The sequence below is a fragment of the Serratia sp. HMSC15F11 genome, assembly GCF_001808215.1.
Taxonomy (GTDB): domain Bacteria; phylum Pseudomonadota; class Gammaproteobacteria; order Enterobacterales; family Enterobacteriaceae; genus Serratia; species Serratia nevei.
The window spans coordinates 1-57,671 of sequence record NZ_KV792422.1; the positions used below are offsets into that span (position 1 = coordinate 1).

46 protein-coding genes and 1 pseudogene (1 of these 47 running past the window's edge) are annotated in these 57,671 nt (G+C 59.7%); 15 read left to right on the forward strand and 32 right to left on the reverse strand.

From position 1 onward, the window contains the following. Window positions 1–32 precede the first annotated feature (32 nt). A pseudogene (locus tag HMPREF3138_RS26195) lies at window positions 33–167 on the reverse strand (porin OmpC); the annotation flags it as partial. A gap of 695 nt (window positions 168–862) precedes the next feature. On the opposite strand from HMPREF3138_RS26195, the gene HMPREF3138_RS07255 reads away from it, so the two are divergent. From HMPREF3138_RS07255 to rcsB, 4 genes are read left to right on the forward strand one after another with little or no spacing between them, the layout of a single operon-like run. After that, window positions 863–1,270 (forward strand): DUF4186 domain-containing protein, encoded by a 408-nt coding sequence (locus tag HMPREF3138_RS07255; protein WP_065425909.1) that lies wholly within the window; start codon window positions 863–865, stop codon window positions 1,268–1,270. A 54-nt stretch (window positions 1,271–1,324) separates the two neighbouring features. Further along, window positions 1,325–2,479, forward strand: coding sequence for an MFS transporter (locus tag HMPREF3138_RS07260; RefSeq protein ID WP_038876358.1), 1,155 nt, complete (start codon window positions 1,325–1,327; stop codon window positions 2,477–2,479). 20 nt (window positions 2,480–2,499) lie between these two features. Then, window positions 2,500–5,202 (forward strand): phosphotransferase RcsD, encoded by a 2,703-nt coding sequence (gene rcsD / locus HMPREF3138_RS07265; protein WP_038876360.1) that lies wholly within the window; start codon window positions 2,500–2,502, stop codon window positions 5,200–5,202. After that, entirely contained in the window at window positions 5,195–5,845 is a 651-nt protein-coding gene (rcsB, locus tag HMPREF3138_RS07270) for a response regulator transcription factor RcsB (protein WP_004935900.1), read from the forward strand. Before rcsD ends, rcsB begins: the two co-directional genes overlap by 8 nt. Before the next feature lie 61 nt (window positions 5,846–5,906). Here the strand turns inward: rcsB and rcsC are convergent, their stop codons facing one another. Together rcsC and gyrA are read right to left on the reverse strand one after the other, a co-directional pair. Then, window positions 5,907–8,768: a two-component system sensor histidine kinase RcsC gene (gene rcsC, locus HMPREF3138_RS07275; protein ID WP_070558900.1), complete on the reverse strand. Its 2,862-nt coding sequence runs from the start codon at window positions 8,766–8,768 to the stop codon at window positions 5,907–5,909. A 167-nt stretch (window positions 8,769–8,935) separates the two neighbouring features. Further along, complete coding sequence (gene gyrA, locus HMPREF3138_RS07280; RefSeq protein ID WP_038876363.1) at window positions 8,936–11,578, reverse strand: DNA topoisomerase (ATP-hydrolyzing) subunit A; 2,643 nt, start codon at window positions 11,576–11,578, stop codon at window positions 8,936–8,938. A gap of 212 nt (window positions 11,579–11,790) precedes the next feature. Here gyrA and ubiG point away from each other — a divergent pair, with 212 nt between their 5' ends. The 4 genes from ubiG (at window position 11,791) to yfaE (ending at window position 16,705) form a co-directional block, all read left to right on the forward strand. Beyond that, a complete protein-coding gene (ubiG, locus tag HMPREF3138_RS07285; protein ID WP_033641383.1) occupies window positions 11,791–12,516 on the forward strand; it encodes a bifunctional 2-polyprenyl-6-hydroxyphenol methylase/3-demethylubiquinol 3-O-methyltransferase UbiG in 726 nt (241 codons plus the stop codon). A gap of 438 nt (window positions 12,517–12,954) precedes the next feature. Then, a complete protein-coding gene (gene nrdA, locus HMPREF3138_RS07290; RefSeq protein WP_033648028.1) occupies window positions 12,955–15,243 on the forward strand; it encodes a class 1a ribonucleoside-diphosphate reductase subunit alpha in 2,289 nt (762 codons plus the stop codon). 67 nt (window positions 15,244–15,310) lie between these two features. Further along, the gene (gene nrdB, locus HMPREF3138_RS07295) at window positions 15,311–16,441 is read left to right on the forward strand and encodes a class Ia ribonucleoside-diphosphate reductase subunit beta (RefSeq protein ID WP_019453694.1); all 1,131 of its coding nucleotides are present in this window, start codon (window positions 15,311–15,313) and stop codon (window positions 16,439–16,441) included. A 3-nt stretch (window positions 16,442–16,444) separates the two neighbouring features. Continuing rightward, entirely contained in the window at window positions 16,445–16,705 is a 261-nt protein-coding gene (yfaE, locus tag HMPREF3138_RS07300) for a class I ribonucleotide reductase maintenance protein YfaE (protein WP_033653779.1), read from the forward strand. A 59-nt stretch (window positions 16,706–16,764) separates the two neighbouring features. Here the strand turns inward: yfaE and HMPREF3138_RS27385 are convergent, their stop codons facing one another. Then, window positions 16,765–16,917 carry a Hok/Gef family protein gene (locus tag HMPREF3138_RS27385; protein ID WP_038876367.1) on the reverse strand — a complete coding sequence of 51 codons (153 nt, stop codon included), beginning with the start codon at window positions 16,915–16,917 and terminating at the stop codon, window positions 16,765–16,767. Between the two features lie 249 nt (window positions 16,918–17,166). Beyond that, window positions 17,167–17,988 (reverse strand): AraC family transcriptional regulator, encoded by an 822-nt coding sequence (locus HMPREF3138_RS07310; RefSeq protein ID WP_038876369.1) that lies wholly within the window; start codon window positions 17,986–17,988, stop codon window positions 17,167–17,169. Window positions 17,989–18,104: 116 nt separating this feature from the next. Here HMPREF3138_RS07310 and HMPREF3138_RS07315 point away from each other — a divergent pair, with 116 nt between their 5' ends. Next, window positions 18,105–19,313, forward strand: coding sequence for an FAD-dependent oxidoreductase (locus HMPREF3138_RS07315; RefSeq protein ID WP_223294914.1), 1,209 nt, complete (start codon window positions 18,105–18,107; stop codon window positions 19,311–19,313). Between the two features lie 3 nt (window positions 19,314–19,316). Here HMPREF3138_RS07315 and HMPREF3138_RS07320 read toward each other — a convergent pair whose 3' ends face one another. Further along, complete coding sequence (locus HMPREF3138_RS07320) at window positions 19,317–20,513, reverse strand: nicotinamide mononucleotide deamidase-related protein YfaY (RefSeq protein WP_038881933.1); 1,197 nt, start codon at window positions 20,511–20,513, stop codon at window positions 19,317–19,319. Between the two features lie 245 nt (window positions 20,514–20,758). Here HMPREF3138_RS07320 and tyrP point away from each other — a divergent pair, with 245 nt between their 5' ends. Then, window positions 20,759–21,967, forward strand: coding sequence for a tyrosine transporter TyrP (gene tyrP / locus HMPREF3138_RS07325; protein WP_004935940.1), 1,209 nt, complete (start codon window positions 20,759–20,761; stop codon window positions 21,965–21,967). 47 nt (window positions 21,968–22,014) lie between these two features. Here the strand turns inward: tyrP and HMPREF3138_RS07330 are convergent, their stop codons facing one another. After that, window positions 22,015–22,554, reverse strand: coding sequence for a YfaZ family outer membrane protein (locus tag HMPREF3138_RS07330; RefSeq protein ID WP_038876374.1), 540 nt, complete (start codon window positions 22,552–22,554; stop codon window positions 22,015–22,017). Window positions 22,555–22,892: 338 nt separating this feature from the next. On the opposite strand from HMPREF3138_RS07330, the gene katA reads away from it, so the two are divergent. Then, window positions 22,893–24,329: a catalase KatA gene (gene katA / locus HMPREF3138_RS07335; RefSeq protein ID WP_038876376.1), complete on the forward strand. Its 1,437-nt coding sequence runs from the start codon at window positions 22,893–22,895 to the stop codon at window positions 24,327–24,329. Window positions 24,330–24,372: 43 nt separating this feature from the next. On the opposite strand, the gene menE is transcribed toward katA, so the two are convergent. The 8 genes from menE to idnO all read right to left on the reverse strand — a co-directional run bounded on the left by menE (window position 24,373) and on the right by idnO (window position 32,633). Then, complete coding sequence (menE, locus tag HMPREF3138_RS07340; protein ID WP_038876378.1) at window positions 24,373–25,758, reverse strand: o-succinylbenzoate--CoA ligase; 1,386 nt, start codon at window positions 25,756–25,758, stop codon at window positions 24,373–24,375. Further along, complete coding sequence (menC, locus tag HMPREF3138_RS07345; protein ID WP_038876380.1) at window positions 25,746–26,729, reverse strand: o-succinylbenzoate synthase; 984 nt, start codon at window positions 26,727–26,729, stop codon at window positions 25,746–25,748. The genes menE and menC overlap by 13 nt, the downstream gene beginning before the upstream one ends. Next, window positions 26,729–27,586 carry a 1,4-dihydroxy-2-naphthoyl-CoA synthase gene (menB, locus tag HMPREF3138_RS07350; RefSeq protein WP_038876382.1) on the reverse strand — a complete coding sequence of 286 codons (858 nt, stop codon included), beginning with the start codon at window positions 27,584–27,586 and terminating at the stop codon, window positions 26,729–26,731. Before menB ends, menC begins: the two co-directional genes overlap by 1 nt. Window positions 27,587–27,597: 11 nt before the next feature. Further along, entirely contained in the window at window positions 27,598–28,368 is a 771-nt protein-coding gene (gene menH / locus HMPREF3138_RS07355; protein WP_038876383.1) for a 2-succinyl-6-hydroxy-2,4-cyclohexadiene-1-carboxylate synthase, read from the reverse strand. Next, window positions 28,365–30,041 carry a 2-succinyl-5-enolpyruvyl-6-hydroxy-3-cyclohexene-1-carboxylic-acid synthase gene (gene menD, locus HMPREF3138_RS07360; RefSeq protein ID WP_038876385.1) on the reverse strand — a complete coding sequence of 559 codons (1,677 nt, stop codon included), beginning with the start codon at window positions 30,039–30,041 and terminating at the stop codon, window positions 28,365–28,367. Before menD ends, menH begins: the two co-directional genes overlap by 4 nt. Window positions 30,042–30,421: 380 nt before the next feature. After that, window positions 30,422–30,733, reverse strand: a complete 312-nt coding sequence (gene elaB, locus HMPREF3138_RS07365) for a stress response protein ElaB (protein WP_025160172.1) — start codon at window positions 30,731–30,733, stop codon at window positions 30,422–30,424. A gap of 81 nt (window positions 30,734–30,814) precedes the next feature. Beyond that, window positions 30,815–31,846 (reverse strand): L-idonate 5-dehydrogenase, encoded by a 1,032-nt coding sequence (gene idnD, locus HMPREF3138_RS07370; RefSeq protein WP_038876387.1) that lies wholly within the window; start codon window positions 31,844–31,846, stop codon window positions 30,815–30,817. A 22-nt stretch (window positions 31,847–31,868) separates the two neighbouring features. Continuing rightward, window positions 31,869–32,633: a gluconate 5-dehydrogenase gene (gene idnO, locus HMPREF3138_RS07375; RefSeq protein ID WP_038876389.1), complete on the reverse strand. Its 765-nt coding sequence runs from the start codon at window positions 32,631–32,633 to the stop codon at window positions 31,869–31,871. 268 nt (window positions 32,634–32,901) lie between these two features. Here idnO and HMPREF3138_RS07380 point away from each other — a divergent pair, with 268 nt between their 5' ends. After that, window positions 32,902–33,885, forward strand: a complete 984-nt coding sequence (locus tag HMPREF3138_RS07380; RefSeq protein ID WP_038876391.1) for a LacI family DNA-binding transcriptional regulator — start codon at window positions 32,902–32,904, stop codon at window positions 33,883–33,885. Here the strand turns inward: HMPREF3138_RS07380 and HMPREF3138_RS07385 are convergent. Continuing rightward, window positions 33,865–34,374, reverse strand: a complete 510-nt coding sequence (locus HMPREF3138_RS07385; protein ID WP_038876393.1) for a DUF1097 domain-containing protein — start codon at window positions 34,372–34,374, stop codon at window positions 33,865–33,867. The two genes, HMPREF3138_RS07380 and HMPREF3138_RS07385, sit on opposite strands and share 21 nt — an antisense overlap. Window positions 34,375–34,504: 130 nt before the next feature. Further along, on the reverse strand, window positions 34,505–35,740 hold the full coding sequence (locus HMPREF3138_RS07390) for an MFS transporter (RefSeq protein WP_038876395.1): 1,236 nt from the start codon (window positions 35,738–35,740) through the stop codon (window positions 34,505–34,507). Between the two features lie 289 nt (window positions 35,741–36,029). Here HMPREF3138_RS07390 and HMPREF3138_RS07395 point away from each other — a divergent pair, with 289 nt between their 5' ends. Then, complete coding sequence (locus HMPREF3138_RS07395) at window positions 36,030–36,905, forward strand: LysR family transcriptional regulator (protein WP_038876397.1); 876 nt, start codon at window positions 36,030–36,032, stop codon at window positions 36,903–36,905. A 59-nt stretch (window positions 36,906–36,964) separates the two neighbouring features. On the opposite strand, the gene nuoN is transcribed toward HMPREF3138_RS07395, so the two are convergent. The 14 genes from nuoN to lrhA form a co-directional block, all read right to left on the reverse strand. Next, the gene (nuoN, locus tag HMPREF3138_RS07400; RefSeq protein ID WP_033635324.1) at window positions 36,965–38,422 is read right to left on the reverse strand and encodes an NADH-quinone oxidoreductase subunit NuoN; all 1,458 of its coding nucleotides are present in this window, start codon (window positions 38,420–38,422) and stop codon (window positions 36,965–36,967) included. 6 nt (window positions 38,423–38,428) lie between these two features. Then, window positions 38,429–39,958 carry an NADH-quinone oxidoreductase subunit M gene (nuoM, locus tag HMPREF3138_RS07405; RefSeq protein WP_025303660.1) on the reverse strand — a complete coding sequence of 510 codons (1,530 nt, stop codon included), beginning with the start codon at window positions 39,956–39,958 and terminating at the stop codon, window positions 38,429–38,431. Between the two features lie 95 nt (window positions 39,959–40,053). Then, window positions 40,054–41,901, reverse strand: coding sequence for an NADH-quinone oxidoreductase subunit L (gene nuoL / locus HMPREF3138_RS07410; RefSeq protein WP_019453716.1), 1,848 nt, complete (start codon window positions 41,899–41,901; stop codon window positions 40,054–40,056). Continuing rightward, window positions 41,898–42,200 (reverse strand): NADH-quinone oxidoreductase subunit NuoK, encoded by a 303-nt coding sequence (nuoK, locus tag HMPREF3138_RS07415; protein WP_004936014.1) that lies wholly within the window; start codon window positions 42,198–42,200, stop codon window positions 41,898–41,900. Before nuoK ends, nuoL begins: the two co-directional genes overlap by 4 nt. Beyond that, window positions 42,197–42,754, reverse strand: a complete 558-nt coding sequence (nuoJ, locus tag HMPREF3138_RS07420) for an NADH-quinone oxidoreductase subunit J (RefSeq protein WP_038876400.1) — start codon at window positions 42,752–42,754, stop codon at window positions 42,197–42,199. Before nuoJ ends, nuoK begins: the two co-directional genes overlap by 4 nt. Window positions 42,755–42,767: 13 nt before the next feature. After that, on the reverse strand, window positions 42,768–43,310 hold the full coding sequence (gene nuoI / locus HMPREF3138_RS07425) for an NADH-quinone oxidoreductase subunit NuoI (protein WP_025160170.1): 543 nt from the start codon (window positions 43,308–43,310) through the stop codon (window positions 42,768–42,770). Window positions 43,311–43,324: 14 nt separating this feature from the next. Beyond that, window positions 43,325–44,302 (reverse strand): NADH-quinone oxidoreductase subunit NuoH, encoded by a 978-nt coding sequence (gene nuoH / locus HMPREF3138_RS07430; protein ID WP_038876403.1) that lies wholly within the window; start codon window positions 44,300–44,302, stop codon window positions 43,325–43,327. After that, window positions 44,299–47,037 (reverse strand): NADH-quinone oxidoreductase subunit NuoG, encoded by a 2,739-nt coding sequence (gene nuoG, locus HMPREF3138_RS07435; protein ID WP_048234759.1) that lies wholly within the window; start codon window positions 47,035–47,037, stop codon window positions 44,299–44,301. The genes nuoH and nuoG overlap by 4 nt, the downstream gene beginning before the upstream one ends. 76 nt (window positions 47,038–47,113) lie before the next feature. Beyond that, on the reverse strand, window positions 47,114–48,460 hold the full coding sequence (gene nuoF, locus HMPREF3138_RS07440; protein WP_004936030.1) for an NADH-quinone oxidoreductase subunit NuoF: 1,347 nt from the start codon (window positions 48,458–48,460) through the stop codon (window positions 47,114–47,116). Continuing rightward, window positions 48,457–49,008, reverse strand: coding sequence for an NADH-quinone oxidoreductase subunit NuoE (gene nuoE, locus HMPREF3138_RS07445; RefSeq protein ID WP_004936034.1), 552 nt, complete (start codon window positions 49,006–49,008; stop codon window positions 48,457–48,459). Before nuoE ends, nuoF begins: the two co-directional genes overlap by 4 nt. A gap of 2 nt (window positions 49,009–49,010) precedes the next feature. Continuing rightward, window positions 49,011–50,807, reverse strand: a complete 1,797-nt coding sequence (gene nuoC / locus HMPREF3138_RS07450) for an NADH-quinone oxidoreductase subunit C/D (protein WP_004936036.1) — start codon at window positions 50,805–50,807, stop codon at window positions 49,011–49,013. Between the two features lie 95 nt (window positions 50,808–50,902). Then, window positions 50,903–51,577: a NuoB/complex I 20 kDa subunit family protein gene (locus HMPREF3138_RS07455; RefSeq protein ID WP_004936039.1), complete on the reverse strand. Its 675-nt coding sequence runs from the start codon at window positions 51,575–51,577 to the stop codon at window positions 50,903–50,905. 15 nt (window positions 51,578–51,592) lie between these two features. Beyond that, window positions 51,593–52,030 carry an NADH-quinone oxidoreductase subunit NuoA gene (gene nuoA, locus HMPREF3138_RS07460; RefSeq protein ID WP_025303663.1) on the reverse strand — a complete coding sequence of 146 codons (438 nt, stop codon included), beginning with the start codon at window positions 52,028–52,030 and terminating at the stop codon, window positions 51,593–51,595. Window positions 52,031–52,737: 707 nt separating this feature from the next. Next, window positions 52,738–53,682, reverse strand: coding sequence for a transcriptional regulator LrhA (lrhA, locus tag HMPREF3138_RS07465; RefSeq protein ID WP_038876408.1), 945 nt, complete (start codon window positions 53,680–53,682; stop codon window positions 52,738–52,740). Window positions 53,683–54,538: 856 nt separating this feature from the next. Here lrhA and HMPREF3138_RS07470 point away from each other — a divergent pair. Then, complete coding sequence (locus HMPREF3138_RS07470) at window positions 54,539–55,753, forward strand: pyridoxal phosphate-dependent aminotransferase (RefSeq protein ID WP_004936047.1); 1,215 nt, start codon at window positions 54,539–54,541, stop codon at window positions 55,751–55,753. A 107-nt stretch (window positions 55,754–55,860) separates the two neighbouring features. Continuing rightward, window positions 55,861–56,460 carry a 5'-deoxynucleotidase gene (gene yfbR, locus HMPREF3138_RS07475; RefSeq protein WP_025303666.1) on the forward strand — a complete coding sequence of 200 codons (600 nt, stop codon included), beginning with the start codon at window positions 55,861–55,863 and terminating at the stop codon, window positions 56,458–56,460. A gap of 27 nt (window positions 56,461–56,487) precedes the next feature. On the opposite strand, the gene HMPREF3138_RS07480 is transcribed toward yfbR, so the two are convergent. Further along, window positions 56,488–57,671 carry the 3' portion of an SLC13 family permease gene (locus HMPREF3138_RS07480; protein WP_071605314.1) on the reverse strand. Its footprint extends 667 nt past the window's final position, so 1,184 of the gene's 1,851 nt are visible here — the last part of the coding sequence; its start codon lies off the right edge, out of view; the stop codon is at window positions 56,488–56,490.

Sequence of the window (57,671 nt, forward strand, 5' to 3'; positions counted from 1 at the left end):
CTCAGCAAAAGTTCGATTTATTCAACAAAGCCGGAGAAATAGTGAAGACCGTCGACTTTACCGTACAAATCCAGTTTATTACCGTCTTTGTTGTAGATTTCCGCCGCGCCTGCTGTGCCTGCAACCAGCAGTGCGGGTACCATCAGAGAGAGTACTCGAAGTTTCATCGTTATTATCCTCGTTAATTATGTCGAGCTACGGCCACTGCCCTTTTCGAGCATTATTAGCACGACTGTGCATTACCATTCTGGTAACAAGGGTTATATTAATCCAGAAAGAAAATGATACCAAGTATCCGATAGTGTTTCATTGTAATTAATAAAGGTTTCAAAATGTAAATACGCGCGAACTTTCACAAAACCTTACAGACAAACAAAATAAAGCACTTAAAGACAAAGAATATATTAACTGATAAAAAATCATGTAGTTATACATATCTTTAAGAAAAAAAAGGCAACCATACAATTAGGCCGGGCAATAAGCACATTGTGCCAAAACGCTGTCCGCACGCAGCCGCTATAATCACCTCGCTATCATCATTATTTTCATTATTACCTTCATTATCCGAAGATAATTTCAGCATTCCTTTAACCGGCTTCTGGCCGGTTTTTTATTTCCCCCCACACTCTCCTCACAATTTCAGTTCGTACAAATAGCAAGCAAATAAATAACCTCATGATATAGTTTCACTAATTCACCTCCGCACTAATTGCTAATCTTTTCTGTTATTTTAGTCTATAAATTGAGCTTGCTTTTCATTTCGTGCTTTATCCCGTCCGTTATTTCTCGCCGCAGGCATAATTAGCCGCGGAGTTTCACTTCTGATAGCCTGAAAAAAAGCTCACCCTCAGCGAGTAAAGTTATGATGCCCTTTCAACCCGACGTGCTGTGGCAGCGGCTGCAAAGCTCCCCTTTCCGCGCCCGTTTCCGTTTAAATGCCAAAGACCAAACCTACCTCGACGACAAGGGATTGCCGCTGATCCTCAGCCATGCCCGCGATTTCATCGACCGTCGCCTGGCCGCCGCCCATCCTAAAAATGACGGTAAGCAAACGCCGATGCGCGGCCACCCGGTGTTTGTCGCCCAACACGCCACCGCCACCTGCTGCCGCGGCTGCCTGGAAAAGTGGCACGGCATACCGCAGGATATCGCGCTCGACCAACGGCAAAAGGCGTATATAGTCCAGGCGATCGCCCTGTGGCTGGTGCGCAGAGGCGGTGCCAGAGAGGAACCAAACGCGAATCTTTTCGACCCGGATCGCGGATTGTGATAAAAACTGTCAGTAACTTTCGCCACTCTTTTGACCCAAGATCCTGACGCTTACATGACAGCCACCTTGTGCAATGAACAGCAAACGCCCGGCGTTCCTCAACAGATCGCCACCCGCCTGGCCTTTTTCGTCGCCGGTCTTGGCATGGCCGCCTGGGCGCCGCTGGTGCCCTTCGCCAAAACGCGCATCGGTATCGATGACGGCTCGCTCGGCCTGTTGCTGCTCTGTATCGGTGCCGGTTCCATGCTGGCGATGCCGCTGACCGGTTTCCTGACCGGCAAACTGGGCTGCCGCGCAGTGATCCTGATGGCGGGGCTCGGGTTATGTATCGATCTGCCGCTGCTGGCGCTGATGGATTCCCTCGGCGGCATGGCCGTGGCGCTGCTGCTGTTCGGGGCGGCGATCGGCATGATCGACGTGGCGATGAACGTTCAGGCGGTGATCGTCGAACGCGCCAGCGGCAAGGCGATGATGTCTGGTTTTCACGGTTTCTTCAGCATCGGCGGCATTGCCGGCGCCGGTGGCGTCAGCGCGCTGCTGTGGCTGGGCCTGACGCCGCTGCAATCCACCCTGCTTACCGTACTGGCGGTGATAGTGCTGCTGGCACTCGCCAGCCGCCATCTGCTGCGTGAGAGCGGCGCCGACGACGGCGGGCCGATGTTCGTCTTGCCGCGCGGCTGGGTGATGTTCATCGGCATCCTGTGCTTTATCATGTTTCTGGCGGAAGGATCGATGCTCGACTGGAGCGCGCTGTTCCTCACCACGCTGCGCGGCGTCGAGCATAGCCAGGCCGGCCTGGGCTATGCGCTGTTTTCCATCACCATGACGCTCGGCCGGCTCAATGGCGATCGGGTGGTGAACTCGCTGGGCCGCTACCGGGTGCTGCTGCTGGGCAGCCTGTGCGCCGCACTCGGTCTGAGCCTGGCCATCGCCTTCAATCACACCACCGTGTCGCTGGTCGGTTTCATGCTGGTCGGCCTGGGCGCCTCGAACGTCGTGCCGATCCTGTTCAGCGCGGCGGGCAACCAGCGCGACATGCCGGCCAATTTGGCGATCGCCTCCGTCACCACCGTCGGCTATGCCGGTATTCTGGCCGGCCCGGCGCTGATCGGCTTTATCGCTCAGTTTTCCAGTCTGACGGTGGCTTTCGCCTGCGTAGCCGCCCTGCTGTTGGCGGTAACCGCCAGCGCCAAGGCCGTCACTCGCTGATTCAGGAATGCGCAGCCACTATGCAAAATAAACAACTGACCATCAGCTCCAGCAACATTACCCGCTGCTTCCTGCTGTTTATCGTGCTGCTGACGATCGGCATTGGCCTGTATGGTTACAACTACACCAACGCCTGGCTGGCGGAAAAGAAGTACACGCTGAACAGCATTGCCGGTTCGCTGCAAAAGCGTATCGATACCTACCGCTATATGACCTACCAGGTCTATGACAAATTCGGCAATGCGCCGGCACAGAACAGCGATCCCGGTATGCAGGAAACCCGCCTGCGGCCCGACGTCTATTATGTCGAAAAGCCGCACAAGAAAACCGACGCGGTGATCTTCGGCAGCCATGACGAGAACACGCTGGCAATGATCGCCAACATCTCGGACTACCTGGACACCCGCTGGGGTGCCAAGACCGAGAACTACACCATGTATTACCTCAATGGTCAGGACAACAGCCTCAGTCTGATCACCACCCAGCCGCTCAAAGAGCTGGCTTCACGCTTTCGAGAGAGCTACCTGACCACCTCGGCGGACGAACGCCGCGCCGAGATGCTGCAACAGGCCAACATGCTCGACGAGCGCGAGAGCTTTTCCGATCTGCGCAAGCAGCGTTTCCAGAACGCCTATTCGTTCTCGATTCGCACCACCTTTAATCAGCCGGGACATCTGGCGACGGTGATCGCCTTCGACTTGCCGATCAACGACATCATTCCGGCCAATCTGGCCCGCGCCAATTTCCTGCTGCTGCCGGACGATGTCGATCTCGACGACAGCGCCATCCCGGCGGAAACGGCTCTCGGTACCCATGCGACGATGAGCGGTGGTTGGGTCGAGTTCAGCGCCGCCCTGCCCAATGCGCCGCTGAAGGTGGTGTATCGCGTTTCGGCCATCAATCTGGCCATCGATCTGCTGCGCAACAACATCTGGCTGATCGCGATCAACCTGCTGCTGCTGGCGCTGTCGATGCTGAGCATCTATTTTATCCGCCGCCAGTACATTCGCCCGAGCGAAAACATGGCGGTGGAGCTGGAAGCCGAGCGCGCGCTGAATCAGGAAATCGTCTCCAGCCTGCCTTCCGGCCTGCTGGTCTACAGCTTCGCCAACAATACGGTGATCGCCAGCAACAAAATCGCCGAACACCTGCTGCCGCACCTCAGCCTGCAAAAAATCGCCCATATGGCCGAACAGCATCACGGGGTGATCCAGGCGACGGTCAACAATGAAGTGTATGAAATCCGTATCTTCCGCAGCCAGCTGTCGCCGGACACCTACCTGTTCCTGATGCACGATCAGGATAAAGAGGTGATGGTGAACAAGCGGCTGCAGCAGGCGCGGCGCGAATACGACAAGAACGTTCAGGCACGCAAGCTGATGCTGCACAACCTGGGCATCGAGCTCAATCAGCCGGTACGCCAGATGCACGATCTGGTCGAGCGTCTGCGCGACCGGCCGGATGAGCAGCAGCAGCAGGCACTGCTGGGCCAGTTGACCGCGGAGTCGGCTTCGGTGCTGGGTTTGATCGATAACATTACCCTGCTGACCCGGCTGGAAACCCAGGACTGGCAGCCTACGCGCGAACCGTTCAACCCAGCGGCAATGGTCGACGAGTTGCTGCTGGAGGCCCTGCCTGCCCTCAATCAGAAGGGGCTGGCGCTGTTCAAACATTTCCAGCTGGACGTCGAGCAGAACTATATCGGCGACGCCAACGCGCTTCGCAAAGTGATCGCGCTGCTGGTGCATTACGCCATTATCACCACCGCCTGCGGCAAGATTTCGCTGGTTGTCGACCATGAGCCCGAGCACCCGGATCGCCTGATTTTCCAAATCAACGACACCGGCTCCGGCATCTCCAACGAAGAGATCAGCAACCTCAACTATCCCTTCCTCAGCCAGACGCTGGTGGACCGCTTCAACCACGGTTCCGGGCTCACCTTCTTCCTGTGCAACCAGCTGTGCAAAAAGCTTAATGGCCAGTTGGACATTCGCAGCAAGGTGGATATCGGCACTCGCTATACCATTCGCGTCGCCATGGAGATGGAGAAAAAAGAGCCGCAGGAGCAGGAAAAGCTGCTCGACGGCGTCACCGCCCTGCTGGACGTCACGTCGGATGAGGTGCGCGGCATCGTGACCCGCCTGCTGCAGGCCTACGGCGCCGACTGCCTTGTCGCCGAAGATCGCGCGGTCAACCGCGATTATGACGTGCTGCTGACCGATAACCCACAACGCGCCGATGACTACACCCTGTTGTTGGCGACCGATGAGCCGGGCTGGCAAGCGCTGGATAAACGCTACATTCGGGTGAACTATAATCTGAACGGCGCATTAATCGACGCCGTGATGATGCTGATCGAACAGCAAATGGCCGCGCTGGAACAGGAAGGAAGCCCGCTTTCATTGAGCTCAGAAGATATCCAACTCTATGAAAAACAATTGAAATCAAGTGATTACTATGGGCTGTTTGTCGATACAGTACCCGACGATGTCAAAAAACTGTATACTGAGGCGGGCAGCAGTGATTTCAATGCGCTGTCACAAACCGCACACCGCCTTAAAGGCGTGTTTGCCATGTTAAATCTGCTTCCCGGCAAGCAGCTGTGCGAATCGTTAGAACAGCGCATCGCAGAAGGTGATGCGCCCGAGATCGAGAATAACATCAGTCAGATTGATTTTTTCGTCAGCAGACTGCTGAAGCAAGGTAGCCAACAACATGAATAACCTGAACGTAATTATTGCTGATGACCATCCTATCGTACTGTTTGGCATCCGGAAGTCACTTGAGCAAATTGAATGGGTGAATGTCGTTGGGGAGTTCGAAGACTCAACCGCACTGATCAACAATCTGTCCAAGCTGGACGCCAACGTGCTGATCACCGATCTGTCGATGCCGGGTGACAAGTATGGCGACGGCATCACGCTGATTAAATACATCAAGCGCCACTATCCGCAGTTGTCGATCATCGTGCTGACCATGAACAATAACCCGGCGATCCTGAGCGCGGTATTGGATCTGGATATCGAAGGCATCGTGCTGAAACAAGGCGCGCCGACCGATCTGCCGAAGGCGCTGGCCGCCCTGCAGAAAGGCAAGAAGTTCACGCCGGAAAGCGTCTCTAAACTGCTGGAGAAGATCAGCGCCAGCGGCTATGGCGACAAACGCCTGTCGCCGAAAGAGAGCGAAGTGCTGCGCCTGTTCGCCGAAGGTTTCCTGGTGACCGAAATCGCCAAGAAACTCAACCGCAGCATCAAAACCATCAGCAGCCAGAAGAAATCGGCGATGATGAAGCTGGGCGTCGAGAACGACATCGCCCTGCTAAACTACCTCTCCTCCGTCAGCATGACGCCGTTGGACAAAGACTAAAGCCCGCCTCACGGCAGGTTAGCACCAAACAGGCACGGCACTCGCCGTGCCTGTTTGCTTTTCAAGCCTCGCTGCGGCTGTAGCGTACCCGTTGGCTGTAGTAAGCCAGCGTCTGTTCCAGCGTCTCCAGCGTGACCGGTTTCGACAGGCAGTTATCCATACCCGCCTCGAGGCAGCGCTGCTTCTCTTCCGCCAGCGCATTCGCCGTCACGCCGATCACCGGCGCGCTGAACTGCATCTGTCGCAGTTCCTGCGTCAGGCGATAGCCGTCCATATTCGGCATATTGACGTCGGTCAGCACAATATCGACGTGGTGCTGTTTCAGCACGCCGAGCGCGTCGACGCCGTCGTTGGCGGTCACCACCTGATACCCCAGCGATCCCAGCTGATCGGACAGCAGGCGACGGTTGATCGGATGATCGTCAACCACCAGCAGATGAATATCGCCGTTGTCCGCCGCGCTGGCCTTGGCGGGCACCGGCAGCTGCACCAGCGCCTCTGCCGCGCCGCTGCCGACGCCGAACAACCGGTTGAGCAAGCTTAGCGTTTCTCGCGGCGTGGAGGTGCTGTGCATCCAATAACCCGGCCGGGTTTCCAGCGATGGGCCGATATGTTCGGTAGAGAATTGGATCTGAGCCAGCAGCGGCGTGTCCAGCATCAGCGGATGATCGCTGAGCATCACCTCTCCGGCGGCGGTCTCTTGGCCGTCATAGCGCTGGATATCGGCGCCGTACCCCCCCAGAATCGCCATCAGGTAACTTTCCAGCCGCTGATTGCGGATATCCAGCCACAGCCGACGGCCCTGCCAGGTATCGCTGGCCTGCGGGATGGGGAACTGAGCGTTGAACAGCGGAATGCGGATGCTGAACAAGCTGCCCAGACCCGGTTCGGACTCGACGGCGATATCGCCGTCCATCAGGTTGATCAGTTTCTCACAGATAGCCAACCCCAGGCCGGTTCCCTGGAAATGGCGCTGCACGCCGGTGCCCACCTGGAAGAACGGATCGAACAGGCGCGAGATCTCCTTCTCCGGAATACCGACGCCGGTATCGCGCACGCTGAACTCCAGATAGCTGCCGCGGGTGCAGACCTGCAGCACGATACAGCCGGTATCGGTGAACTTGATGGCGTTGTTCACCAGGTTGGAGAGCACCTGCTGCAGCCGCACCGGATCGCCGAAAATGCGCTCCGGCACGTTCTGTTCGATAAAGCAGTACAGCCCCAGACGTTTCTTCACCACCAGCGGCAAATAGTTGCCGGCGATATGGGTGATCACCTCCAGGCAGGAGAACTCGCGCGGTTCTATCTTCAGCTGCTCGGACTCGATTTTGGAGAAATCGAGAATATCGCTGATGATTTTCAGCAGCAGGCCGGAAGAGTTGTTCATCGCATTGACCAGCCGATCGACCCCCTGCGGCAGCGCCTTGGTTTGCAGCAAATCGAGGTTGCCGATAATGCCGTACAGCGGCGTGCGCAGCTCATGGCTGACGGTGGCCAGGAACATCGATTTGGACTGGCTGGCCTGCTCCGCCGCCGCCGCCATCTCCTGCAGCGACTCTTCCATCTTCACGCGGGCGCTGACGTCCACCAGCACGCAAATCGCCACATCTTCGTTACGGTAGCGCGAGTGGACAAAGCTGATCTGCAGGTTGTTGTTGTTGCTGGTCATCACATCGACGAAATTCGCCTGCTGTTCGCAAATGATGCGCGTAATGCGATCGCGATCTTCGTGGGTCAACAGGTTGATGTAGTTGTGCGCCAGTTCGTTACTCAGGATATTGGTGCCATCGCTGATGCGCAGGATACAGATGCCCACCGGTGCCGAAGCGACGATCTTGCGGTTGAACTGCTCGTGCTCTTCCAGGCGAAAGGCGTTGTCCTCCGCCGGCAGGAACATTTTACGCTCAAACAGCCACGCCAGCGTGAACAGCACGATGGCCGACAGCAGGTTCAACAACAGCGCGTTGAGGATCAGCATTTTGAAACGTTCTACTACGCTTTTCACCGGCAGCGCATAGACGATGCTCAGCGAAGAAGGCGGCAGCACTTTCTTCAGGATCAGATCGCGATAATTGTCGACATAGCCGAAGTAGGCGTGCTCTGCGGGATAGCTGTTGAGCGAAGCGGCATAGCGATCGCCGTCCGCCAGGCGCAGCACCGGCTCGTTGTTCTCATCCAGCAGCGTGACGCCGATCGGCAGGGTGCCGGCGGTAACGAAATCCTCCAGCCGAACGGTCTGTTCTATGCCCAGCAGCGCCTCCAGCTTGTTGCCGATATAAATCGGCGTCAGCACATACAGATAGCCGACGTCCGGCCGCTGCGCGCTGGGGCTGATCCAATACAGGTTGTTGTCTTTGTCCAGATTCTTGGCGTTGCGGTATTTCAGAATGCGCTCGTGCAGCGACTTCAGCACGTTTTCCCGATTGGCGCTCGCGTTGCCGCCGCCGAACTCCGCCATACACAGGCTGTCGCCGCCGATGAAGAACACCCGGTTGAGATCGTAGGCCGCCACGAAGTTCTCTTTCCAATACTGGATCAGGCCGCTCAGCGAATCGAGCGAACTGCGGTAGGTGGTGCTCAGCGTGCAGTTGGACTCCGGGTACAGCGGAAAGAATTGCGGTGGGCTGCCCTTGCCGGGAAACACGCCGCTGAACATGTCAAGGCTGCTGACCGACCCGTTGAGACGGTTCTCCGCCATATACTTGATGTCGCGGATGATGTCGGCGGAATGGCGGATGTAGCCCTGCGCCTGATCGAAGTTGAGGTTGTAGTCCTGCCGGATATCCGACTCTTTCTGATGCAGGATATTCAGAATATAAAAGGTGGTGAGCAGCGCTCCCAACGACCACAGCAAAATCGCCAGCACCCGGAACAGATAGCGGGATATCTTCAGCGTAGTTCGAAAAGAAGCTAAGTATTTCAATCGGATACCATACGAAAGTCAGTGGCGGTGCACGCATTCGCCGGCGCGGCAGCCGGCGGCTCGGTGCGCCAATTAAACCATATAACTGAAAAAGGGCCTAGCATCGCTGCCAGGCCCTTCTGTCTCAGTGCATTAGGGTGTCGGCATGCCGACGCCCTCACCTTGCTTTAAACGTTGTCGTCGTCCATCGGCTCAGCCGCGTCGTCGCCATCGTCCAGCGGCGTGGTGTCTTCTTCCACCGCTTCCGCCCCCGGTTCCAGGCTGTCCAGCTCTTCGTCTTCCACCGGCTCGGCCACGCGCTGCAGGCCGACGACGTTTTCGTCTTCCGCCGTGCGGATCAGCGTCACGCCCTGGGTGTTACGGCCCACCACGCTGACTTCCGAAACGCGGGTACGCACCAGCGTGCCGGCATCGGTGATCATCATGATCTGGTCGCTGGTTTCCACCTGTACGGCGCCGACCACCTGGCCGTTACGCTCGCTCACCTTGATGGAGATAACCCCCTGGGTGGCGCGTGACTTGGTCGGATATTCGGTCACGGCGGTGCGTTTACCGAAGCCGTTTTGCGTCACGGTCAGGATGTCGCCTTCACCGCGCGGCACGATCAGGGAGATCACGCTGTCGCCTTCGCCGAGGTTGATGCCGCGCACGCCGGTTGCGGTACGGCCCATCGAACGCACCTGCGTTTCCGGGAAGCGTACCACTTTACCGTTGGCGGAGAACAACATCACTTCATTGCTGCCGTCGGTCAGATCGACACCGATCAGTTCGTCGCCCTCGTTGAGGTTGACGGCGATGATGCCGGCGCTGCGCGGACGGCTAAACTCGGTCAGCGCGGTTTTCTTCACGGTACCGCTGGCGGTGGCCATGAACACGTGGCGCCCTTCTTCATACTCGCGCACCGGCAGGATGGCGGTGATACGCTCATCGGCTTCCAGCGGCAGCAGGTTGACGATTGGGCGACCGCGCGCGCCACGGCTGGCTTCAGGCAGTTGGTACACCTTCATCCAGTACAGGCGGCCACGGCTGGAGAAGCACAGGATCGTATCGTGGGTGTTGGCCACCAGCAGGCGATCGATAAAGTCTTCTTCTTTAATACGCGCCGCAGATTTGCCTTTGCCGCCGCGGCGTTGAGCTTCATAGTCGGACAGCGGCTGATACTTCACGTAGCCCTGATGAGACAGGGTCACCACCACGTCTTCCTGGTTGATCAGGTCTTCGATGTTGATGTCGGAAGTATTGGCGGTGATCTCGGTGCGGCGGCCGTCGTTGTACAGCTCTTTGACTGCCACCAGTTCTTCGCGGATCACTTCCATCAGGCGCTCTGGGCTTTCCAGAATAAAGATCAGCTCGGCGATAAAGTTGAGCAGTTCTTTATATTCGTCCAGCAGCTTCTCGTGCTCCAGGCCGGTCAGTTTCTGCAGGCGCAGATCCAGAATCGCCTGAGCCTGCTGCTCGGTCAGGTAGTATTTGCCGTCGCGGATGCCGAACTCCGGCTCCAGCCACTCAGGGCGGGCGGCGTCGTCACCGGCGCGCTCCAGCATGGCGCTGACGTTGCCCAGATCCCACGGCTGCGCCACCAGCGCAACTTTCGCTTCGGCCGGGGTCGGCGCACGGCGAATCAGCTCGATGATCGGATCGATGTTGGCCAGCGCGATGGCCAGCGCTTCCAGAATATGGGCGCGGTCGCGGGCCTTGCGCAGTTCGAAGATGGTGCGGCGGGTAACCACTTCGCGGCGGTGACGCACGAAGGCTTCGAGGATGTCTTTCAGGTTCAGCAGCTTAGGCTGGCCCTGATGCAGCGCGACCATGTTGATGCCGAAGGTGACCTGCAGTTGCGTCAGCGCATACAGGTTGTTCAGCACCACTTCGCCGACCGCATCGCGTTTGACTTCGATCACGATGCGCATGCCGTCTTTATCGGACTCGTCGCGCAGCGCGCTGATGCCTTCCACGCGCTTTTCTTTCACCAGCTCGGCGATCTTCTCGATCAGACGCGCCTTGTTCACCTGATACGGGATCTCGTGAACGATGATGGTTTCGCGCCCGGTCTTGGCGTCGGCTTCCACTTCCGCGCGCGCGCGCAGGTAGATTTTACCGCGCCCGGTGCGGTAGGCCTCTTCAATGCCGCGGCGGCCGTTGATGATCGCCGCCGTCGGGAAGTCCGGCCCCGGGATGTGTTCCATCAGCCCTTCGATGCTGATGTTTTCATCGTCGATATAGGCCAGGCAGCCGTTGACGACTTCTGTCAGGTTGTGCGGCGGAATATTGGTAGCCATGCCCACGGCGATGCCCGATGCGCCGTTGACCAGCAGGTTCGGGATCTTGGTCGGCATGACGGCCGGGATCTGCTCGGTGCCATCATAGTTAGGCACGAAGTCGACGGTTTCTTTTTCCAGGTCCGCCAACAGTTCGTGAGCAATCTTGGACATGCGCACTTCGGTATAACGCATTGCCGCGGCGGAGTCGCCGTCGACGGAACCGAAGTTACCCTGGCCGTCCACCAGCATGTAGCGCAGTGAAAACGGCTGGGCCATACGCACGATAGTGTCGTAAACCGCGCTGTCACCGTGTGGGTGATATTTACCGATCACGTCCCCGACGACACGGGCCGATTTCTTGTATGGTTTATTCCAGTCGTTACCCAGTACGCTCATCGCGTACAGAACGCGGCGGTGAACCGGCTTCAGTCCATCACGAACATCTGGCAGCGCACGTCCGACAATAACGGACATCGCATAATCCAGATACGAGTTTTTCAACTCGTCTTCGATGTTTACCGGTGTGATTTCTCTGGCAAGGTCGCTCATGGAGCTGCTATCCCTCTACTAATGATTCATCTGCCCGCTGCCATAGTGGCAAAGGTGTAAAACTATATCACAAAGCACGCTTTACGGGAAAATAACCGCCGCTGTTTCACGGAAATTGTGCAGATAAGTGCGCTAAAAACGCATCGGCGCAGACGATGCCGCGCCGGAACATGTATAATCCGCGCAACGAGAACAAGGAGCCAGACAAGCCCATGAACGCAGAATCATCCAGCCGAGTGCAAAACGTTGACCACCAGGAAATCGCCAAGTTCGAGGCCGTCGCCTCCCGCTGGTGGGATCTGGAAGGCGAGTTCAAACCGCTGCACCGCATCAACCCGCTGCGCCTGAACTACATCATGCAGCGCGCCGGCGGCATTTTTGACAAGCAGGTGCTCGACGTGGGCTGCGGCGGCGGCATTCTGGCGGAAAGCATGGCGCGCGAAGGCGCCAAGGTCACCGGCTTGGACATGGGCGCGGAGCCGCTGCAGGTCGCGCGGCTGCACGCGCTGGAAAGCGGCATGAACGTCACTTACGTGCAGGAGACGGTGGAAAGCCACGCTCAGGCCAACCCACAGCGCTATGACGTCGTCACCTGCATGGAGATGCTGGAGCACGTGCCGGATCCGGCCTCGGTGGTGCGCGCCTGCGCCCAGTTGGTGAAACCGGGCGGCCACGTGTTCTTCTCCACCATCAACCGCAACACCAAAGCCTGGCTGATGGCGGTGATCGGCGCGGAGTACGTGCTGAAGATGGTGCCGCAGGGCACCCACGATCATAAGAAGTTCATTCGCCCTTCCGAACTGATCGGCTGGGTCGACGGCACACCGCTGCGCGAAAAGCACATGATCGGCCTGCATTACAACCCGATCACCGATCATTTCAAGCTTGGACGCAACGTTGACGTGAACTACATGGTGCACACCCAGCACGAAGGCTAAGCGTTGTAAACCGCGCCGGCCCTGCATTACCGGGGGGCGGCGCCGGCGGAGCATTCGGAAAAATACCTAATTTCCGCGACTTCGATCAAAATAGCCGTTGTAAACAGTTTTTTAGAATATTAAATCAGATCAATATGCCGTTTTTTTCTAACGTTTAATAAAGCGCCAAACGATCGGTTTTTTCAGTTTTTCAGTAAAATCTGATCGCGCTTATTGACAAGCTTGTCGCGCCAGTCACGGCGCGCGCTTCGCGCGGCAAGTTACATTTCACCCCCAAGTTATCCACAAATTAGGCCGATTTTGTTCACTTGCAAACGCCGTTTTTTCTCACTATCTTGTTACCTCACCGACATACAACCCCTATATATAGTGTTTACATACTGAGCAGAGCGACTACACTTCTGCTTAGGGGCACCATACGGACAGGTAAAACACCACATGAACCAAAGTCTGCTTGTAACTAAACGCGATGGCCGTAAAGAGCGCATCAATCTCGACAAAATCCACCGGGTCATCGATTGGGCCGCGGAGGGATTACACAACGTCTCGGTTTCTCAAGTAGAGTTGCGTTCACACATTCAGTTTTATGACGGCATCAAAACCGCCGACATTCATGAAACCATCATCAAAGCCGCAGCCGATCTGATCTCCCGCGATGCGCCGGACTATCAGTACCTGGCCGCTCGCCTGGCGATCTTCCACCTGCGCAAAAAGGCTTATGGCCAGTTCGAACCGCCGAAGCTGCACGCCCACGTCACTCGCATGGTCGAGATGGGCAAATACGATAAGCATCTGCTGGAAGACTACAGCGCTGAAGAGTTCGAGCAGATGGATTCCTTTATCGATCACTGGCGCGACATGAACTTCTCCTATGCCGCCGTCAAGCAGCTGGAAGGCAAGTATCTGGTGCAGAACCGCGTCAGCGGCGAGATCTACGAAAGCGCCCAGTTCCTGTACATGCTGGTGTCCGCTTGCCTGTTCTCCAACTACCCGCGTGAAACTCGTCTGGATTACGTCAAACGTTTCTATGACGCGATTTCCACCTTCAAGATTTCGCTGCCTACGCCGATCATGTCCGGCGTGCGCACCCCAACCCGCCAGTTCAGCTCCTGCGTGCTGATCGAGTGCGGCGACAGCCTGGACTCCATCAACGCCACCTCCAGCGCCATTGTGAAATACGTCTCGCAGCGCGCCGGCATCGGTATCAACGCCGGCCGCATCCGCGCGCTGGGCAGCCCGATCCGTGGCGGTGAAGCCTTCCATACCGGCTGTATTCCGTTCTACAAACACTTCCAGACCGCCGTCAAATCCTGCTCGCAGGGCGGCGTGCGCGGTGGCGCGGCAACGCTGTTCTACCCGATGTGGCACCTGGAAGTGGAAAGCCTGCTGGTGTTGAAAAACAACCGTGGCGTTGAAGGCAACCGCGTGCGTCACATGGACTACGGCGTGCAGCTGAACCGCCTGATGTACCAGCGCCTGATCAAGGGCGAAGACATCACCCTGTTCAGCCCGTCCGACGTGCCGGGGCTGTATGACGCGTTCTTCGCCGATCAGGACGAATTCGAACGCCTGTATACCCAGTACGAGAAAGACGACAGCATTCGCCAGAAGCGCGTAAAAGCGGTTGAGCTGTTCTCGCTGATGATGCAAGAGCGCGCCTCTACCGGCCGCATCTACATCCAGAACGTCGACCACTGCAATACCCACAGCCCGTTCGATCCGCAGATCGCGCCGGTACGTCAGTCCAACCTGTGCCTGGAAATCGCCCTGCCGACCAAGCCGCTGGAAGACGTCAACGACGAAAACGGCGAGATTGCGCTGTGCACCCTGTCCGCCTTTAACCTAGGCGCGATCGACAGCCTGGACGATCTGGAAGAATTGGCAACCCTGGCGGTGCGCTCGCTCGACGCCCTGCTGGATTATCAGGATTATCCGATCAAGGCTGCGCACCGTGGCGCGATGGGCCGCCGCACCCTGGGCATCGGCGTCATCAACTTCGCCTATTACCTGGCGAAGAACGGCGTGCGCTACTCCGACGGCAGCGCCAACAACCTGACGCACAAAACGTTCGAAGCCATTCAGTACTACCTGCTGAAAGCCTCCAACCGTCTGGCTCAGGAACAAGGCGCTTGCCCGTGGTTCAAAGAGACCACTTATTCGCAGGGTATCCTGCCGATCGACACCTACAAGAAAGACCTGGATGCGGTCTGCAACGAGCCGCTGCACTACGACTGGGAAACCCTGCGTAAAGAGATCCAGGAAACCGGTCTGCGCAACTCGACGCTGTCTGCGCTGATGCCGTCGGAAACCTCTTCGCAGATTTCCAACGCCACCAACGGCATCGAGCCGCCGCGCGGCCACATCAGCATCAAGGCGTCGAAAGACGGCATCCTGCGCCAGGTGGTGCCGGAGTATGAGCGTCTGAAAGACAACTACGAGCTGCTGTGGGAAATGCCAAGCAACGACGGCTATCTGCAGCTGGTGGGGCTGATGCAGAAATTCATCGACCAGTCGATTTCGGCCAACACCAACTACGATCCGACCCGCTTCCCGGGCGGCAAGGTGCCGATGAAGCAGCTGTTGAAAGACCTGCTCACCACCTACAAGTTTGGCGTGAAAACGCTGTACTACCAAAACACCCGCGACGGTGCGGAAGACGCCCAGGAAGATTTGCAGCCTGCCAAGGCCGGCGATGACGACTGCGAAAGCGGCGCCTGCAAGATCTAAAGTTTGACCTAGCGGGCCGGAATTTTCCGGCCCCTTCATTTAGCCACGTTACGATGGATTCAGGCTTATGGCTTACACCACTTTTTCTCAGACCAAAAACGACCAGCTGCAAGAGCCGATGTTCTTCGGCCAGTCGGTAAACGTTGCGCGTTTCGACCAGCAAAAGCATGAAATCTTCGAAAAACTGATCGAAAAGCAGCTCTCCTTCTTCTGGCGCCCGGAAGAAGTTGACGTCTCCCGCGATCGCATCGATTACCAGGCGCTGCCGGAGCACGAGAAGCACATCTTCATCAGCAACCTGAAGTATCAGACGCTGCTGGATTCCATCCAGGGCCGCAGCCCGAACGTCGCGCTGCTGCCGCTGATCTCGATCCCTGAGCTGGAAACCTGGGTGGAAACCTGGTCGTTCTCCGAGACTATCCACTCCCGTTCCTACACTCACATCATCCGCAACATCGTCAACGATCCGGCGCTGGTGTTCGACGACATCGTCACCAACGAAGAGATCAAGAAGCGCGCGAAAGATATCTCCGGCTACTACGACGATCTGATCGAGATGACCAGCTACTATCACCTGCTGGGTGAAGGCACCCACCAGGTGAACGGTAAAACCGTCACCGTCAATCTGCGCGCGCTGAAAAAGCAGCTGTACCTGTGCCTGATGAGCGTGAACGCGCTGGAAGCGATCCGCTTCTACGTCAGCTTCGCCTGCTCCTTCGCATTCGCCGAGCGCGAACTGATGGAAGGCAACGCCAAAATCATCAAGCTGATCGCCCGCGACGAAGCGCTGCACCTGACCGGCACCCAGCACATGCTGAACCTGATGCGTTCCGGCGCCGACGATCCTGAAATGGCGGAGATCGCCGAGGAATGTCAGCAGCAGTGCTACGATCTGTTCGTGCTGGCCGCCCAGCAGGAGAAAGAGTGGGCGGAATACCTGTTCCGCGACGGCTCGATGATCGGCCTGAACAAAGACATCCTGTGCCAGTATGTGGAGTACATCACCAATATCCGCATGCAGGCGGTCGGCCTCGGTCTGCCGTTCGAAACCCGCTCCAACCCGATCCCGTGGATCAACGCCTGGTTGGTGTCCGACAACGTACAGGTAGCGCCGCAGGAAGTGGAAGTGAGCTCCTACCTGGTTGGCCAGATCGACTCGGAGATCAACGCCGACGACCTGAGCGACTTCGAACTGTAAGCAATGGCGACGCCAATCGTAACGCTGCGCGCCGCCGGCACGCAGCTCTCCTGCCCTAACAGTGAAAACTGCCTGCTCGACGTGCTGGAACTGCACGACGTGCAGGTGGAGTACCAATGCCGCTCCGGCTATTGCGGCGCCTGCCGCCTGAAGCTGGTGAAAGGCGAAGTGGCCTACCGCCAACAGCCGCTGGCGTTTATCAACGCCGGCGAAATCCTGCCCTGCTGCTGCATGCCGCTGACGGATATCGAGCTGGAAATGTAAAGTCGGGTGCCGGAAACCGCGCCTGGAGACCAGAAGGCGGGGTTGCCCCCGCCCTAGGATTACCGCTTCACCTCACACGCCAACCTGATCAGGATAGTGATATTTTCCTGGTAGATTTTCAGCTCGCACAGCGAGTCTCTTATCATCCAGATAAATAACAAAACCGTAATACATACAACGGCTAGCGAGTGAAACACATACCTTAAGCGCATGCTTGCCTCCTTGCTGTGAAGGGGCTACCATACCGGTGTCTAGGCGGTATGTGCAGCCCCATTCTGATTGAGAGTCAGTCTGGGGCTTTCATCTATCCGCCTTGTCACACAATGCCCAAGACGAACAGTCTCAAGCACCCGTCAAGAGAGTAACAGCATTCCCCCGGCGCGAATATCCCCTATAACATTATGATTAATCAGGGATATATAACCGTCACAAAAGCATCTCCTCCCTCATCCCCGGCCTGATTAGCGCCCCTTTCCCGCCGATGTGGAAAAATAACGCGCCGGGGAATCGCCGAAGGCTTTACGAAACATGGCGATAAAATTGCTCGGCGAGGCATACCCCAGCGCCTCCGCAATCTGCAGCACCGTTTCGCCTTCGGCCAGCTTCGCCAACGCATATGACAACCGAGCCTGCTGACGCCACTGGGCAAAACTCAGCCCCGTCTCGCCGATCATCAGCCGCCGCAGGGTACGCGGCGACATCGCCCCCCATTCAGCCCACGCCTCCAGTGAACGTTCGCTCCCCGGCTGCGCCAGCAAGGCCTGCAGAACGCCGGCCAGGCGCGGATGGGACGACATCGGCAAATGCAGCGGCTCCGTCGGCGCCAGCCGTATCTCGTCACGCATCACCTGCGCCATACGCTCCTGCTCCAGGGTAAGCGCGCTGCGTTTGTCCCAACCTTCCGCACGCTGAGCCAGCGCCTGCAGCACGGGGCTAATACCGATGACGCAAGGTGTATTCGACAGATCGTGGCAGGCCTCCGGCGCCAGCAGCAAACTCCAGCCGCTCAGCGCGCCGCAGACCTGCACCCGGTGCTGCGTCGCCGGCGGGATCCACCCCGCCCGCTGAGGCGGAAGCACCCAGTCGCCCTGCGCCGTGCGTACATGCAGCAAGCCGCTTTCAACGCACAGCAACTGCCCTCGCACATGCTGATGCCAGTCGTATTCGCGCGTGCCCAACCGATACTCCCGGCCTGCCGCGTCGCGGCCGCCTAGGGCGATCAGCCAGGGGCCCGCCGACCATTCGCTGCAGTCAGCGTCGAGGGCATGAAGGTTTGCATTCATATTGGCCACTAATCACTATTTTTAGTCCAGATACCGTTATACCAACCTTTTCCTGCGCCGACATAATGAAATGCTTCCGGCCGCGACCGTCTGTGGCCACTGACTCAAGAGGGAACATGATGACAACACTCAGCATTGGCATTATCGGCGCCGGGCCCGGCGGCCTGTGTCTGGCTCAGGGACTGCGCCGCTTCGGCATCCATGCCACGGTGTTTGAACGCGATACCACGCCGCAAGCGCGCGATCAGGGCTATCGGCTGCGCATCGATCCGACGGGCCAGCAGGCACTGGCCACCTGTCTGCCGCCGGCGCATTACCGGTTGCTCTGCGCCAGCAGCGCGCAAAACAGCGGCGAGAGCAATCTATGGGATCCGCAGCTTGCCCCGCTCAACGCCCGACGCCCCGAGCACTGGCTGCCCTCCAGCCCGCAGCAGGCGCAGGAACCGAGCGGCGATCTCGGCGTTCATCGGCAAACGCTGCGCGAAATCCTGCTCACCGGTCTGCAAGACCGGGTGCGCTTCGGCTATACCCTGTGTGAATTTGCACAAACGCCGCAGGGCGTGGAACTTCAGTTCGCCAACGGCGAACACGTGCGGGTCGATGTGCTGATCGCCGCCGACGGCGTTAACTCGCTGGTGCGGCGGCGCTGCCTGCCCAAGGCGGGCCCCGAAGACAGCGGCGCGGTCACCCTCTACGGCAAAACGCCGCTCGATGCGGCGACCCGTGCCCAATTGGCCCCCGAATTGCTGCGCGGCGTGTCGGTCGTCTTCGCCGACGGCTTGTCGCTGGTGATTGAACCGATGCGCTTTCAGGCGCCCATGGCGCAGCTGGCAGCCGACTATGCGCCGGATTGCCCCCTCACGCCGGTCGACGACTATCTTTATTGGGCCTGTATCGGAACGGCTGAACGGCTCGGCGGGCCGGCGCGGGCGGAGGGAAGCGCTGCGCTGCAGGCACGCGTAAGGCATATCTCGCAGGGATGGGCCCCCGCTTTGCAAACGGCGTTAGCGCTGGCGGATCCCCTGTCGCTCAGCGTGCGGGCGGTGCAGGTCACGAAGGCGATGCCGGTGTGGCACAGCGAACGTATCGCCTTTCTCGGCGACGCCGTGCATGTCATGAGCCCGGCGGGTGGGCTCGGCGCCAACACCGCGTTGGCGGACGCCGCCAGCCTGGCGACGCATCTGGCGCAGGCCGGCAGCGCCGCGCAGGCACTCAAGGACTATGGTGCAGATCTGCAAACGCGGGGCGCGGCGGCGATACGCCTTTCACGCCTGGCGTCCGAACGGCTGCAGCAAAACCGTGACGCCGGCGACTCAGCGCCATGACCGTCACTCGATAATTTCCACCACCTCCAGCCAGGCGTTTTTACCGCACGCCTGGCCCCCATTAAGCCAGCGGCGCAGCATATCCAGCGCCAGCATCGCCACCGACTCCTGCCGCAGCCGCAGGCCGTGGCGCGACGCCCGATAACGCACCGTCTGGCCAATGCCGCCGCGCGGCGTATGCAGCGCAATGCTCACCTGCTCGTCGCGCATGGCGCTGACCGCCAACGCCAACGGCGCACCGGTCAATTCCGCCAGCGAACGGGCGCGCGCCAGCGTCGTTTCCAGCGTTTCGATGCAGTGCGCCGGCAGCAGCTCGCCCCCCGCCAGCGGCGCCCCTTCGCTCTGCAGCTGCAGATTGATCAACCCGGCGCTGAACTGCTCGCTCAACGCCAGCTTCAGCCCTTGCTGATTCAGACGCTGCGTCAGCGTCGCCGGCAACCCGGCGGTGCCTTCAAAGATGCAGTTGTCCCCCGCCACCTCGCGCACGCGTCGCCAGGCCTGCTCCATTTCCACACGCCGGCTTTCCGGCCCGGTCAGCTTCAGCTCGATAATCGGGCTGGATGAGCGGTAGCCCAGCACCACTTCCGGCGGCAGCGGCATGCCATCCAGCTCGGCGGCCAGATCGCTCTCGGAGGTGCCGAAGGTGGTCAGGCGCAGGCACAGCGGCGGCGCCGGCAAGGTGAAGCGCTGGCGCAGGCGCGGCACGATCTGCTGTTCGACCATCACTTTGAATTCCGACGGCACGCCGGGGGTGAAGAACATCTGACATTTGTTCAGCTGCAGCGCAAACCCACAGGCGGTGCCTACCGGGTTATCCAGCATTTCCGCGTTGGCCGGGATCTGCGCCTGCTTGCGGTTGGAAGGGGCCATCGGCCGCCCGCGCTCGGCGAAATAGGCTTCCATGCGCGCCAGCCAGTCGGCCCGTTCGACCAGCTCTACGCCACAGGCTTTCGCGGCGGCCAGCGCGCTGAGATCGTCGCTGGTCGGCCCCAGGCCGCCGTTGACGATCAGCACATCGGCGATATGGCTTCGTTCCTGCAGGATCTCGATCAACGCAGAGAGGCTGTCCCCGACTGTTTCACGCCCGCTCATCGGCACTCCCTGCTGGAACAGGTAGTCCGCCAGCCAGGCGGCGTTGGTATCAATAATTTGCCCGTGCAGCACCTCATCGCCGGTGCTGAGCATCTCCACCCTTAACATTGATCTCTCCCACATTTTTTGGTCATTCCACTATAGAAGCCCGTAAATAACTTTTCACTAGCCGCCTGCGGATAATTTCAGCCATGGGCCCGTTTCTCATACGCCATGCAGCTCGCCACAATGTAAATATTACTGTACACCATGCGTAACGTCGGTTTGACACAAGTTAGGGCTTCCACTATCCTGCCATCCTCATAAATCGTTACCTATAATTTTCAAAATCTTTCGGCTGGTAGAGAAAAAACGTGAAGAATCGCACTCTTGGCAGTGTTTTTATCGTGGCGGGCACCACCATTGGCGCCGGGATGCTGGCGATGCCGCTGGCGGCAGCCGGCGTCGGCTTCGGCGTCACGCTGGCCTTACTGGTCGGGCTGTGGCTGTTGATGTGTTACACCGCGCTGCTGCTGGTGGAGGTTTACCAGCATGAGCAGGCGGATACCGGTCTGGGCACGCTCGCCAAACGTTATCTCGGCGGCGGCGGCCAGTGGCTGACCAGCTTTAGCATGATGTTCCTGATGTACGCCCTCACCGCCGCCTATATCAGCGGCGCCGGCGAATTGCTCGCCACCAGCATCAGCCAATGGACGTCGCAGGACTTCCCGGTGTCGCTCGGCGTCCTGCTGTTCACCCTGGTGGCCGGCGGCGTGGTGTGCATCGGCACCCACTCGGTGGACTTGTTCAACCGCATCCTGTTCAGCGCCAAAGTGGTGTTTCTGGTGGTGATGCTCGGCCTGATGTTGCCGAATATCCACCAGACCAATCTGATGACGTTGCCGCTGGAGCAAGGCCTGGCGTTATCGGCCATTCCGGTGATCTTCACTTCATTTGGCTTCCACGGCAGCGTGCCGAGCATCGTCAACTACATGGGCGGCAACATTCGCAAACTGCGTTGGGTGTTTATCATCGGCAGCGCCATCCCGCTGATCGCCTATATCTTCTGGCAGCTGGCGACGCTGGGCAGCATCAGCTCCGACACCTTCGTCGGCATTCTGGCGCAGCAGGCCGGGCTGAACGGCCTGTTGCAGGCGGTGCGCGATGCGGTGGCTTCGCCGCACGTTGAACTGGCGGTGCACCTGTTCGCCGACCTGGCGCTGGCGACCTCGTTCCTCGGCGTGGCGCTCGGGCTGTTCGATTTCCTGGCCGACCTGTTCAAACGGCAAGACAACGTGCGTGGCCGCCTGCAAACCGGCGCCATCACCTTCCTGCCGCCGCTGGCCTTTGCGCTGTTCTACCCGCGCGGCTTCGTGCTGGCGTTGGGATTCGCCGCCATCGCCCTGTCGGTGCTGGCGCTGCTGTTGCCTTCACTGCTGGTGTGGAAAACCCGCCAAAAGCATCAGGCGCAGTATCGCGTCTGGGGCGGTACGCCGGCGCTGGCGCTGGTGTTTGTCTGTGGGGTAACGGTGATCGCCATCCAACTGGGCATCGCCAGCGGCATGCTGCCGGCGGTGGGGTAAGCCAGGCAGAAAAGATAAAGGGGCCTGAAGGCCCCTTTTTCGCAGCGTCAGAAGCTCAGACCGACACCGACATAAGGGCCATCGGCCAGGGTGTTGTCGCGACGCCCGTCTTTGCCTTCCATTTGCATGTAACGGTAGCCCACGTCCACGCTCAGCGGACGGAACTTCCAGCGCAGGCCGCCGCTGGCTTCGTTATAGGCCTTCACGCCGCTGGTGAAAGAGTCAGGGGCAAAGTAACCTTCGCCGTGCAGGCTGAAGTAACGGTTAATTTCCCACTCCAGGCCGCCGCCCAGCGCCACCGCCCCGCCGCTCTTCCCATCTTTCGGGCTGAGGTACAGCGCTTTGGCGCCCACGGTCGCCGTCAACGGCCCCAGCGGCACGCCGAAGTTCAACCCCACGCTGCCGACGTTACCGTCGTGGTCGCTGCGCGCCCAGTTGCCGGTCAGGCCCAGACCTGAAGAGCCGGTGCTCATGCCAACGCCCAGGTTGGTGTAGTGTTGCCCGGCTTCGCCCGACACGCTGATGGCGTTCGCCGCGCCGGTCACAAACAGCAATCCTGCCGCGCACGCGACCCAAGTCTTTTTCATCATCTTTCCCTCTGGTTTGTCATCCGTACCGAATGATCGAATCAACGCAAAATAATAACGTCATGAGTCTATACCAAAGCGCAATGAGTATTTAAGGGATAAAAGCGAAAAAATTCTTCAATAATCAAATAAATGTAAAAATTTGCAAACAAAAATCCTTATTCGTCAAGGCGATGCCAACGATAACCGAGACCTATTTGCCGTCGCTCGGCAATAGGGCTACAACTAGTAGTGGCTTTGACCAAGGTCAGGGGAAGAAGCCCCGCCAAAGGACTATGCTGATGAACGCTTAAACCGCCCGAGTCTTTACTTAACTGCACTACGATAAGGAGCAAGTGATGAGCAAGAAAGGACTGACCACCGCAGCCGGCGCCCCGGTTGTCGATAACAATAACGTGATCACCGCGGGCAAACGCGGCCCGATGCTGTTGCAGGACGTGTGGTTCCTGGAAAAACTGGCCCACTTCGACCGCGAGGTCATCCCCGAGCGCCGCATGCACGCCAAAGGATCCGGCGCCTACGGCACCTTTACCGTCACCCATGACATCACCCGCTACACGCGCGCCAAGATCTTCTCCGAAATCGGTAAGCAGACCGACATGTTTATCCGCTTCTCCACCGTCGCCGGTGAGCGCGGCGCGGCCGACGCCGAACGCGACATTCGCGGTTTCGCCATGAAGTTCTATACCGAAGAAGGCAACTGGGATTTGGTGGGCAACGATACGCCGGTGTTCTATCTGCGCGATCCGCTGAAATTCCCCGACCTTAACCACGTGGTGAAACGCGATCCGCATACCAACCTGCGCAACCCCGTCTACAAGTGGGACTTCTTCTCCCACCTGCCGGAATCGCTGCACCAGCTGACCATCGACTTCAGCGATCGCGGCATTCCGAAATCCTACCGTCACATGCACGGTTTCGGCAGCCACACCTTCAGCTTTATCAATGCCGCCAACGAACGTTTCTGGGTGAAATTCCACTTCCGCTGCGAGCAAGGCATTGAAAACCTGATGGATGAAGAAGCAGAAGCGATCATCGCCAAGGATCGCGAAAGCTCACAGCGCGATCTGTTCGACGCGATCAAACGCGGCGACTTCCCGCGCTGGAAGCTGCAAATTCAGATCATGCCGGAACACGAAGCCTCGCAGACGCCGTATAACCCGTTCGATCTGACCAAGGTCTGGCCGCACGGCGACTATCCGCTGATCGACGTCGGCTATTTCGAGCTGAACCGCAACCCCGACAACTACTTCTCAGAGGTTGAGCAGGTAGCGATGAACCCCGCCAACGTGGTGCCGGGCATCAGTTTCTCACCGGATAAAATGCTGCAGGGCCGTCTGTTCTCCTATGGCGATGCGCACCGTTATCGCTTGGGCGTCAACCACCACCAGATCCCGGTGAACGGCACCAAATGCCCGTTCCACAACTACCATCGCGACGGCGCGATGCGCGTGGACGGCAACAGCGGCAACGGCGCCACCTACGAACCGAACAGCTTCGGCCTGTTCCAGGAGCAGCCGGACTTCAGCGAGCCGCCGCTGAGCATTGAGGGCGCCGCCGACCACTGGAATCATCGCGAAGACGACGATTACTACAGCCAGCCGCGCGCGCTGTTTAACCTGCTGAGCGCCGAAGAGCACCAGCGCATGTTCACCCGCATCGCCGGCGAACTGTCGCAGGTGCCGGAACACATCCAGCGCCGTCAGGTCGAGCTGTTCACCAAGGTGCACCCGGACTACGGTGCCGGCGTCGCCAAGGCGCTGGGGCTGAAATAACCCCCTGCAGCCATCCGCTCAGCCGCCCTTTCGGGCGGCTTTTTTATGCCTGAGAGAGACGCTGCGCCACCCACTGCTGCAACTGGCGGCGCGAAATCTTGATGCCGCCGTTTTTCAGCTCGTCAGGCAGCGGAAGCAATGCCGTCGGGCGTTGGAAATTGGCGAGCTTATCCTGCGACCAGGCGAGCAGCGTCGCCAGCGACAGCGTCGGATCGCCGTCGATCACCGCCACCGGCCGCTGGCCGAACTCGGCATCCACCACCGGCACCACAAACGCCTGCGTGATCTGCGGATGCGCCGCCAGCACGCGTTCGATATCCTCCGGCTGCACCCCTTCACCGCCGCTGAAGAACAGGTTGTCCAACCGGCCGAGAATACGCAGTTCCCCCTCGGCCATCGCGCCGCGATCGCGGGTCGCAAACCAGCCCTGTTCATCGGCCAGCGGCTGCAGATGCCCATGACGCCAGTAGCCGAGCGCCAGGCTCTCGGCGCGGATCCAGACTTCTTCGTCCACCAGTTTGATCTCGCGGCCGCCGAGCGGCAGGCCAACGCCCGGCCGCGCATCGGCGCGCTTGGCGCACACCGTGGAAGCCAGTTCGGTCAAGCCGTAGCCGCACCAGCAGCGGATCCCCGCCTCCTCCGCCCGCTCGGTCAGTTCCACCGGGATCATCGCGCCGCCGAGCAGCACCGCCTTCAGCGTCATGCCCGCCAGCGGTTGCGCCAGCAGCCGCCACAGCTGGGTCGGCACCAACGAGGCATGCGTGCATCCCGCCAACGCCTCGTTCAGCGGGTGCATCTCGCGCACCGCCAACCGGGCGCCCGCCGCCAGCCAGCGCCAGACAATGCCCTGTCCGGAGACGTGAAACAGCGGCAATGACAGCAGCCAGCAATCCTCGCGCTGAAACGCCATCAGCTCCAACACCCCGGCGGCGCTGGCCAGATGGTTGGCGTAGCTGTGCGCGGCCGCTTTCGGCATGCCGCTGGAACCGGAGGTCAACGTCAGCGTCGCCAGACGCTGCGCATCCCACGTCGGCAGGTCTGGCCAACGCGGCTCGGTCGACGGCGGGGTCAATCGAATCACGCCTTCCGGCAGCACCGGCAACGAGTCCGGGCCGAAGACAAAGGTCATATCCAATTCCGGCAACAGCTGCGCCAGCAGCGGCGTCGGCAAGGCGGGATTGAGCGGCAACAGGCGTGCGCCGCACTGCAACAGCGCCAGATAGGCCAGCAGCAGTGGATAGCTGTTTTTACCGCACAGCGCCACGCCGCAGCCCGGTTCAACGCCCTGATGCTGGAAATCCGCCGCCAGCTCATCCACCTGGCTTTGCAACGCCAGCCAGCTCAGCGGTTGTTCGCCGAGCATCAGCGCCGTCGCCTGCGGCTGAGTGCGCGCCCAGTGTCGCCACGGCCAATCGTTCAACGGCGCCATAGGCACTCCAACGCCGAGACATCCAACAGCGGCAACGCGCTGCCCGGCCACGGGCGCAGCACCTGCGCCTGCATCAACCCCAGCGTGTCCAGCCCCGGCACGGTGTCCGGCGTCAGCCAGCGGGCGATGCGCGCCAGCTGAGTTAACCCCAGGCTGGACTCGATGCTGGAACTGATCACCGCCGTCAGCCCCGCCGCATGCGCCTGCGCCACCAGCGCCTGGCAGCGCGCCAGGCTGCCGACCAGCGTCGGTTTGATCACGATGGCTGCCACGCCCGGCTCGGCCTGCACCACAAAGTCCGCCTCACGCACGCTCTCATCCCAGGCGATGGCAATGCCGGTCGCCCGGGCGAAATCGCGCGATTCATCACGGGTCTTGCAGGGCTCTTCCAAAAAGGCGATGCGATCGCGCCACGCCGGGTTGACGTATTTGGCGAAGCCGTCGGCTTTGGCGCGGGTCCAGCTGCGGTTGGCATCCAACCGCAGCCGAAGATCCGGCAGCGCCTCCAGCAGCACGTTGACGATCATGCCGTCGCGCACCGCTTCATACAGCCCCACCTTCACTTTCGCGACTTTCTCGCCCGGCAAGGCGCTCAATATCTCGAACAGCTCGTCCGGATCGCCGGTGCACAGCGGCGCCTTGCGGAAATCCGCCCGCATCGGCAAACGCTGCTCCAGCTCGGCCTGCGCGCAGCTAATCCCAAAGGCCACCGAGGGCAGCGTGCTGTCATCCGGTTCGTTGCCCGCCAACCAGGCCTGCAGCCAGTCCAACGCGGCCTGTTCGGCCTGCCCCGACGTTTCCCGGCTGAATTCCGGCAGCGGCGCGATCTCGCCCCAGCCTTCACGCTCGCCCTGACGCAGCTGCACCACCCATCCGTCACGCGTTTTCAACCGCTGATTGCGCAGCACCACGCCCGCCTCCATCGGCAGGCTGTAACGGTAAAGCGCCGCGCTGCGGTTTACCCCGCTCATTACGGGTTACGCTTGAATTTGCTGAAGTCCGGCTGACGCTTCTCGTTGAACGCGTTGCGCCCTTCCTGCCCTTCGTCGGTCATGTAGAACAGCATGGTGGCGTTGCCCGCCAGCTCCTGCAAACCGGCCTGGCCGTCGCAGTCGGCGTTCAGCGCCGCCTTCAGGCAGCGCAGCGCCATCGGGCTGTTCTGCAGCATTTCTCGGCACCAGCGCACCGTCTCTTTCTCCAGGTCGGCCAACGGCACCACGGTATTGACCAGGCCCATGTCCAACGCGGCAGCGGCATCGTACTGGCGGCACAGGAACCAGATTTCGCGCGCCTTCTTCTGGCCGACGATGCGCGCCATGTAAGATGCGCCCCAGCCGCCGTCGAACGAGCCCACTTTCGGGCCGGTCTGGCCGAAGATGGCGTTATCCGCCGCGATGGTCAGATCGCACATCATGTGCAGCACGTGTCCGCCGCCGATCGAATAACCGGCCACCATCGCCACCACCGGTTTCGGGCAGGTGCGGATCTGGCGCTGGAAGTCCAGCACGTTGAGGTGATGCACGCCGCTGTCGTCGCGATAGCCGCCGTAGTCGCCGCGCACTTTCTGATCGCCACCGGAGCAGAAGGCCTTATCGCCGGCGCCGGTCAGAATAATGACGCCGATGCCATCGTCGTAACGGGCGTTGGCCAGCGCGTCAATCATCTCTTTGACCGTTTGCGGACGAAACGCATTGCGCACCTGCGGCCGGTTAATGGTGATTTTGGCGATGCCGTCGGCGGACTTGTGATACAGAATGTCTTCGAAATCGCCGGTGCAATCCTGCCAGACGATGGCGGCATACAGCTGTTCTTCATTCGGATAAAGCATGTTCGGTTCCTTTAACCAGGGTTAACGAGAAAGGTCTGCAGCTCGGCGACGAAATCCTGCGGATTGGCCAGATGCGCGTTGTGCCCGGCCTGCGGCACGATGCGCAACGGCAACCCGGCGTCGCGCGCCAGCCGTTGAAATTTGGGGTCGTTCTCACCGCACAGCACCTGCAGCGGCACGCTCAGTTGGCGCAGCTGCGGCGCCAGATAGGGCTGCCGCCCGAGCGACGTGGCTTCGAGCATGTCGGCGATCGCCGGGCCGCTGTTGACCGAGCGCGCGGCGATCAGCGCCTGACGGTGCACGTGGCTAAGCTCTTTGAACACCGGCTGCTGGTACCAATCCGCCAGGACCTCGGCGATCGGCTCACTGCGAAAACGCGCCGCCCACAGCGCATCCTGTTCGCAGCGCCGGCGGCGCTGCTCTTCGTCCTCCAGCCCCGGGTTGCCGCCCTCGACGATCACCCCCTGCAGGCCGGCATGGCGGCCGTGGCAGGCGTGATACATGGCGATGCGCCCGCCGAGCGAGTAGCCCACCAGCCAATAACGTTCGATATTGCGCAGCTGCAGCGTGGCGGCGATCTGCGCGCTGATGTCGTCGAAGCCGCGGCAACTCACCGCCACGGAATCGCCGTGGCCGGGCAGATCGATGGCCAGCGATGGCCATTCCGGGCAGCGTGCGGCGATCACCCGCCATTCATTGTTGTTGCCAAGCAGGCCATGCAGCCACACCAGCCACGGGCGGCCCGCTTCGCCCTGTTGCAAAATTCGCGTCGCCAGCATCATTGCACCGCCATCTGTTGCACCAGGTATTGCAGGCTTTCGGCCCCCGCGCTCGGCGTCACCTGCAGTTCGATAAGCGTGGCGCCGCCGCGCCGCCAGCCTTGTTCAACCGCCTGTTGCAGCTGGCTCCAGTTCTCCGGCCGCGCGTAACCCAGTTGGAACATCGCCGCCGCGTGGCTGAACTCGACGTTCTGCGGCATGCAGTAAAAGCGCTGACGATCCTCTTCCGGCGTCGGCAGCAGCGAGAAAATTTGGCCGCCGTTGTTGTTGACGACGATCAGCACCGTCGGCGCCGAGCTCTGGCGCAGCAGCGCCAGCGCATTGAGGTCATACAGAGCGGAAAGATCGCCCATCACCGCCAACGTCGGTCTGGCGGTGGCGCGCTGCACGCCGGCGGCGGTGGAGATCAGGCCGTCGATGCCGCTGGCGCCGCGGTTGCTGAATACCGGGTAGGCGACGGGCAATGGCGTTAACGCGTCGATCAGTCGCACCACCAGGCTGTTGCCGAGAAACAGCTGGCCGTTCACCGGCAGCAGTTCCGGCAGGCGGTGCGCCAGCTGCGCTTCGCCAAAGCTATCGTGCAGATGCGTGGATGCCGCCGTCAGCGCCTTATCCGCCAGCGCGGCCAGCCCGGCGGCCCACGGCGCGCGCGGCTGTGCCGGGTGCTGCGCCAACCACTGTGCCACGCCGGCGCGCAGGCGCCGCCCCCGGTGCTGGGCCGGATCGAGCCGCCCCGGCAGCTCGTCGATGACCCAATACTCTTCGGGCCGGCACTGCGCCTGCCACTGCAGCAGGCGTTTGCCGGTCAGGCTGCCGCCGAACTGCACCACCAGTTGCGCATCTTGCAGTACGCGCTGCGCCTGCGGATGAGCGAGCCACAAATCGGCGCAGGGCAGCGGTTGCCCGGTCTGCGACAGCACGTCGCCGATCAGCGGCCAGCCCAGCGTTGCGGCCCATTCGGCCACCTGAGCGCCCTCTTGCGCGCTCAGGCGCCCGGCCAGCACCACGCCGCGTTTCTGCCGCCAGAAGAACCAGTCCGGCTGCGGCAATGGCGCCGCATGCGTCTCGCTTTCCTGCAGCCACGGGCGATCGCTCTGCCACCAGTCGCCCAGCGCGGCGGACCAATCGGCATAGTGACGTTCGTCGCCGCCGTACAGCGGCTCGGCGAACGGGCAGTTGATGTGCAAAGCGCCGTGCTGCAGGCGCGCCATCGCGCTGTCGACGCTGGAGGCCAGCCACGCGGCCGGAATATCCGGGGTAGGACGCGGCAGCTCGATCGCCAGCGTCGGGTGGCTGCTGTAGAGGCCGTTTTGACGGATCGCCTGATTGGCGCCGCAGTCGATCAACTCCGGCGGCCGATCGGCGGTGAGAAACACCAGCCGCTCACCGGTCAGGCCGGCTTCGATCAGCGCGGGATAAAGGTTCGCCGCCGCGGTGCCGGACGTGACGATCACCGCCACCGGCTCACGCGCCGCCTTCGCCAGCCCAAGCGCCAGATGGCCGAGCCCGCGCTCATCAAAATGGGTATGACAGATAAACGATCGGTTGGCCGCAGCGGCCAGCGTCAGCGGCGTAGAGCGCGATCCCGGAGCGATACAAACATGCCGTACCCCATGGCGGGCCAGCGCCTCGAGCAGCACAGCCGCCCACCGGCGATTAAAAACACTTGTCGACATAGTTCGCTCACAAGTCAGTTAGCAGAGATCGTCTCCGGCGCAGCCGACGGACGCCGCGCCTGTAGTTACGCTCTGTATTATATGAGGTGTTATTTTCACGGCTTTTGCGCCAGCGCAAGAACGCCGTATATCCCTGGGTGTTTACACCAGATAATTATTTGATTTAGAACAAAAAACAAACAATAAAAACACAAACACTTTACACTTGCGGCGGCGCCGGCTCAATCCGTCCATACAAAAACAAGGGAAATAGAGGCGCTCCGACGACGGCTAGCGGGAAGTATAGGCGGGATAAGGGAAAACCAGCGGGGAAACAGCGAGATGAACAACACAGTCTGCAGAAAAGCACGAGGCGGCCTGCGCCGCCCCGATGCCGTCATTTATTTACGGGCCAGCAGCAGCCCCAGCACCAGCCCGACGGTGGCGCCGATACCTACGCTGTGCCAGGGTTTATCCCGCACGTAGTCGTCGGTGCGGTGCACCGCTTCTTTGGCGCGCGCGTAGTAGGATTCACCGGTGTTCGCCCAGCGCGCCTTGACCTCACTCAGCGCCTGCTCGGCGTGCGACTTGATGTCGACGTAAGCCTGATCCGCGCGATCGCCGGTGTATTGCAGCACTTCTTCCAGCGTCTCGGTCAGCATTCTCAGATCGTCATCCAGCGTAGTTTGCTCAGCATCCGTATGTCTTGCCATCGTGAGATCTCCGTGGTTGAAAAATTAAGCGTTCCTACACTATAGACAAGGATCGCCGCCTGCGGCCATCAGACTTTTACCCTAAAACACCAATTGCACCTTGGCGGCCTGGCGCTTATCGCCGGCAAACTCCAGCGCCTGCGCCAGCTGCCCGCTGGCGAACTCCGCCGACAGCAACGGCAGCGGATCGACCACGCCGTCGGCCAGCCACGCCACCGCCAGCGCAAACTCCGCCACGAAGCGGAAGGATCCGAGCAGGTTCAACTCCTTGGCGATCAACAACATCAGCGGGAAATCGGGGAAGCTGCCGCCCATGCCCACCTGCACCACGGTGCCTTTGGCGCGGGTGATCTCCAGGCAGCGCTGCAGCGACTGCGGGTGCCCCGCCACTTCGAAGGCGACATCGAAATACCCCTTGTCCTGCTGATAATCGCTAACATCGTCGTCCGCGGCATGCAGGCACCGATCGGCCCCCATTTGCCTGGCGATCGCCAGGCAGCGTGGGCTGAGATCGGCACAGACAATCTCGGCGGCGCCCAGCGCTTTCAGCGCCGCCACCAGCAGGCAGCCGATCGGGCCGACGCCGGACACGAAGACCTTTTTTCCCGTCACGTCGCCGGGCTGTTTCGCTGCGTGTATCGCCACCGCCAGCGGTTCGGCGAACACCATCACCCTGTCGTCGCAATCGGCGCCGTAAGGGACACACTGCGCGCTATCCACCACTTTGTATTGGGTAAAAGCGCCGTCAACGTGCGGAAAATACATCGCGCTGCCGAAAAAACGCATCTCGACGCATTGATTGCTTTGCTGCGCCAGACAGTATTTGCACTGCCCGCAGGGTTTGCTGGGATTGAGCGCCACCTTCTGCCCGACCGGCAGCTGCGGTGAATCGCTGGCGACCACCTCGCCGATCACCTCATGGCCCAGCACCATCGGCTGACGCACCTGAAAATTGCCGACCTTGCCTTCCTGAAAGTAATGCAGATCCGAGCCGCAGATACCGCCGCGGCTGATTTTCACCAGCGTTCCCTGCCCCCGGAAATCCACTTCTTGCGCGATCACCGCCACGTCTCGTTTGCCATTGACCACGCAGGACTGGGTTTGAATTTTCATCTCAAGACTCCACGAAAAAAGGTTACACCGCCGCCGACATGCCGCCATCGACAAACAGCAGCTGCCCGTTGACGAAGGCGGAGGCGTCGGCGGCCAGGAACACCGCCGCGCCGATCAGCTCCTGCGGATCGCCCCAGCGCGCGGCGGGCGTGCGTTGGGTCAGCCAGGCGGTGAAGGCCGGATCGTCGGCCAGCGCCTGCGTCATCTCGGTTTTGAAGTAGCCGGGGGCAATGCCGTTAACCTGAATGTTGTAGCGCGCCAGCTCCACGCACATGCCGCGCGTCAGCATTTTCACCGCCCCCTTGGACGCCGCATAAGGGGTGATGGTGTCGCGGCCCAGCTCGCTTTGCATCGAACCGATATTGACTATCTTGCCGCGCCGGCGCGGCACCATGTAACGCGCCACGGTCTGTGACACGATGAATACCGCTTTCTGGTTGACGGCGATGATGTCGTCCCAGTCTTGCTCCGGGAACTCGGTGAAGGGATGACGGCGCTGGATGCCGGCGTTGTTGATCAAGACGTCTATCGCGCCGATGTCCGCTTCGATGCGGTCGATGGCGGCATGCACCGCCTGGGAATCGGTGACGTCGAACGCCGCCGCATCGGCACGCAGCCCCTCTTCGCGCAGGCGATCGGCGGCGTGCCGGGCATGTTCTTCGGTGGTGGCGTTGACCAGAATATGTGCGCCTTGCTGCGCCAGGCCGCGCGCCAGCAGAAAACCGATGCCGCGCGAGGCGCCGGTGATCAAGACGATTTTATTATCCAGAGAAAACAGGTTGTTCATGGTGATTCCCGGCCTTCAGGCCTCCAATCGGACAGGCCTCTATCTCAGCCGATTGTTACCGGTAAAAACGTGATGGAAATCACTGAAAATCATGTTACGAAACCCTGTTACCCTTAACGTGATCTCACGCAGGCAGCACGCGGGTAAAAATCATCTATCCAATTGAAAAGTGGCTATTTTCAATAGAGGCGCATTCATTGTTATCGCCAAATCGATTTGTTAACATACCGCCATCCGCCCTTGCCGCGCCGCCCGTGAAGGCCACCGAATGAAACACCCCCGCGTTACGCTACAGGACATCGCACAATTGGCCGGCGTGACCAAAATGACCGTCAGCCGTTTTCTGCGCACGCCGGAAAAAGTGGCGGCCGACACCGCCGAACGCATTGCGCAGGTCATGCGGGAGCTGAACGTCACAGATGCCGATACCGCACAGGCCGGCAGAAAACCGCGCATCGGCGTACTGATCCCCTCCTTCAACAACCAGATCTTCGCCGACCTGCTGGCCGGCATAGAATCCGTTACCCAAGCGCGGGGTTACCAAACGCTGGTGGTGAACTACGATTACAGCCCGCAGCGGGAAGAAGAGCAGATCGCACAGCTGCTGAGCTACCCGATCGCCGGGCTTATCCTCACCGACTCTGCGCATACCTTGCGCACAGAGACCTACCTCGGCGCCGCCAAAATCCCCCTCGCGCAGGTGATGGATCTCGACGCGCCGCCGGGGCGGATTGCGGTGGGATTTGATAATGAACAGGCGGGGTATGACATGACCGAAGCGCTGCTCGCCAGCGGCAAACGCCATATCGTTTACTTTGGCGCCATGTCGGACGCACGCGACAATAAACGCTATCGGGGCTACTGCCGCGCCATGGCGTCTCAGGGGCAAACGCCGCGTCAGATCGCGCCGCATCGGGTCTCTTCGGTTTCGATCGGCGCCGACATGCTGGCGATGGCGCGCGAACGTTACCCGCAGCTCGACGGTATCCTGTGCACCAACGACGATCTGGCGGTGGGCGTGTTGCAGGCCTGCCTGCGCCTCGGCGTGCGCGTGCCGCAGGAGGTTGCGTTATCGGGATTTCACGGCCTGGATATTGGCCAGGCGACCACGCCGAGCATCGCCAGCGTGATCACGCCGCGCTTTGACATGGGGAAAACCGCCGCCGAAATGCTGCTGTTGCGGATCGCGGGCGAACCTTGCGCCGAGCGCCACGATCTGCATTACCGCCTCTCACTCGGCGGCACCGTTTGAGCCGGCATTCGGGCCGATCGGCGGCGTAGCGCGGGCTTTTTCGCTGCGCGCCGCCCACCACAGACCGCTGTTTTTCATCGCATAGCCGAACAGCAGGCCCACCAGCAGGGAAAGCGTCACCAGCGGCCAATCGCCGCCGCCGGCGAAGGTCGCGCAGGCGCCGATAAAGGTGCCGGGCACAAACCCCAGCCACTGCTGTTTGGCCTGAATGCACATCAGGAATGCCACGACGCCGGTCAGCAGATACCCCAAGAGATTCCACTGCGGCGCCAGTTCGCTGCCGTGGATGATCGCCATTGCCCAGAAGACGCCGCTGCAGCAGGTCAACGCGCCGATCACCAGCCCTTTCAACCCACCCTGCGGGCAGGCGAAATACGCCGTGCAGCCGAGAAAACCGGCCCAACCGATCAGCCCCAGGCTGACGGCAACCCAGCCCCACACGCCGGAGAGGATCCCGGTAGTAACGGCAATGGCGAAAAGAACGTTCATAAAGTGACCCGCGGCAAAAAGAAAGCGCGCAGTTTACCCGAAAGCCGGTCATTTCATGTGATTAAAATCACAATATAAATGCAATTAAAGAATAATTAATTAAATAAAATAGACTTAAATCACAAAATTATTAACGTGGGAACCCTACACGTACCGTCATCCATGCCAACAACAGGCATACCGTGGTGCTGCTCAGGAACAGCAGATGGGTTGCCTGCTGCAGATCGACGCGGTCTACCACGATCCCCAGTAAGATAGGCACCCAGTTGGCGATATAAGCAATCACGTAAAACAGCGAAAGCAAACGTGCATGGCTGGCCGGCGGCGAAATCAGGTTTACCAGGGTCGCGCTGCCAACGAAAATGGCGCCGTAAGCATAGCCGGCCACCACCAGCCCCGCCGCCGCCAGCCCCAGTGAATGCCATTGGATCGCCGCGGCGAATACCACCGCCGCCAGCACCTGCGCCAGGCAACCGAACAACAGCGAATGACGGGCGTTAAGACGACGGCTCAGGATCTGGCTGATACCGGCGATCAACAGATACACCGCAATGGCATAGCCAAAGACGCCCCGCTGGTACATGCCTAACAGCGTTTCCGCCACGCTAGGGCCAATAGCCAAAATGCTGGCGGCCAGGGCCCAACAGATAAACAGCGCCCCGGCACAGACATAGAATTTACCGCCGGTGATACGCAGACCATCAAGCAGCGAGCTTTTTTCTGTCGCAGCCGGCGCAGCATGGGTCGGCGCCGTAACCACGCCACGCGGCCACGAGAACATCACGCCCAACGCAGCCACGGCGGCAATGACCATGATGAAAACGAACGGCAGCGTCGTGGGATGAAAACCGGTCTGCAAAGCGATGCCGCTGAAGATCGGGCCCAGCGCCAATCCTGTGGTAAAGGACAACGTGGCGATCAACGCGGCGTTTTTACCGCCGTCTCGTGGCCCAAAACGCACCAACGCGATGTTTGCCGCACCGGTCAATGCCCCGGTGCCCACCCCGGCCAACAGTCGCGCCATGAGCATCATGGCAAAGGTATCAGCCCGCGCGAACAGCAGCGCACCGCTCAATACCACCAGCAATGCCGGCACGATCATGCTGCGCAAATCCTTCACTTTTCCGGCCAGATTGCCGACGCCGAACAAAGCGATCAGCACGCCGGCGGCGTAGGCGCCGTAAACGACGGTCAGACTGACGGAGCTCAGTGCAAACTGCTGCTGATACAGCGGATAAAGCGGCGTCGGCGCACTGCTGTTCAGCAATGCCGACATCAAGGCCAGCGCCAGGAACAATAAAATGGTCCTGCGCGACGCCTGAGCATTTTGCGGTGCCGCGCTCTGGGCGGCGGTATTTTCTGACATGCTTCAACTCCCAAAGTCGGCAGGCGGCGGCCTGCCATCGATATCTTTTCTCACCCGGCCTGCCGGGAACGGCGCTTATCATAGCGTTGCGGCAAAGGGCGAAGTATCGTCAAGAATGAATCACCCTGATGCATTCTTGCATCACCGGAGAAATAACCGCCGATGAGCAGGCCGTTAACCGTCTTTCTCTCCCCACGGGCGGAACAACACTTTATGATAGAAACCGTTGTCGTTCGCCCGCACCGGCCCGAGCCCCACGGCGCCGACAAATCTGCAGAGAGGAAATGGCATGATGAATTGGGACGACGCGCGCTTCTTTTTGGCCGTTGCGCGCTGCGGCACGCTACGCAAAGCCGCCAGCCAGCTGCATGTCGATCAGGCGACCGTCGGTCGACGGCTGTCCGCTTTCGAAGACGCACTCGGCTCCAAGCTGTTTATCCGCACGCCGAAATCCTTCGCCCTCAGCCCGCTGGGGGAGGAAATGCTGGCGGACGTGATGAAGATGGAAAATGCGGTGCAGGCGATCAACCGTAAAGCCGCCAGCGGTGACGAAAGCCTGTGTGGCAACGTGCGCATCGCCACCACCGACACCCTGGCCGAAGCCTTCGTGATGCCGGCACTGCAAGATCTGCGGGAACGCTATCCGGCCATCACCGTCACGCTGCTGACGGCGGTCAACATCGCCGATATTTCTTACCACGGCGCAGATCTGGCGATCCGCGGTGCCCGTCCCGATGACGATGAGCTGATCATCAAACGGTTAGCCACCATCGAAATGGGCCTGTATGCCACCCAGCACTATTTGGCGCGGCGCGGCATGCCGGTCAGGGGCGAGCAGCTGCGCGGCCACGATCTGCTGATGTTCCCGCGCGAGCTGGTGCCGCGACACTGGAACAATTTCTGCGGCGAGGCCCTGCACGAGCCCAACGTCGTGCTGCAATGCAATTCGCAGCTGCTGCTGCGCTCCGCCACCCGCAGCGGACTGGGCATCGGTCTGCTCTCCGCGTTTTTGGCGGACAAAGACCCTGAGCTGGTGCGCCTGTTCCCCGAGAACAAAGACTGGGTGGATATCTGGCTGGTGCTGCATCCCGATTTGCAACGTGCCGCCCGCGTGCGCGCGGTGGTGCAGGCGCTGGAAACGTCGTTTAGCGCCCATTACGGCTGAGTGCCGTTTCCCCATAAAAAAAGGTCGCCGAAGCGACCTTTTTACCGTCTGAAGCGTTATCAGAACGTCGGCTGAGCCATCTGCACCAGCGAAATCAGCGGCTGCGGATAGACGCCCAACAGCAGCACCAGCGCGGCTGAAATCAGCACCACGACGCCACCGGCGGTCAACGCCCAGTTGTTCGGGGTATCGCGCTGCAGCGATTCCGGCGCGCTGAGGAACAGGCTGACGGTCACGCGCAGGTAGTAGTACAGGCCGATGGCGCTGCCTACCACGACTGCGCCGGTCAGCCACCACAGGTGTGCGCTGACGCCCATCGCGATCACGAAGAACTTACCGATAAAGCCCAGCGTCATCGGGATACCGGCCAGCGACAGCATCATCACCGTCATCACCGCGGACAAAATTGGCTTATGCCAGAACAGACCACGGTAAGAGAACAGCGAATCCGCATCCGGGCCGCGGTACGGGCTGGACATCAGGCTGACCACGCCGAAGGCGCCCAGGCTGCTGAACAGGTAACCGGCCAGGTAAACGCCGGCGGTTTCCAGCGACAGCTGGTGGGTTTGCACCGCAATCAGCGCCACCAGCAGGTAGCCCAGGTGAGCGATCGACGAGTAACCCAGCAGACGCTTGATGTTGGTCTGGCTGATGGCCATCAGGTTACCGAACAAGATAGAGCAGAACGCGATGATCGACAGCACCATGCGCAGCGCTTCGTTGTCGGCGGCCGGGGCATACAGGAACAGACGCATCACGACCGCGAAGATCGCGATCTTGCTGGCGGTCGCCAGGAAGGTCGAGACCGGCGCAGGCGCGCCCTGATACACGTCCGGCGTCCACAGTTGGAACGGCACCAGCGACAGTTTGAAGCCCAGACCGACGATCATCATGCCCATGCCGGCCAGGATCAGCGGCTGGTGCATCATGTTTTCCTGCAGGCTCTTGCCGAGGCCGGCCAGCGACAGATCGCCGGATTCGGCATACAGCAGCGCCATGCCGAACAGCAGGAACGACGACGCGGCGGCGGACAGCAGCATGTACTTGATGGCGGCTTCCAGCGGGCGCTTCTGGCGGTAGGCATAGCCCACCAGGCCGAACAGCGGCAGCGAGATCAACTCGATACCGATGAACAGCGAAGCCAGATGGTTGGCGCTCGCCAGCAGGATGCCGCCCATGGCGGCGATCAGCACCAGCAGGTAGAACTCTTCGCGGTTATCCGGATAGCCGACCAGCCACGGATACGCGAAGGTGCAGGTCGCCAGACTCGCCAGCAGCACCAGCCCGGTGTAGAACATCGAGTAACCGTCAACCCGCAGCAGCGGGGTGACGTCCATTGGGCCTGCCTGGCCGACAAAGTACAGCGAAAGCAGCGCCAGGTTGAGACCGATCACGGTCAGGGTGGCGTTGATAAAGTGGTCGCGTCGCCACGCAATGCCTAGCATCACAACCACCACCGTCAATCCGACGATCAACAGCGGCAGCAGTGCGATCAGTTGTTGAGGAGTTATTGTCATGGCGAATTACGGCCTTGTTGTTGAAATTGCTGAAACTGACGAACCAAACCAGTGTTGCACGTTGCTCATCGCCGCGTTGGAAGTATCCAGAATCGGCTGCGGGTAAACCCCCAGCAGAACCAGCAACACCACCAGCAGTAGAATGATGAACAGTTCGCGCGCGGTCATGCCCTGCAGCGGCTGGTCGGATTTAGGCGCACCGTAGTAAGCGCGCTGCATCATGATCAGCGAGTAAACCGAAGCGAACACCAGACCGAAGGTAGAAATCACGGTGATCACCGGCACCACCTGGTAGCTGCCGAACAGAATCATGAATTCGCCGACGAAGTTACCGGTACCCGGCATCCCCAGCGTGGCCACGGCGAAGAACAGCGACAGCGCAGGGATGAACTTGATACGCCCCCACAGGCCGCCCATCTGACGCATGTCGCGGGTATGCAGACGCTCATACAGCTGGCCGCAGATGATAAACATACCGGCGGCGGACAGACCGTGCGCGATCATCTGGATCACCGCGCCCTGGTAAGCCAGTTGGCTGCCGGTGTAGATGGCGATCAGCACGAAGCCCATGTGCGAGACCGAGGTATAGGCGATAAGACGCTTGATGTCGGTCTGCGCGAATGCCATCCAGGCACCGTAGAAGATGCCGATCACGCCCAGCCACATAGCGATTGGCGCAAACTCGTGCGAAGCCTCAGGGAACAGCGGCAGGCTGAAACGCAGCAGGCCGTAGGCCGCCGTTTTCAGCAAGATGCCCGCCAGGTCGACGGAACCTGCGGTCGGTGCCTGGCTGTGCGCGTCCGGCAACCAGCCGTGCAGCGGCACCACCGGCATTTTCACCGCGAAGGCGATGAAGAAGCCCAGCATCAACAGATATTGCACGTTGTGGGACATCGGCGTTTGCAGCAGGTCTTCGTAATCGAAGGTCCACACGCCGGTCGCGTTGTAGTGCACAAACACCAGGCCCAGGATCGCAATCAGCATCACCAGACCGCTGGCCTGGGTGTAGATGAAGAACTTGGTCGCCGCGGTGATACGGGTTTTACCGTCCGACGCCTTGTGGCCCCACAGCGCGATCAGGAAGTACATCGGCACCAACATCATTTCCCAGAAGAAGAAGAACAGGAACATGTCGATGGCGAGGAACACGCCGATAACGCCGCCCAGGATCCACAGCAGGTTGAGGTGGAAGAAGCCCTGATACTTCTGGATTTCACGCCAGGAACAGAGGATCGCCAGCACGCCCAGCAGACCGGTCAACACCACCATCAGCAGCGACAGACCGTCCAGCGCAAGGTGGATGGAGATGCCGAAGCGCGGGATCCACGGCAGCAGGAATTCGCTCTGCCACTGCGGAATGCCTTTCGGCGTGGTCAAGGTATAGCCGCCCTGCATCCACAGCTGCAGAGAGAGCGCCAACGTCAGCCCCATTGCGATCAGCGCTATCCAGCGCGGCACCTTAGTACCGAAGCGCTCAAGCTGCCAGCACAGCAGACCGCCGATAAAGGGGATAAGAATTAGCCAAGGTAATAGCATGGCGTTTTGTGTCCCTTATACGAATAATTTCAAACTTTGTACGTAGCGCCTGCCCGGCGCTACGCCCGAAAAATGCGTCTGTTTAAATTATTCAATTAAACCAAAATCAACAGAGCCAATACGACCACTGCACCCACACCCATAGACGCTATATACCAACGCACCTGGCCGTTCTCGCTCACCGTCAGACCGCGGTTCCCCCAGCGGGAGAAGACGGCCGGCAGGTTCATCAGCGAGTTCAGCGGATCGCGCTGCAGCAGCTTCGCAATGCCCAGGTACGGCTTGACGAACACTTTGTCATACAGCCAGTCGAAGCCCCAGGCATGGAACCACCAGGTCGAGAAGAAACGTCCCGGCGCGCTGTTGGCGATGCTGTTGACCAGGCTGCGTTTGCCCAGCCACAGCGCGGCCGCCAGCAGAATGCCGACGATAGCTACCACGCCGGAGGTGATTTCAAGCGTCAGCACGCTGCCGTGCGCCAGCTCGGTCGTATCCGGCAGCACGCCTTGCAACGGCGGCACGATCATCGCGCCGACGAAGGTGGACAGCACCAGCAGAACCAGCAGCGGCAGGTGGTGAGTTATGCCTTTACCGGCATGCGCTTTGATTTTCTCTTCGCCATGGAACACGATGAAAATCATACGGAAGGTGTACAGCGAGGTCATGAACGCACCGACCAGGCCGGCCACCATCAGGTTGATGTGGCCGTTGGCCATCGCGCCCGCCAGGATCTCATCCTTACTGAAGAAGCCGGCCGTGACCAGCGGCAACGCAGACAGCGCCGCGCCACCCACCAGGAAGCAGACGTACACCAGCGGGATGCTCTTGCGCAGGCCGCCCATCTTGAAGATGTTTTGCTCGTGGTGGCAAGCCAGGATCACCGAACCGGACGACAGGAACAGCAGCGCCTTGAAGAACGCGTGGGTCATCAGGTGGAAGATCGCCGCGTCCCATGCCTGCACGCCCAGCGCCAGGAACATGTAACCGATCTGGCTCATGGTGGAGTAAGCGAGCACGCGCTTGATGTCGGTCTGCACCAGCGCGGCGAAGCCGGCCAGCAGCAGAGTGACCGCACCGACGATGCCCACCAGGTGCAGCACTTCCGGCGCCATCAGGAACAGGCCGTGCGTACGGGCGATCAGATAGACGCCCGCGGTCACCATGGTCGCCGCGTGGATCAGTGCGGAAACCGGGGTTGGGCCCGCCATCGCGTCCGCCAACCAGGTTTGCAACGGCAGCTGCGCCGATTTACCGACCGCGCCGCCCAGCAGCATCAGGGTCGCCCAGGTGATGGCCGTATCGCCCACCGCCAGTTTCTGCGGTGCCAGGATCATCAGCTCGCGGATATTCAGCGTGCCCAGCTCGTTGTAGAGGATGAACAGTGCGAACGCCAGGAACACGTCGCCCACGCGGGTCACGATGAAGGCTTTCATCGCCGCCGCGCCGTTGGCCGGATCTTTGTAGTAGAAGCCGATCAACAGGTAGCTGCACAGGCCCACGCCTTCCCAACCCAGATACATCAGCAGCAGGTTGTCCGCCAGCACCAAGACCACCATGCTGGCGATAAACAGGTTGGTGTAAGCGAAGAAGCGCGAATAGCCCTCTTCACCGCGCATGTACCAGGAAGCGAACATGTGGATGAAGAAGCCGACGCCGGTGACCACCGACAGCATGGTCAGCGACAGGCCGTCCAGCACCAGGGTCACGCCGATATTGAAGTTGCCGACGGCCATCCAGGTCCACAGGCTTTGCTCGAACAGCTGCACGCCGGCGGCTTTCTGGGCGAAGAAATCCATCGCCACATACACCGTGACCAGCGCAGCCAGGCCGATAGAGCCCACGCCGACGGTAGCCGCCGTGTTCTCAGACCAACGGCCGCGGGAAAATGCCAACAGCAGGAACCCGATCAGCGGTAGCAGAATTGTTAAATATAATAGGTTCATCCGCGCATCTCACTGACAGTATCAATATTCAGGGTATGACGACGACGGTAGAGCTGCAGCAGCAGCGCCAGGCCGATACTGGCCTCGGCTGCCGCCAGGCTGATCGCCAGGATGTACATCACCTGACCGTCCGCCTGGCCCCAGTAGCTTCCCGCCACGATAAACGCCAACGCCGCAGCGTTGATCATCACTTCCAGGCTGATCAGCATAAACAGCAGGTTGCGGCGCACCAGCAGCCCGGTCAGCCCGAGCACAAACAGGATAGCCGCCAGGATCAGGCCGTGTTGAAGAGGGATCATGCTTGCTCCTCCGATTTTCTTCTCGCCATTTCGCCACTCGCCGGCGCGTTGCTCAGCACCTCGCCAGGCTTGTGCTCGCGGCCGATATGGAAGGCGACAACCAGACCCGCCAACAGCAGCATTGAAGCCAGCTCAACCGCCAGTACGTAAGGCCCGAACAGGCTGATGCCCACCGCCTTCGCGTCGACCATCTCGCCGCTGACACCCTGGTCGGATACGCTGCGGATCGCGACGATCAATACCACCAGCAGCGCCAGCGACAACAGGCCAGGCCCGATCCACACCGTCGGCTTCATCCAGTCGCGCTCTTGCTGCTGCACGTTGCCGAGGTTCAGCATCATCACCACGAACACGAACAGCACCATGATGGCGCCCGCATAGACGATGATTTCCAACGCGGCGGCAAAGTAGGCGCCGAGCGAGAAGAAGACTGCCGAGATCGCCAATAACGAGACGATCAGATACAGCAGCGCATGCACAGGGTTGGTATGGGTGATCACGCGAATCGTCGCGGCCACCGCAATCAAACCTGCCAGGTAAAATGCAATTTCCATGCTTGCTGGCTCCTTAGGGCAACAGACCTTTGACGTCGATCGGTTTGGCTTCGTTTTCGGCTTCGCCTTTGGCTTTGCCGTCAATCGCCATACCGGCCATCCGGTAGAAGTTATATTCCGGATATTTACCCGGCCCCGAGATCAACAGATCTTCTTTTTCGTACACCAGATCCTGACGCTTGTACTCACCCAGTTCGAAATCCGGCGTCAGCTGGATAGCGGTAGTCGGGCAAGCCTCTTCGCACAGGCCACAGAAAATGCAGCGCGAGAAGTTGATGCGGAAGAACTCCGGATACCAACGGCCGTCTTTCTGCTCCGCTTTTTGCAGCGAGATACAGCCGACCGGGCAGGCCACCGCACACAGGTTACAGGCGACGCAGCGCTCTTCGCCGTCCGGATCGCGCGTCAGCACGATGCGGCCACGGTAGCGCGGCGGTAGGTAAACCGGTTCTTCCGGATACATCTGGGTTTCGCGCTTGGCGAAGGCATGCATGCCAATCATCCAAATGCTGCGCACCTGGGTGCCGAAACCAACCACTAACTCTTTCAATGTCATGGTTTATTCACCCCTTATTGAGCGTTGTACAAAATGACCGCGGCGGTTGCCAGCAGGTTCAGCAGCGTCAGCGGCAGGCACACTTTCCAGCCGAAAGACATCACCTGGTCATAACGCGGACGCGGCAGCGAGGCGCGGATCAGGATGAACATCATCATGAAGAAGGCCGTTTTCAACGCGAACCAGATGAATGGCGGCAGGAACGGACCCTGCCAGCCGCCGAAGAACAACGTCACAATCAGGGCGGACACGGTGACGATACCGATGTATTCCCCCACGAAGAACAGACCGAACTTCATGCCGGAGTATTCGATGTGGTAACCGTCAGCCAGTTCCTGCTCGGCTTCCGGCTGGTCAAACGGGTGACGGTGGCACACCGCCACGCCGGCGATCGCGAAGGTCACGAAGCCGAAGAACTGCGGAATGACGTTCCAGACGTGCGCCTGGGATTCAACGATGGCCTGCATGTTGAACGAACCCGCCTGCATCACCACGCCCATCAGCGACAGACCGATGAACACTTCGTAGCTCAGGGTTTGCGCGGAGGCGCGCATCGCGCCCAACAGCGAGTATTTGTTGTTGCTCGACCAGCCGGCGAACAGCACGGCGTACACCGCCAGGCCGGCCATCATCAGGAAGAACAGAATACCGATGTTGAGATCGGACACCGCCCAGGTCGGGCTGACCGGAACGATGGCAAATGCCAGCAACAGGGAAGTAAAGGCGATCATCGGCGCCAGGGTGAAGATCACCCGGTCGGAGAATCTCGGCACCCAGTCTTCCTTGAAGAACATTTTGATCATGTCGGCGACCAGCTGCAGCGAGCCGCCCCAGCCTACGCGGTTCGGTCCGTAACGGTTCTGGAACAGGCCGAGCAGGCGGCGTTCGCCGAAGCTCATTAACGCCCCGCACGCCACGACCACCAACAGGATCACGACCGCTTTAAGTACGGCGATCAGAATGTCGATCACCTCAGGGGTAAACCAGCTCATCGTGCCGCCTCCCGCAGATTGTCTACCTTAGCACCCACCAAGATCGGCGGGATCCCTGGCAAGCCGAGCGGCAAACCAACCTGGCCCTGGGTCAGGGTTTCACTCAGACGCACCGGCAGACGCAGGGTCTGGCCCGCACAGCTGAACTCCACCAGGCTGCCTGCGTTGACGCCAAGCGTCGCCGCGTCGGCCGGGTTGACCATCACGTAGGCTTCCGGCATGCGCTGCTGGATCACGTGAGAGCGCTGCGACATTTCATCGCTGCCGAACAGGTGGTAGTAAGGCGCGACACGCCAGCCGTCGTTCGGATTGAAGGCGGCTGGTACGCGGTCGAAGTAACCGAGGCTGCCCTCCCCCGCTTCGATCAGGCGCACGCCCGGATCGCCGTGGCGCAGTTTGCCGCCCACTTCGGCCTGGAACTTGTTCCATGCCTGCGGTGAGTTCCAGCCTGGCGCCCAGGCGAACGGGATCTGCTGACGATCGGCCAGCGGGCTGTTGTTCCCTTCCATCGAGAAGGCGAACATGGTGTCTTTATCCTGCGGCTGACGCGGCTCGTGCACGCTGATGTTGGCGCGCATGGCGGTACGGCCGCTGGAACGGTGCGGCGAACGCGCCAGCTTCTGACCGCGAATGCGGAAAGTCGCGTCCGGCGCGGCATCGACGATGCCCTGCAGCTGCGGCAACGCGGCGACGCAAGCGGCGATCACGTCATCGAGCTGGGTCCAGTCCACGTGGCGGCTGGTGTAGGTGGAGTGCAGCGAGTGCATCCAGCGCCAGCTTTCCAGCATCACGGTGAACTGATTCTTCTTGGCGTCGTCGTAGTAAGCCGGATCGTATACCTGGAAGAAGCGCTGCGCGCGGCCTTCCTGGTTGATCAGCGTACCGTCGCTCTCGGCGAAGCTGGCCGAGGAGAGGATCAGGTTGGCTTTGTCCATGATCGCGGTGCGCTGGTGGTCGGCGACGATCAGGTTGTTGACCTTGGCCAACGCTGCATCCACCTGCGCCGCCGGCGCATGACGATAGAGATCGTTTTCCATCACGATGGCGGTGTCGGCTGCGCCGCTCGCCAGCTGTTCCAGCGCCTGATCGAGCGAACCGCCGCCGATCATCGCCAGGCCCATGCTGTTGGCTGCGCCCGCCACGAAGGTGATGCCGACATCGGAACCGCGGCCCTTCAACGCTTTGGCGATGTTGGCCGCCGCTTCGATGATGGCTTCGCTGCCGGCGTTGCTGCCGGTCACGATCAGCGGTTTGCGTGCGCCGGTCAGCGCCTGCACGATGATATCGACTTTCTTGTTCAGGCCTTCAGCCAGATCGTTGACCGCCGGCGCCGCGCTGTCCAGCGCGTGAGCGATGGCGAAGCCGAAGCGCGCCTGTTCGTCCACCGGCGCGCGGTAGTTCCAGGCGGCGATGTCGTCCAGACGGGTGTTGTCGACGTTGGTGGTGAACAGCGGGTACTTGGCGTGCTGACCGATGTTCTGCACCGCCGCGATCTGCCAGTCGGCCACGCGTTGCGCCGCCGCCATCGCGCGGGCTTTCCCCTTGACGGCCTGGCGCACGGACAGCGCGATACGCGCACCGGTTTGCGTCAGGTCTTCGCCCAGCACCAGCACCGCGTCGTAATCTTCGATCTCACGCAGCGCCGGCGTATGGACGCCGCCGTTTTTCAGCACGTTCAGCATCAGCGCCAGGCGTGATTGCTCCGCCTGAGCGATACCGGTGTAGTAGTTCTCGGCGCCGACCAGCTCGCGCAGTGCGAAGTTGCTTTCCAGGCTGGCGCGCGGGGAGCCGATGCCGATGGTTTTCTTCGCCTGACGCAGGATGTCCGCCGCGCCCTGCATCGCCTGCTCGGCGTTCAGGGTGATCCAGTCATCGCCGCGCAGCTGCTGCGGTTGACGCGGACGATCTTTCTGGTTGACGTAGCCGTAACCGAAACGGCCGCGGTCGCACAGGAAGTAGTGGTTCACGCTGCCGTTGTAACGGTTTTCGATACGGCGCAGCTCGCCATAGCGTTCGCCCGGGCTGGTGTTACAGCCGATGCTGCACTGCTGGCAAATGCTCGGCGCGAACTGCATGTCCCATTTACGGTTGTAGCGTTCGGAGTGCGTTTTGTCGGTGAATACGCCGGTCGGGCACACTTCCACCAGGTTGCCGGAGAACTCGCTTTCCAGCGTGCCGCTTTCCGGGCGACCGAAGTAGACGTTGTCGTGCGCGCCGTACACGCCGAAGTCGGTGCCGTCCGCATAGTCTTTGTAGTAACGCACGCACCGGTAGCAGGCGATGCAGCGGTTCATCTCGTGCGAGATAAACGGCCCCAGCTCCTGATTATTGTGGGTGCGCTTGGTGAAGCGGTAGCGGCGGAAGCTGTGGCCGGTCATTACCGTCATATCCTGCAGGTGACAGTTACCGCCTTCTTCACAGACCGGGCAATCGTGCGGGTGGTTGGTCATCAACCACTCGACCACGCTTTCACGGAACTGCTTCGCTTCACCGTCATCGATGGAGATGAAGGTGCCGTCGGATGCCGGGGTCATACAGGACATCACCAAACGGCCGCGCGTATCTTCCGCGTTTTGGTATTGCTTTACCGCACATTGGCGGCAAGCGCCGACGCTTCCCAGCGCCGGATGCCAGCAAAAGTAAGGAATATCAAGGCCGAGGGAAAGACAAGCCTGCAGCAGGTTGTCCGCTCCGTCTACCTCATACTCTTTGCCGTCTACATGAATCGTAGCCATAGTCAGCATGCTTCCAAGTGGCCTGCCTTGCGGCAGGCGTTAATCAAAAATTCTGGCCGTGTTCGGGCGAGTCGGCTTACCAGCGCTGCTTCAGCAGATTGTTCGGCTGAATGCCGCCAATCGCATGGGCATTGCCGAAGTGCTGCACGGCGATGCCCGCCTCGAACTCTTCACGGAAATATTTAATCGCGCTTTGCAGTGGCTCTACGGCACCTGGCGCGTGGGCGCAGAAGGTTTTGCCCGGGCCGAGGGAACGGCACAGCTGTTCGAGGGTTTCGATATCCCCCGGCTGCCCTTCGCCGTTTTCCAACGCACGCAGGATCTTCACGCTCCACGGCAGGCCGTCGCGGCATGGCGTACACCAGCCGCAGGACTCGCGGGCGAAGAACTCTTCCAGGTTACGCACCAGCGGCACCATGCCGATCTCGTGGTCTACCGCCATCGCCAGCGCGGTGCCGAGACGGCTGCCGGCTTTGCCGATCGCGCCGTATTCCATTGGCAGATCGAGGTGATCGGCGGTCAGGAAGTCGGTCCCCGCGCCGCCCGGCTGCCAGGCTTTGAAGCGCAGACCGTCGCGCATGCCGCCGGCGTAGTCTTCCAGGATCTCGCGCGCGGTGGTGCCGAACGGCAGCTCCCAGACGCCCGGATTTTTCACCCGGCCGGAGAAGCCCATCAGCTTGGTGCCTTTGTCTTCACTGCCGGAGATGCCGGTGTACCACTCCACGCCGTTCGCCAAAATGGCCGGCACGTTGCACAGCGTTTCGACGTTGTTGACGCAGGTCGGCTTGCCCCACACGCCGGCGCTGGCCGGGAATGGCGGCTTGGAACGCGGGTTGGCGCGGCGGCCTTCCAGCGAGTTGATCAGCGCGGTTTCTTCGCCGCAGATGTAACGGCCGGCGCCGGTGTGCACGATCAGCTCGAAATCGAACCCGGTGCCGAGAATGTTCTTGCCCAGATAGCCGGCTTCGGTGGCTTCCGCGATGGCGCGACGCAGGTGCGCCGCCGCTTCGATGTACTCACCGCGAAGGAAGATGTACCCACGGTAGGCTTTCAGCGCGAACGCGGAGATCAGCATGCCTTCCACCAATAGGTGCGGCAGCTGCTCCATCAGCAGGCGGTCTTTATAAGTGCCCGGCTCCATTTCATCGGCGTTACACAGCAGGTAACGGATGTTCATGGATTCGTCCTTCGGCATCAGGCTCCACTTCAAACCGGTGGAGAAGCCCGCGCCGCCGCGTCCCTTCAGCCCGGAGTCTTTCACCAGGCTGACGATCTCGTCCGGTGCCAGGCCTTTGAGGGCCTTTTCTGCGCCGGCATAGCCGTTTTTGCTGCGGTACTCGTCCAGCCACAGCGGCTGCTTATCATCGCGCAGACGCCAGGTCAGCGGATGCGTTTCGGGAGTGCGTACAATGTGCTTGGTCATTGATACTGCTCCAGTAGCGTCTCGATATCTTCAGGCTTCAGCTGACTGTGAGTGTCCTCATCAATCATCATGGTCGGCCCTTTATCGCAGTTGCCCAGACAGCAGGTCGGCAACAGCGTGAAGCGGCCATCAAAGGTGGTTTGACCCGGCTTGATGTTCAGCTTCTTCTCGATAGCGGCCTGAATGCCCTGGTAACCGGTGATGTGACAGACAACGCTGTCACAATAACGGATTACGTGACGTCCTACTGGCTGACGGAAAATCTGGCTGTAGAACGTGGCCACGCCTTCTACGTCGCTGGCGGGGATGCCCAGCACTTCCGCGATGGCGTAAATCGCACCGTCCGGAACCCAGCCGCGCTGCTTCTGCACAATTTTCAGTGCTTCGATGGAAGCGGCGCGCGGATCCTCGTAATGGTGCTTTTCGTGCTCGATCGCATCACGTTCTTCCGCGCTCAGTACAAATGCATCAACGCCGCTCTGAGGAGCGGCTGCGTTGATGGGCTCGAGCGCATCATTGACTGCGTGATTGTCTTTTTGATCATGCATAGTTAGCGGTCCACATCTGACATTACAAAATCGATACTACCCAGATAGACGATCAGGTCGGAAACCAGGCTGCCACGGATGACCGATGGGATCTGCTGCAGGTGCGCAAAGCTCGGCGTACGTACCCGGGTGCGGTAGCTCATGGTGCTGCCGTCGCTGGTCAGGTAGTAGCTGTTGATCCCTTTGGTGGCTTCAATCATCTGGAATGATTCGTTGGCTGGCATCACCGGGCCCCAGGAAACCTGCAGGAAGTGGGTGATCAGCGTTTCAATATGCTGCAGCGTGCGCTCTTTCGGCGGCGGCGTGGTCAGCGGGTGATCGGCCTTGAACGGGCCTTCCGGCATGTTGTTCAGGCACTGCTCGAGGATGCGCAGGCTCTGGCGCAGCTCTTCCACCTTCAGCATCACGCGGGTGTAGCAGTCGCTGGTGCCGTCGCCGACCGGCACTTCGAAGTCGAAGTTCTCGTAGCCGGAGTACGGACGCCATTTACGCACGTCGAACTCGACGCCAGTGGCACGCAGGCCGGCGCCGGTTACGCCCCACTCCAGCGCTTCTTTGGCGTTGTAAGACGCTACGCCGATGGAACGGCCTTTCAGGATGCTGTTCTTCAGCGCCGCTTTCACGTAGGAGTCCAGACGCTTCGGCATCCAGTCGAGGAATTCACGCAGCAGGCGATCCCAGCCGCGCGGCAGATCGTGCGCGACGCCGCCGATGCGGAACCAGGCCGGGTGCATACGGAAACCGGTGATTGCTTCCACCAGATCGTAGATTTTCTGACGGTCGGTAAAGGCGAAGAACACCGGGGTCATCGCGCCGACGTCCTGAATGAAGGTGGAGATGTACAGCAGGTGGCTGTTGATGCGGAACAGCTCGGACAGCATCACGCGGATGGTGTCGACGCGCTCAGGCACCTTGATGCCGGCCAGCTTCTCGACCGCCAGCACATAAGGCATTTCGTTCACGCAGCCGCCGAGGTACTCGATACGGTCGGTGTACGGAATGTAGCTGTGCCAGGATTGACGCTCGCCCATCTTCTCGGCGCCGCGGTGGTGATAGCCGATATCCGGCACGCAGTCGACGATCTCTTCGCCGTCCAGCTGCAGAATGATGCGGAACGCACCGTGCGCGGACGGGTGGTTCGGGCCGAGGTTGAGGAACATGAAGTCTTCGTTCTCGGTACCGCGCTTCATGCCCCAGTCTTCCGGCTTGAAGGTCAGCGCTTCCATCTCCAGATCTTCTTTCTGCTTGGTCAGCACAAAAGGATCGAATTCGGTGGCGCGCGCCGGGTAGTCCTTGCGCAGCGGGTGCCCTTCCCAAGTCTGCGGCATCATGATGCGCGACAGGTGCGGGTGGCCGTCGAAGGTGATGCCGAACATTTCCCAGGTTTCGCGCTCGTACCAGTTGGCGTTCGGGAACACCTTGGTCGCCGTCGGCACGTGCAGATCTTTTTCAGACAGCGCCACCTTCAGCATGATGTCGCGGTTGCGTTCGATGGAAATCAGATGGTAGAAAACGGAGAAATCCGCAGCGGGCAGGCCGTCGCGGTGGGTGCGAAGACGTTCGTCCACGCCATGCAGATCGAACAGCATGACATACGGCTTCGGCTGTTTTCTCAGGAACGTCATTACTTCCAGCAACTGGTCAGGTTTAACCCATACCACGGGCATGCCGGTACGGGTGGCCTGAACAGTAAAGGCTTCCGGCCCAAAACGGTTGCGCAGTTCGCCGATCACCGGGTCGTCAAGGTGATCTCGGGTCTGCCAGGCAGGCAAGGCGTCGTGCGTCGTCAAATCTGTCATAATTTTTTTCACCACACTAAAGGGTTATTCGCCGCAAGTTTCACTTTTCGCTGTGTTAACCAATAGCGCACTAAGATGGACGTTAAATGAACGTCTTAAATCTCGTCAGGCGTCCGGAGGTTGGTCACCGCGATACGCTCGCCGTGTTTACGCTCTCTTTCAGACTGCATATTGGCGCGGTAAACGCCCTGATCGCCGACAACCCACGACAGCGGGCGACGTTCTTTGCCGATGGATTCCTGCAGCAGCATCAGCGCTTGCATGTAGGCTTCCGGACGCGGCGGGCAGCCGGGAATGTACACGTCGACCGGCAGGAACTTGTCCACGCCCTGCACCACGGAATAGATGTCGTACATGCCGCCGGAGTTGGCGCAGGCGCCCATCGAGATCACCCACTTAGGCTCCAGCATCTGCTCGTACAGGCGTTGGATGACCGGGGCCATCTTGGTGAAACAGGTACCGGCCACCACCATCAGGTCAGCCTGACGCGGGGAGGCGCGCAGTACTTCCGCACCGAAACGCGCCACGTCGTGAACGGCGGTAAACGACGTCACCATCTCCACGTAACAGCACGAAAGGCCGAAGTTATACGGCCAAATAGAGTTTTTACGCCCCCAGTTCACCATGTCATGCAGCGCATGTTCGAGTTTACCCATGTAAACCGTGCGGTGGACCTGTTGTTCCAGGGGATCGGCGACGATCTCCTGTTTTTGCAGGGGATAACGGTCGTTCTCACCGTTCGGGTCTATGCGGGTGAGCGTATAGTCCATCTTAATGCCTCGCTGTTACTGCGGATGACTGTTGGTGTTAGTGATCGTGCTCGGTTTGCTGCGGCGTTGGGAACGCGCCGGAGTCCAATCCAACGCGCCGATGCGCACCAGATAAACCAGACCGGCCAATAGCACCAAAATGAAAATGGCGGCTTCGATAAAGCCTACCCAACCGCTCTCGCGAACCGAGACCGACCAGGCATACAGGTATAAGGCTTCAACGTCGAAAATAACGAAGAACATGGCCACCAGGTAGAACTTGGCGGACAAGCGCATGCGCGCCGTACCGACCGAGTCGATGCCTGATTCAAACGGGGTGTGTTTGGCGCGCGCCCGGGCTCTCCCACCCAAGAAGAACGCACCCAGCAGCATTAAGCCGCAAAGCCCGATAGCCACGACGAGAAATACGGCGAGCGCCCAGTGATGAGCGATAACTTCAGTGGTTGTTGACATACTCTATGCTTACTCATCAAAAGTGGCGTCGATCGCGCTGCTCTTGTCACCGGCAGTTAGTGCGCCACATCGATTTAAGGGAAGGATAAATAACCACACAAACAAACTGCTTTTACAGCGAGTTAGGCAGCGTTTTTCTGTGGGCTTTTTACTCCTTTCTATAACCTTTTGTCAACTTTGACAAAAGTATCTACACACTAGTTTACATACGTATCATTTGATTAACATTTGATGCGCCAGGGGCTGGCTAAATCGTGTCAGTTAATTTTTGTGTAGAAACAGATAGATATAAACCAACGTGCACATTTCAGTTTTACTATACCATTGTCTCAGGAATTCCCTGTTCTTCCACTCACTACCTAGGGGTATTTTTTTGATCCAGGACACGTTTTCAGCATAAATCCTCAAAAAAAGTGTGGCCCTTTAACAATTTTCCTCAAATTAAGCCGCAAAAACGGCCGCTATAAGCTAACAAAATAACCCTGCTATTACCATGCCTTTAACCCATTCAATCTTATTGCTCAAAAAACAAACTCAGCGTCTTAAACCCGGCCAAACTCTCTTTTCAGTGACGCTTAAAAGTTAATAAAACAGCCAACTCATAACAAAATCGTCATTAAATCCCTATAACAGTAAAAATAGCCAAAAAAAGGGCAAAAAAAACCTCCGCCGAAGCAGAGGTTTTCATCAGAGCTAACGCCGCGGCGTTATTCTTCTTCGTCCACCAGGCTGGCGTCATCCTGATCGCCCTGGAGACCAGCTTCCGCGCCGTTGAAGCCATAACCGTCATTGCCGCCCTGCATTGCGCTGAAGATGGCCATCGCCAGCTCATTGCTGCACTGCGCGTTTTTGCACAGCGCATACTGGGTATCCGGCAGCGGCGGCAAACCTTCCACCGCCCCCAGCACCCGCAGATCGGGGCTCATCATCTCGATCGGCCGCGCGGTCACGCCCAAGCCGGCCTTACAGGCCGCCCGCACCGCGGACAGCGTGGAGGCGACGTAGGCGATACGCCACGGGATACCGGCTTCGTCCAGCTGCTTGATCGCCAGCGCACGGAACGGGCTTGGCTCATCCATCACCACCAACGGGATCGGTTCGCCCGCCTGATAGTGGTAATCGGCGGCACAGTACCACAGCGTCGGCGATGTGCGCAGCACGATATGCGGATGTCCGGCCGGATCGGCCGTGGTCACCGCCAGCTCGATCTCGCCCTCTTCCAGCAGATCGACCATCGTCGTGCTGCGCTTTACGCGCACGTCAATGGCCAGCTTCGGATAGATGGCGGTCACGCGGTTCAACAGGAAAGGCAGAATGGTATCGGCGGTGTCGTCGGAAGCGCCGATGGTCAGAACACCTTTAATATTGTTGTACATCAGCGAGGTACAGGCTTCGTCGTTAAAGCGCAGGATCTTCCTGGCATAACCGAGAAGCTGAATACCATGCTCAGTCAGGAGTTTGTTACGCCCATGGCGGGCAAACAGTTCTTTGCCGACCAGTTGCTCTAATCGCTGCATTTGTTGACTGACGGCTGATTGAGTACGGCATACGGCAACCGCCGCCGCCGCAAAGGTATTCAAATCAGCAACCGCAACAAAGGTTCTTAGCAGATCGAGGTCGAGATTAAGTATCGGACGATTTGCAGTTGTCATAGTGTATTCTTCACTTTTTTAAATTCTAATTTACGAACTACTACCCTGGTGTGTTTCTCAGACGCCGTTGAAAAGGACGGAGCCTGTTATGACAGTACCCCACTCATAAGTGGAGGGCAAAAAAATTACTTATGATTCGTTACCTCTATCGCTTTTTAAAATGCGATCTATCGATGGTGCTTATAGAACGCGGGGAGCTGAATACCGGTGAAAAGGGAACCCCCCCACCGAACCTGAGATTTTACTCATTCATACTGCCTAATTTCCACTCCATTCGTGCTACTGAGAACCCTTATCAACCGGCGTTCAGACTGCATTACAGAGCAAAAAAGATAAATAATTAACGATACCAACTTCGTGTTACCACTCAATGAATTTAATAAATTCAATCAGTAAGATTTTTGCTTTAAATAATAATCCTATAACCACATAAACAATGCTTAAGATAAAATATAAAGTAAAGCTAATGTAAATATGTCATTTTTCTTAGTGTGGTGCGCTAACTGACTCCCCGCTATCAGACAACTCCGGTATTATCGTTCCTTTACAGTTTATTGAAGCCTATTCTCCCTTTCGGCTTATCAGTTCACTGCTGCCGGCCGCGATCGCCGGCACGTCGCGTTTATCGAGGCGGGATTTTACAGAACAAAACCCTAGTAAAATTATAGTTCATGAAATTATGAACCACAAAATAACTTTACCTTTGCTTATCATAACTAAAATCCCCCGTTACGACATGCATTTGCACCAAAGGCGTGCAAAACCCTTCAAAAGCAACTACGCCAGGAGTACATTGGGCGGGTTGCGGCGTCCCACGGTAGGAGCGCCCCTATCCCAGCAAAAGGCTCAACTTTTTATGTCCCCCATTGAGAAATCCAGCAAACTGGACAACGTCTGCTATGACATTCGCGGCCCGGTGCTTAAAGAAGCTAAACGTCTTGAAGAAGAAGGCAACAAAGTCCTGAAACTGAACATCGGCAACCCTGCCCCGTTCGGTTTCGACGCCCCGGACGAAATCCTGGTCGACGTGATCCGCAATCTGCCCACGGCGCAAGGCTACTCCGATTCCAAAGGCCTCTTCTCGGCGCGTAAAGCGATCATGCAGCACTATCAGGCGCGCAACATGCGTGACGTGACCGTTGAGGATATCTACATTGGCAACGGCGTCTCGGAGCTGATCGTCCAATCCATGCAGGCGCTGCTCAACAGCGGCGACGAAATGCTGGTGCCGGCGCCGGACTACCCGCTGTGGACCGCCGCGGTATCGCTGTCCGGCGGCAAGGCCGTGCACTACCTGTGCGATGAGCAGGCCGGCTGGTTCCCGGATCTGGACGACATCATCAGCAAGATCACCCCGCGCACCCGCGGCATCGTGATCATCAACCCGAACAACCCGACCGGCGCGGTTTACAGCAAAGCGCTGCTGGAACAGATCGTCGAGATCGCCCGTCAACACAACCTGATCATCTTCGCCGACGAGATCTACGACAAGATCCTGTATGACGAAGCCGAGCACCATTCGATCGCCGCGCTGGCGCCGGATCTGCTGACCGTGACCTTCAACGGCCTGTCGAAAACCTACCGAGTGGCGGGCTTCCGCCAGGGCTGGATGGTGCTGAACGGGCCGAAGAAGCACGCCAAAGGCTATATCGAAGGGCTGGAGATGCTGGCTTCGATGCGCCTGTGCGCCAACGTGCCAATGCAACACGCCATTCAAACCGCGCTGGGCGGTTATCAGAGCATCAGCGAATTCATTCAGCCCGGCGGCCGCCTGTACGAACAGCGCAACCGCACCTGGGAACTGCTCAACGACATTCCGGGCGTCTCTTGCGTAAAACCTCAGGGCGCGCTGTACATGTTCCCGCGCATCGACGCCAAGCGCTTCAACATCCACGACGACCAGAAACTGGTGCTGGACCTGCTGCTGCAGGAAAAAGTGCTGCTGGTGCAGGGCACCGCGTTCAACTGGCCTTACCCGGATCACGTGCGAATCGTCACCCTGCCGCGCGTAGACGAACTGGAAATGGCGGTCGGCAAGCTGGGCCGCTTCCTGGAAGGTTACCACCAGTAATCGCCTGGGGCGCAGCGCCTTGCTGCGCCCTTCTCTCATTGCCCGGTTGCAAAATTCGCCGTCACTGCTTCACAATGGGGCCCTCACTTGCCGTTAAAGAGAGCACCATGAGCCAGAGCCATTTCTTCGCCCATCTATCCCGCCTGAAACTGATCAACCGCTGGCCGCTGATGCGCAACGTGCGTACCGAGAACGTCTCCGAACACAGTCTGCAGGTAGCTTTCGTCGCCCACGCGTTGGCGGTGATCAAGAACCGCAAATTCAACGGCAACCTCAACGCCGACCGCGTTGCGCTGCTGGCGATGTACCATGACGCCAGCGAAGTGATCACCGGCGACATGCCGACGCCGATCAAGTACTACAATCCGCAGATCGCCCATGAATACAAGAAGATCGAAAAGATCGCCCAGCAAAAGCTGCTGGACATGATCCCCGCGGAGCTGCGCAACGACTTCCGCACCATTCTCGATGAGCACTACTACAGCGAAGATGAAAAGCAGGTAGTGAAGCAGGCAGACGCACTCTGCGCCTACCTGAAATGCCTGGAGGAACTCTCTGCCGGCAACAACGAATTCACCCTGGCCAAGGCGCGGCTGGATAAAACTCTGGAACAGCGCCGCAGCCCGGAAATGGACTACTTCATGGACGTGTTCATTCCCAGCTTCAGCCTGTCATTGGACGAAATCAGCCTCGACAGTTCGCTGTAATCCCGCCGGCGCAGCCTCGCTGCGCCGTTAAAAGCCGTAGAGCCACGGCACCACAATCACGCTGACCGCCATCACCAGCAGAGTGAACGGCACGCCGAGACGCACGAAATCGCCGAACTTGTAATTGCCCGGCCCCAGCACCAGCGTGTTGACCGGTGAAGAGACCGGCGTCATAAAGGCGGCGGACGCGGCGATGGCGATAATCATCGCGAACGGGTATGGCGAGACGCCCATTTCGCGCGCGGCGGCGATGGCGATCGGCGCCATCAGCACCGCCGTCGCGGTGTTGGAAATAAACAGGCCGATGGTGGCGCACAAGACGAACAGGCACAGTAGCATCACGCGCGGCCCCGCACCGCCGGCGACGTCCATCAGCCCGCTGACGATCAGATCCACCCCGCCGGTCTTTTGCAGCGCCTGCGCAAACGGCATCATCCCGACGATCAAAATGATGCTCGGCCAATGAATCGATTTATAGGCGCTCTCCATATCGATACAGCGGAACTTGCCCATCAGCAGACAAGCGATCAGCGCCGCGATGGGGTTGGGGATTTCGTCAGTCAACATCATTGCCACCATCAGCGCCAGGCAAAACAGCGCGTGCGGCGCCTGCGTGATGGCCGGTGCCACTTCGTCCACCTCGGCCGGCAGGTTGAGCACGATAAAGTCGTGGGTTTTGGCCTGCAGCTGACGGATCGCCTTCCAGTCGCCGATCACCAGCAAAATGTCGCCCAGCTCCAGCGGCTCGTCCACCAGCTTGCCGCCCAGCGTCTCGCCGTGGCGACGGATGCCCACCACGTTGAGATCGTAGCGGCTGCGGAACGCCGCTTCGCGCAAGCTTTTGCCCAGCAGCGCCGAGTCCGGGATCAGCGACACTTCCGCCATGCCGACGTTGCGCGACTGTTCAGAGAAGTAATCGCCACGCAGCACCATCGGCTCCAGCCGCTGCTCGCCGCAGAATTCGCGCAGATCGACCTGGCTGTCCGACATGTCGATCAAAAGAACGTCGCCCTCGCGCAGCTCGGTGCTGCCGGAAGCGCTGACCATCACCCGCCGGAAGCGTTTCCAGCGCTCGATGCCCACCACGTTGGCGCCATAGCGCGCACGCAGGTGCAATTCATCCAGCGAACGCCCGATCAGCGGCGAATCGCTGCGGACAGCCAGCCGCCGCGCGCGGCCGGTCAGCTTGTAGTCGCGGATCAAATCGCGGA

What these genes read in the sequence shown, in the direction of transcription:
- HMPREF3138_RS07255 (WP_065425909.1), top strand. Translation starts at nt 863, where the DNA reads ATGATGCCCTTTCAACCCGACGTGCTGTGGCAGCGGCTGCAAAGCTCC.
- HMPREF3138_RS07260 (WP_038876358.1), top strand. Translation starts at nt 1,325, where the DNA reads ATGACAGCCACCTTGTGCAATGAACAGCAAACGCCCGGCGTTCCTCAA.
- rcsD (WP_038876360.1), top strand. Translation starts at nt 2,500, where the DNA reads ATGCAAAATAAACAACTGACCATCAGCTCCAGCAACATTACCCGCTGC.
- rcsB (WP_004935900.1), top strand. Translation starts at nt 5,195, where the DNA reads ATGAATAACCTGAACGTAATTATTGCTGATGACCATCCTATCGTACTG.
- gyrA (WP_038876363.1), bottom strand. Translation starts at nt 11,578, where the DNA reads ATGAGCGACCTTGCCAGAGAAATCACACCGGTAAACATCGAAGACGAG.
- ubiG (WP_033641383.1), top strand. Translation starts at nt 11,791, where the DNA reads ATGAACGCAGAATCATCCAGCCGAGTGCAAAACGTTGACCACCAGGAA.
- nrdA (WP_033648028.1), top strand. Translation starts at nt 12,955, where the DNA reads ATGAACCAAAGTCTGCTTGTAACTAAACGCGATGGCCGTAAAGAGCGC.
- nrdB (WP_019453694.1), top strand. Translation starts at nt 15,311, where the DNA reads ATGGCTTACACCACTTTTTCTCAGACCAAAAACGACCAGCTGCAAGAG.
- yfaE (WP_033653779.1), top strand. Translation starts at nt 16,445, where the DNA reads ATGGCGACGCCAATCGTAACGCTGCGCGCCGCCGGCACGCAGCTCTCC.
- HMPREF3138_RS27385 (WP_038876367.1), bottom strand. Translation starts at nt 16,917, where the DNA reads ATGCGCTTAAGGTATGTGTTTCACTCGCTAGCCGTTGTATGTATTACG.
- HMPREF3138_RS07310 (WP_038876369.1), bottom strand. Translation starts at nt 17,988, where the DNA reads ATGAATGCAAACCTTCATGCCCTCGACGCTGACTGCAGCGAATGGTCG.
- HMPREF3138_RS07315 (WP_223294914.1), top strand. Translation starts at nt 18,105, where the DNA reads ATGATGACAACACTCAGCATTGGCATTATCGGCGCCGGGCCCGGCGGC.
- HMPREF3138_RS07320 (WP_038881933.1), bottom strand. Translation starts at nt 20,513, where the DNA reads ATGTTAAGGGTGGAGATGCTCAGCACCGGCGATGAGGTGCTGCACGGG.
- HMPREF3138_RS07330 (WP_038876374.1), bottom strand. Translation starts at nt 22,554, where the DNA reads ATGAAAAAGACTTGGGTCGCGTGCGCGGCAGGATTGCTGTTTGTGACC.
- katA (WP_038876376.1), top strand. Translation starts at nt 22,893, where the DNA reads ATGAGCAAGAAAGGACTGACCACCGCAGCCGGCGCCCCGGTTGTCGAT.
- menE (WP_038876378.1), bottom strand. Translation starts at nt 25,758, where the DNA reads ATGGCGCCGTTGAACGATTGGCCGTGGCGACACTGGGCGCGCACTCAG.
- menC (WP_038876380.1), bottom strand. Translation starts at nt 26,729, where the DNA reads ATGAGCGGGGTAAACCGCAGCGCGGCGCTTTACCGTTACAGCCTGCCG.
- menB (WP_038876382.1), bottom strand. Translation starts at nt 27,586, where the DNA reads ATGCTTTATCCGAATGAAGAACAGCTGTATGCCGCCATCGTCTGGCAG.
- menH (WP_038876383.1), bottom strand. Translation starts at nt 28,368, where the DNA reads ATGATGCTGGCGACGCGAATTTTGCAACAGGGCGAAGCGGGCCGCCCG.
- menD (WP_038876385.1), bottom strand. Translation starts at nt 30,041, where the DNA reads ATGTCGACAAGTGTTTTTAATCGCCGGTGGGCGGCTGTGCTGCTCGAG.
- elaB (WP_025160172.1), bottom strand. Translation starts at nt 30,733, where the DNA reads ATGGCAAGACATACGGATGCTGAGCAAACTACGCTGGATGACGATCTG.
- idnD (WP_038876387.1), bottom strand. Translation starts at nt 31,846, where the DNA reads ATGAAAATTCAAACCCAGTCCTGCGTGGTCAATGGCAAACGAGACGTG.
- idnO (WP_038876389.1), bottom strand. Translation starts at nt 32,633, where the DNA reads ATGAACAACCTGTTTTCTCTGGATAATAAAATCGTCTTGATCACCGGC.
- HMPREF3138_RS07380 (WP_038876391.1), top strand. Translation starts at nt 32,902, where the DNA reads ATGAAACACCCCCGCGTTACGCTACAGGACATCGCACAATTGGCCGGC.
- HMPREF3138_RS07385 (WP_038876393.1), bottom strand. Translation starts at nt 34,374, where the DNA reads ATGAACGTTCTTTTCGCCATTGCCGTTACTACCGGGATCCTCTCCGGC.
- HMPREF3138_RS07390 (WP_038876395.1), bottom strand. Translation starts at nt 35,740, where the DNA reads ATGTCAGAAAATACCGCCGCCCAGAGCGCGGCACCGCAAAATGCTCAG.
- HMPREF3138_RS07395 (WP_038876397.1), top strand. Translation starts at nt 36,030, where the DNA reads ATGATGAATTGGGACGACGCGCGCTTCTTTTTGGCCGTTGCGCGCTGC.
- nuoN (WP_033635324.1), bottom strand. Translation starts at nt 38,422, where the DNA reads ATGACAATAACTCCTCAACAACTGATCGCACTGCTGCCGCTGTTGATC.
- nuoM (WP_025303660.1), bottom strand. Translation starts at nt 39,958, where the DNA reads ATGCTATTACCTTGGCTAATTCTTATCCCCTTTATCGGCGGTCTGCTG.
- nuoL (WP_019453716.1), bottom strand. Translation starts at nt 41,901, where the DNA reads ATGAACCTATTATATTTAACAATTCTGCTACCGCTGATCGGGTTCCTG.
- nuoK (WP_004936014.1), bottom strand. Translation starts at nt 42,200, where the DNA reads ATGATCCCTCTTCAACACGGCCTGATCCTGGCGGCTATCCTGTTTGTG.
- nuoJ (WP_038876400.1), bottom strand. Translation starts at nt 42,754, where the DNA reads ATGGAAATTGCATTTTACCTGGCAGGTTTGATTGCGGTGGCCGCGACG.
- nuoI (WP_025160170.1), bottom strand. Translation starts at nt 43,310, where the DNA reads ATGACATTGAAAGAGTTAGTGGTTGGTTTCGGCACCCAGGTGCGCAGC.
- nuoH (WP_038876403.1), bottom strand. Translation starts at nt 44,302, where the DNA reads ATGAGCTGGTTTACCCCTGAGGTGATCGACATTCTGATCGCCGTACTT.
- nuoG (WP_048234759.1), bottom strand. Translation starts at nt 47,037, where the DNA reads ATGGCTACGATTCATGTAGACGGCAAAGAGTATGAGGTAGACGGAGCG.
- nuoF (WP_004936030.1), bottom strand. Translation starts at nt 48,460, where the DNA reads ATGACCAAGCACATTGTACGCACTCCCGAAACGCATCCGCTGACCTGG.
- nuoE (WP_004936034.1), bottom strand. Translation starts at nt 49,008, where the DNA reads ATGCATGATCAAAAAGACAATCACGCAGTCAATGATGCGCTCGAGCCC.
- nuoC (WP_004936036.1), bottom strand. Translation starts at nt 50,807, where the DNA reads ATGACAGATTTGACGACGCACGACGCCTTGCCTGCCTGGCAGACCCGA.
- HMPREF3138_RS07455 (WP_004936039.1), bottom strand. Translation starts at nt 51,577, where the DNA reads ATGGACTATACGCTCACCCGCATAGACCCGAACGGTGAGAACGACCGT.
- nuoA (WP_025303663.1), bottom strand. Translation starts at nt 52,030, where the DNA reads ATGTCAACAACCACTGAAGTTATCGCTCATCACTGGGCGCTCGCCGTA.
- lrhA (WP_038876408.1), bottom strand. Translation starts at nt 53,682, where the DNA reads ATGACAACTGCAAATCGTCCGATACTTAATCTCGACCTCGATCTGCTA.
- HMPREF3138_RS07470 (WP_004936047.1), top strand. Translation starts at nt 54,539, where the DNA reads ATGTCCCCCATTGAGAAATCCAGCAAACTGGACAACGTCTGCTATGAC.
- yfbR (WP_025303666.1), top strand. Translation starts at nt 55,861, where the DNA reads ATGAGCCAGAGCCATTTCTTCGCCCATCTATCCCGCCTGAAACTGATC.